The sequence below is a fragment of the Nostoc sp. FACHB-110 genome (assembly GCF_014697425.1).
Classification (GTDB): domain Bacteria; phylum Cyanobacteriota; class Cyanobacteriia; order Cyanobacteriales; family Nostocaceae; genus Nostoc_B.
This window is the reverse complement of the sequence record NZ_JACJRU010000050.1, coordinates 1-54,396: the sequence shown is the minus strand read 5'-3', so window position 1 is coordinate 54,396 and position 54,396 is coordinate 1. Positions and strand designations below refer to the sequence as shown.

The following is a 54,396-nucleotide window of genomic DNA, read 5'->3' as shown; positions in this document are numbered from 1 at the left end:
TTACTAAATGCTTATCTAATCTATATTATAGACATTGATAAGACTAAATTATAAGTTATTAAAATCAAGTTAATTCTAATAACGACCATAAAACTACCGGAAGAACCTGTTTTCTATCTTAAACTTTTACCGATGGAAAATATATTACCTGTTCTAGCATCTTTCTTTGCTTCTTCACAAAAACAGCCTCCTCCTATTCCTGAAGAACAATATAAAGTTATTAAAAAGTGGTTTTGGCGTGCCTGCTTTTCGCAAAGATATGCCAGAGGAGGAGCTAAGAGTACTCATATAGATTTAGTAGAAGTACAACAACTTAAGGATAGCAAGCCTCATAAACTTGGAGATTTTGATATAGACTTAGAACGTGATTTTTTTATTAAAAAAAATTTCCGCAGGTCTTCAGTTGCAACTGAAACTTTCATTCTCCTTTTAGCACAAGGTAAACCTTTAAACTTTATTCAAGGCACGAATATATCCTTGCAAGAAGTTTTATCTCAAGGGAATCGAAAAGAGTTTCATCATATTTTTCCTAAAGCCTACTTAGAGAGTCTAGGAAATAGCGATGAAAAAATCAACTGTCTGGCAAATTACTCCCTACTTGCTAGAACAGATAACAATAAAATAAAAGATAAATCCCCTAGTCAATATCGTTCTGAAATGCCTGCTGACAATACAATTTTAGAGAAAATACTGTCAACTCATTTCTGCCCAACTAATATGTTTGCAGATGACTATGATAGCTTTTTAGTTTCAAGGGCTGAATTGCTACTTATTAAAGCAAAAGAACTGTCACAGGTTAGTTAATGTGCTAAAACTAAACCTTATAGCTATATTTAGATTTCTATTTTGCGAATTTGAATATTAGTTATAAGGTCAAGCTGACAAGCTAATCGAGCATTAGAAATGTTGGGTACTAGTGTATCTAATATTTCCTGTTCATCTAACTCAGGCGGAGGAATTTCACCAATAACCTCAACTAGGCAAGTTCCGCAAATACCAGTCCGACAACCAAATAATACAGGTGAATTCTGAATTGTGAGATGTTCAGACAGATTTTTATGTGCTGGTAAGTTAATAGGTGGATAATCAGTTCCCGGAAAAGAAACAGTACATAAATTAGACATAATATTTAAACCAAACTCTTCAATTCCTCTTTGCGTCTTTGCGTCTCTGCGTGAGACACATCCTTCTCAAATCTCCAAAAAGCATTTCTCTGAGTCGCCAAATATCGAGCAATCGAATTACCACCCATCACAGACATTTCTCGATTTTGCTGCCAAAGATAATCAAGTTTTTCTACATACACTTTATAAGATTGCATCGCTTCTTGATGAGTGGCAAAACTGCGGTGTAATCCTTCCGACTCTTCCGTAAAACAACGACGCATCATTTCTTTAGCATCAGTATCGCTCATATTGAAGATGGGCGATCGCAACACATAATAAATCTTGTTATACAACGCCGGGTCATACCAAAAAATCCCATTAATCGCCGCCGAAAAATGAAAATGATCACGTTGACAACCCAACAAACCTAAATTAGCAACTAGTCTCTCAAATGCTGTTGCTTTAGGCAAACAAGTTATCACATCATGAGATATTATTGTTGAACTATTGAAGTGAAAACTTTCATCTAAAAAGTGATAGTAAGATATCTTCGCTGGAATTGGTGCAGATTCAGATTGAGGATGTTTTTGATAATAATTACTGAGTTTGTGCTGTACTAATTTACCATTTAGTGTCCTAACACCCCGGACTGTAAAATACTGACAAGCTAAAAATGTATTATTCGCAGAAATCAACCCAAAATATTGCAATTGAATCTTCTTCCACCAAGTTTTTAAAGCATTGGTATCAGCATAAACCATTGTTTCGGTAAACGGGCCGCGCATTGGGTAGGTAAATATAGGTTCCCCAAATAAGGTTTGCTCAACTTGTTTAGCAATGACGCGAAAAGTATTGATATGTGATCTTTCTTGAGCAGATTCTAAATCTAAAGTATCGCAGATTAAGCGGAAGTCTTCTTGAGCATAAAGTCCGGCTGCACTAGTTTGATTGAAATAAATAGTGGCAATTTCAGCAGAAACAATCTGAGAGTAGTAAGCTACCCAATAAAGCTGATTTAAAACTATTCGCTGATGTTTGCTAGACTGTTCCCATAAAGGTGTACCATATAATAGTGAAAATTCTTCTGGATTCCAATATTCGTTTTGGCAATCTTCATAGCGAAAGTTTGCAGTTGCTTCATCCATTAAAGCAGTATGGTCTTTTTGCTTATTGCGGGTATAGTTGATTTGTAATTTGCGATAAGTCGTTGTACTATCTGATAATTTTTGAATAGTATTTACCATAAAAATCTCTATATTTTAGTCAATTATGCCAGATGTAGGAACTTCCAAGGAATAAAATCACCAATTGCAATAATTATAATCATTCGGAAGGGGTAAAGAGGAACCGCCTGCGGCGGTTCCTCTTTACCCCCATTCATAATCAATTCAATTTGGAGGGAAATTTGTGGGTGGATAAAAGTATTGCTCGAATTAACTAGAAACAGTAAAGCAACTCAAAGGAGCAGCAAGCCAGCGTTTTCAAGCACAACTTTAGACAATTGCGTTGTTACCTTCAGAGTGATTCTTATTCTTATAGTCTGGTATTTTTTTTACTGGGAAGTCCCTAAGTCGCTTTATACTTCTTTGTATAACTTGCTTAACAATATATGGGCCAGTTTCATGAGTAACGGGTATCATCAAAACTTGGGCAGCTGCTTGTGCTATTTGTACGGAGTCAAATCCTGGTAATTTCTGCAAGAGTATCCAAATACGTTTGAGGTATTCCAGCATCTCTAGATCAATATTTACTACTAAATTTTGGTGATGATAATTCATCCGCATCCCAAAAATAACTGGTGTTGTAGATAGCAAGGTTTCACCAAAAGCATCTAAGATTTTGAGTAACTCATCCGCTAGACGGATGCGAACAAACTTCCCTTGATCTGATAGTAAATAACTAACACCCTGTTCTAATGTTCTACCAAAGTGAAAATCTTTAGTATTACTAAAGTTTATTAATATTGTTTCTAGACGATTCCAGCGAAAACTACCATTTTTAAAGAGTAGATTATTAAAAGTTGGTTGTAATTGTGGGGCTGGGTCAGTTAAAAGGCGTTTGAGAACGTAAGGGTATGCAGAAACTAAAACCTTAAAGTCTGGGTCTATACTAATTGCAATTCCCTCTAATGCTACCAATGAACGAATAATTAATGCATAGTACGCTGGCACTTGAAAGGAATATTGGTACATCAACTCTGAAAGCTGTTGAATAATTACCTGAAAGTTGAATTGAGCAACGCTAGATGTTAGCGCATCATTAAACAGCTTTGTCAATGCAGTACTGATGGGAGTTATGTCTGCATCAACAGGTAAAAACTCCAATTCTATATAGTCTTGTACCAGTGCTGAAAAATCTCGATTGACAATGTGAACGACAGCGTTAATTAAAGCATACCTTTGATCAGGCTTAATTTCGCTCATCATCCCAAAGTCTAAATAAGCTAGCTTGCCATTTTCCATTGCCAGCAAATTACCTGGATGAGGATCGGCATGAAAAAAACCATGTTCTAGCAGTTGTCTGAGAGTACACTGTACTCCAACTTCAATTATGGAACGAGCATCAATTCCTTGAGACTGAATTTCGGCTGGGTTAGTTAATTTAGTTCCTTTTATCCATTCCATCGTCAAAACGCGACGATTAGTATATTGCCAGTAAATTTTAGGCACATAAATATCAGTCAACTCACCATAAAGATTAGCAAAGTGTTCTGCATTTTTTCCTTCTTGAATGTAATCCATCTCTTCAAATAGATGAGTAGCAAATTCATCTAAGATGGCAACTAAATTAGTCCGAATTCGTTGATATCGCTTTTGGAAAAAAGCAGCCAGACTTCGCAATATATATATATCTAAAGCAATTTTTTCTGCTAAATCAGGTCTTTGGACTTTAACAGCAACTAACTCTCCCGTTGGTAATCGACCTTGATAGACTTGTCCTAAAGAAGCGGCGGCAATTGGTTGAGGAGATAATTCTGCATAAATTTTGTCTGGAGTTTTCCCCAATTCTTCTTGAATAAATTTGTATGCTAGTTCATTAGAAAAACTAGGCAACTGATCTTGCAGTTGAGCAAGTTCATCTATATAAACTGAAGGCAGTAAATCAGAGCGAGTAGACAGGGCTTGACCAATTTTAATATAAGCAGAGCCAAGACTAGTGAGGATTTCTCGCAATTGTACGGCTTCGCGTTGCTGCTTTCGGCTAGACTGTCCTGTTTTGCGGTTCCACCACCATTTGATAGTAAAGCTAACTATGGGAAGTGAAATTTGCCACCATCGTTTGAAAACTTGCATTTTTTGATCGCGGTATTTTTGAGCGATCGCTTCTGGGTCATAATGGAGTGGTTTCTCTAATGGAATTGTGACTTTACTCATTTTTTCAGTGGACTTCCTGCACGAATATTGGAAAATAACAATTTTTATTTTCACGCTCAAGCACAGCGAAAATTTATATAATTTATAGATAAAATTTAATATAAATATTATGCATTATAGCGATTCCCAGTTAAGTGAGGTACAGGTAATATTTTGAAACGCAGAGGGTCACAGAGTTAAGCGCAGAGGTACGCAGAGATTTGTACTTCAGCAGACTAGAAAACGCTATATTATTTTGCGATCGCTCTATAGTTAGGCATTCATTCTAAATCATAAATAGTAGCTTTTTTAAAAAAATAATTGAGACTTAACTACTCATTATTCCTACTCACATTTCATTAATGACGAATTATTTTTTTGTGCCTAATTGGGCATTTTTTTCGGAAAATAGGATATAAAAAAGATTTTTATTCCTTTGTCTGCCCAATTTGGCATAAATTTCTCGGTTTACAAATAGTCCTCTACTACTGAGTTTTTCTCTGCCAACGGATAAACAACTTTTCTAGTTCAATCCACACAAAGGTGAGCGCACTAAAACCAATACAAATCATCAATTCTATGAAGGTAAGGTAGTGAGTGCTGAAGAAGTTACGTAATGGTTCAACGTAAATCAAGAGTAGTTGGAGTATTGATGTCAATATTACCGATGCCAGAATATAGGGATTAGAGAAGGGATTAATCTCCATAAACAGACGGGTATTAGAGCGAATTGCTAAAGCGTGTCCCATCTGTGACAAACACAGAGTAGTAAAGACCATTGTTTTCCAACGCTCTGGATCAAGAGTACCGCCTGCTGTGTATGTCTGAGTGTATCCATAAGCCCAAGACATCATAGCGATAGTAATGATTGCCAACACAATGCCTATTCGGATCATGTATGCACCCAATCCACGGGCAAAAATGTTTTCTTTGGGATTTTTGGGAGGTTGCTGCATCACAATTGGTCTACCTGGTTCCACAGCTAGGGCTAGGGCAGGCACTCCATCTGTAACAAGGTTCATCCAAAGGATTTGTAAGGGTGATAGGGGTACACCACCTAAACCCATCAGAGGTGCGGCTGCAATAGTCAGTACTTCGCCGATATTACTACCGAGAATGTAACGAATAAAACGACGGATGTTGATATATACGACACGTCCTTCTTCTGCTGCTGCCACTATGGTAGAAAAGTTATCATCTAATAGCACCATGTCACTAGCTTCTTTACTGACATCAGTGCCGGTAATACCCATTGCTACACCAATGTCTGCTTGCTTGAGGGCTGGAGCATCATTAACCCCATCGCCAGTCATCGCTACAACATGGCCTTGGTGTTGTAGTGCCTGCACAATTTTTAATTTGTGTTCTGGAGAGACGCGGGCGTAGACGCTAACCCGGTCTACATGTTTTTCCAGTTCTGCCATACTTAATTTTTCGAGTTCTCGCCCGGTGAGGACTTCATCTTTAGGACTGGCAATACCTAAGTCTTCAGCGATGGCTTTTGCTGTTAGTTGGTGGTCGCCTGTAATCATCACCGGACGAATCCCCGCCGTCCGACAACGAGCAACTGCATCCCGCACTTCTGGACGAGGAGCATCTAACATACCCACCAATCCTAGCCAGATCAGAGTGTTTTCAGAAACATCTTCAGAACCTTCTGGTGGTAGTTCAGTTAAGAGTTTGTTAGCAAAGCCGAGAACCCTTAGCCCTCGCATTGCCATCTCGTTATTTTGCTCTAAAATCCGGCTTCGTTGTTCTGCTGTTAGTGGCTTAACATCATTACCAATTTGAATGTGAGTGCATCGTTCTAAGGTCAATTCAGGAGAGCCTTTAGTAAACATCAGATAAGGAGTTGTGTGCAAATGGAAAGCACTAATACCTGCACCAGATCCTTCTGCTTCTACCATGACGCTCATCCGTTTGCGTTCTGATGAGAAGGGAAACTCCGCTACCCGGGCAAAGCGATTATCTTGCTCGTCTTTACGGAAAGAACCTTTACCAGCCAATGACAACAATGCACCTTCTGTGGGGTCGCCTAAAATTGACCATTCACCATTTTCTTTTTGTAAGATGGCATCATTACATAGTACGCAAGCTAGTAATAAGCCTTGCAGTTCTGGGTGAGCTTGGGAAAGATGGGTTTTATCTTGCCATTGAAATTCACCCATAGGAGTATAACCATCTCCACTCACACGGGCTGTATTGCTGGCTGTGCAAACAGCTTGGACTACCATTTTGTTTTGAGTCAAAGTTCCAGTCTTATCAGAACAAATGGTGGTAACAGAACCAAGGGTTTCTACTGCTGGGAGTTTGCGAATCAGTGCATTCCGCTTTACCATGCGCTGGGTTCCTAGTGCCAGCGTCACTGTAATTACTGCAGGTAAGCCTTCTGGTACTACCGCTACTGCCATACTTAGAGATACTTTGACTAGTTCCTCAAATAAGCTCGGATTGAATAAAGTACCACCAGCAATGACAATCACCACTAGCACTAATGCACCTGTGACTAGGACATTGCCTAGTTGGGTCATACGTTTTTGGAGTGGCGTAGGTTCCGATTCAACTGACTGTAAAGCACTGGCAATTTTTCCTAATTCTGTCTGCATTCCAGTGCTTGTGACTAGCACTGTTGCTCGTCCTTGCACTACCTCCGTACCGGAAAAAACTAGATTGATGCGATCGCCTAATGGTGCATCTTCTGGTAATTGTACTTCAGCTTGCTTGTTAACTGCATGAGCTTCTCCTGTTAAAGCAGATTCTCGTACTTGTAAGTTCACCGCCTCCAACAATCGCCCATCAGCCGGAACCTTCACACCGGCTTCCAGTAACATGACATCTCCGGGGACTAATTCTTTAGACTCCACCTCTAAGGTTTTGCCATCTCGAATTACCCTTACCTTAGAAGATGCCAAATTTTTCAAAGCTGCGAGAGCTTTTTCTGCCCCACTTTCTTGGATGTAGCCCAACACACCATTCAAAATCACGACTACAAAAATGGCGACGGCATCTTTAGGAAAGACAAATGTTCCTTTAGTTAAAGCTTCCCGCACATCTAAAACAGCAGAGATAATTGCCACAGCAATTAACATCAACAACATAATGTTTTTGAATTGATCCCAAAGGATCTCTGCGGGGGAGCGGGTTCCACTTTCTGTTAGCTCGTTTGCACCATAACGTCTGAGATATTCTGTCACTTTTGAGGTCGTTAAACCAAATGTGCGATCGCTTCCTAATCGCCTGAGAGCTTTAACAACTTCTAAAGTATGCCATGCAGACGTTTCATCTGGTTGAGTGAACCCAGAGTCTGACGTAGTAGAAGTCATAGATATTCTCTTTTAAATCAAAAACTTGAACTCACATAGCATTATGATTAAATGCTATGAATGCGTTTATCGGTACTATTAGATATTACAATCTTTATTGAGTCAATAAGACAATGTAAAGATAAATAAATGTAAAAATGAAGGCAGAAAGTAGGATACAGAAGACAGGAGCCAAAACAAGGGTTGACTACAATTATCCTGAGTTTTAATTACAACCTCGCCCACAAGGAGCCAGGTGGGAAACCTAATATAGGACTAGTATTTGATTTATGAAAAAAATCAGAAAGCTAGTCGTCATTTAAATTGCACCATATTCATGGTAGTAAAAGCTGCAAACCCTCTCCCTTGCTCCCTGCCCCCTGCTCCCCTGCGGTCTCAATGTGAAAATTAAACGATTAACAGCTTACACCCAGATTAATCTTCTTTCCTACTCCCTACTTACACAACTAGATTCAGAAATCAAACCAGATTCCTCTAGTACAGATATCGGACTTACCTAGAACAAAAATGATGCGTTTCTTGTTTACCACTCTTAGCATTTTGGCTGAAGCTTCGGTTTATTGAGATTCTGATTGGCAGTTTCCCCAAATGTAAAACGTTCCCATTCACCGTAGAAAGTTTCAGTTCGGAAGCGAATTTGACTAGCTGCCAGTTCCAATCCTTTAGAAGTGGCACAAGTACCAAACGTGTGCATAAATATAGGCATAGCTGCTATACCTCCTGGAGTGAAGCCGGCAAATGCCGCTCCGGCTGCTGCAATCATGATGCATTGTCCAAAAGCCTTCCAAGTTTCCTCATTAATATTGTCAGACCGTTCAATACTCACAAAAGCTTTGAGAGTTGTTTTCCTGGTTTCAAGTACTGGCGTTAGTAAAAAGCCATTACCGTCCATCACAACTCTAAACTCTGGCAAACCGTCCATACTCCCTAATTCAAAATCTCTAGTAGCCATTTTTGTTGTCAGTTGTTAGTTGTCAGTTGTTAGTTGTCAAGAGTCGAATGTCACTAAGAAAACGTGAAACCTAGTTTGGGTAGGGTGTTGAGGGTAGGGGGTAGTTCACCAGTGTAGGTTTTTAACCCAGTGATGAGTAGCAACTCTCAAAATCACCATTTAATCAGAGTTCCATCCCCCCTCAAACCCTTACACCCCTACACCCTAAATCAAGGTTTTTGGGTCATAACGTAAAACACCTACACCTGTCAGCTGCCCCCTCAAGTCGGATCATAAAAGAACAAGACACTAATAACGCCAAAGAAAATCAGCATTTGCAGTCCATTTAACCAATTACATCGCCCATCCTGAGAAACTTGCGTCATGATTAAAACGCTACCGATAAGTGCAGCAATTTGTGGAGGCGAGAAAAGAAAATCAACAGGATGACCCACCAAAAAAGAAGCGACGATTAAAGTGGGAATTACTAGCAATGCAACTTGAGAAGCAGCATTCATGCCAATCTCAAAACTAAGATCCAACTTATTTTTGTAGGCGACTAAAACAGCACTCATAATCGCGCCCACATTGCCAATAATGCCAATGACAATCGCCCCCACAAACATCTCAGTCCATCCCAGTCCAGCAGTCACAGAATCTACGCAATCAGAAACAAAATCAGATAAAAAAGCCATCAAGACACTAGAAGCAGCAAGTACGCCAATAGAAAAGGGTACACCCCAAGACATTTCTACACTTTCTGCTTCTGGCACAAAAACGTCCGTGAGATTCTTGGCTTGTAGTGCTGACTCGGAATGGACAAAAGCTTCAGCGAGATTCTTGGCTTGTAGTGCTGGTTCAGAATATCTAAATCTAGCCAGGGTATAAATTATGCTCCCACCATAAGCCATGAGCAAAAATACAGATAACCAAACAGAGACATTCTTGATGACATCAGCAGCAGTTATACTCTCGCTAGAAAAATCAACTGCATGGGCATAGATTGACGGCATGAGAATTGCCACCGCCGCAATCATTAATCCTGCGGCGGCATCTTTGGCTCTATCTAGGGGAAATGTCACCGTACCAAAGCGGTAGCCACCAACCATAATGGCTGCACCAACAGCAACTAACATATTGCTGATAATTGCACCTGTCCAGGCAGCTTTTGCTAGTGGCCCTAACCCTTTAGCTACGGCTATTAAACCAAAAATGAGTTCAGGTAAGTTACTAAAAGCAGCATTCATCATTCCACCCCATGTGGAACCAACTTTGTCTGCTAATTGTTCTGTGGCATTGCCAAGCCAGTAGGCAACAACGACCATCGCCAAGCAAGAAGTAAAAAACAGGAATATCTCATTGTGAAATCCTGGCAGGTACGCTATCACTAAACTTATGGGCAGAAAGATTGCTAACCAGTTAATACTAGGTTGCCTTAATACTTGCGTAACTTCTTGAAGCTGCATAATTTTAACGCTCAAGCTATAACATTGTTAAAAATTGCTCTCCAAATTTCTACAAGATTGAATCATTGTCTAGATTGATTCAGATTGTGATTTTGAATTGCTTATCCGACTAGGTTAGGATGTAGAAAGAATGCTGTGGCTAGCATTAGGTAAGTCATTAAGAGCAACGTTCCTTCTAACCAATTAGAACGACTGTTAGGTCTGACAGAATTGGTCATCAGAACAGCAATAGCCACTCCTAGAACTGTAAAGTTATCAAAGTCTAGGTTCATCGGTTTGCCAATTACCAAGCCAGTAAAAACTAAGATTGGTGTGACGAACATGGCAATTTGTAAGCTAGAACCGATCGCCACTGAAGATGCGAGATTGACTTTGTTCTTAGCGCCACAGATTCCACAAGTGATGATTTCTACCGCTGCACCGAAGATAGGCAGCAGAATTACTCCAGTGAATAAGCTACTCATTCCAGTAGTAGCGATCGCCTCTGATAAACTATCTACCAGGACTTCGGAAACAAACACCAAAACAATTGTTGTACCTAAAAGCAAGCTAACATGTAACTTTAAGCTATATTTCTCCCCTCTAGCTTCACTACCGTAACTCTCCGGTTCTGCATCCTCATCTAATCCATACAGATGCCTGTGAGTCTTCATAGAGAAGAACAGCATTAAGATGTAACTAGTTAAGAGCAGTGCTGATGCAATGTAAGAAAACTCGTTAGTTGTTTGGAGATGTAGCGCTAACGAAGTGACTTCAATGGCGGTGGGTGCTAGTAAAAAGACGATTACCAAATTCAGTAAAGAGGCATTGACACGACCAACTGCGCTCAAGTGTTCTTGGTTGATGTGGGAGTTTTGCTGATTGATTCGCAACCCTCCAAAAAACAGGGCGATCCCTAAACCTAAAAGCAGATTGGCAATCATCGAACCCATCAAACTGGCTTTGACTACATCTATCAGTCCGGCTCTGAGAGCAACAATAGAAACAATCATCTCAGTAGCATTGCCAAAAGTAGCATTGAGCAAACCACCCATCGCAGGGCCAATTCGAGAGGCGATGGCTTCTGTAAAGTTAGCTGTCCATGCTGCTAGAGGAATAATTGCCAAACCTGCTGCCATGAAGACAATTGTCGAATTTACATTTAGATGGTGCAGAATCAGGCAAATGGGTACAAAAACCAGCATCCGTAAGAGTAAGGCATCCTTACGAGACATTGAGCTAGGTTGCTTGGTTTTTTTGGTTGTTGGTGAGCGCGATAATCTGCCGGGCTTTGAAACTGACATTGTTCAACCTCCAAAACCTTCTTATTTTTTGAGATGGTATAGAAATTCGGCGGTCACTTCGCTAGCGATCGCAATGGTAATCTATTGATTTGATGACATTAATTTGAGTCAAATGAACTTCTTTGTTGAAAGTTCATAAACTCGATAGTCTATGAGTTGCTCAGGTGAATATTTAATAATCTGACCTAAGAAGGCACTCATAAAGTTAAAAGGCAAAAAATATTAGTTTAGTCCTTTTTTCCTTTTGCCTTTTAACTTTTTACTTCTTAACCTCTCATACCCCTATTTTTTGGATACTTTTGGCTGAGGTTGGCTACCTTTTACAAATAAATTGAACGATAAACTCCTACTTTAGGGCAACACAATAAATATCACTTATTGTTAATAATATATATAGATGCGTTTGCCTTTGTATGACCCACACAATTAATCTATGGGTTGACAATCACCGGGAGATACTAGTTCAATCTTTGAATGGCTTCTTACTTGTAGCTTACAGTAATCACCGAAAGAAAGAGATGATGAAGCTGCTTACACTAATACAAATTTTTAATCAAAGATATAATGTGAAGCAGACATTTTACTTTCAAGACCTACACCACGCCTGAGATATGTTGACTGCTGACAGAAGAGCAAATAATTACTAATGCCTAATTCAAGGAGTACAAGCTCCCTAGAAGTGTAACTGCGAATTACTTGGTTTACTTTTCGTGGAGCGAGTATTATTGACTACGACTTATTTTGACTATCAACTGTAAACAGTCTATACATTAAATACGCAACCAAAGTGTAGCGGAGATTACTGTTTGCTTTTTTGAATAGTTACAGCACTAAGTTATATCTGGGTTTTGGATGATGAGTACTGAGCAAGGAGCATAGTGGGTGACATAGTTGCTGACACTGCCCAAAATTAGTTCGCTCATACCAGAAAGCCCCCGGCGGCCGATGACAATTAAACCAGCCTCCCAGACGCGGGCAGTTTCGCAAATAATATAACCGGGTCGGCCTAAACCTTGGTAATATTCAGTTGCTACTCCAACAGCGATCGCTTGTTCTGTGAAAGATTTGAATACATCCAGTCTGGATTTTTCCAACTCTTCCCAACCTCTTTCATCAACAGATAGAACGTGGAGTAGCTTTAAAGATGCCTTAGTGGCTTTTGCCAACTCCAGTGCTTCTTGAAAGATATACTCGCTGATATGGTCACAGCGATTGAGGGCGACGAGAATTTTACGAAACATAAAACCTCATAAGCAATTCAAAATTCAAAAAAAGGAATGGGCACTCCAAAGTGCCCGATATCCTCTCTTAAACTATGTTTGCTGTATCTACTTTAGACTCACTCACACCCAAATCATTACTTTGAGGTTCTTGATTGTCAGACGAAAGAACCACTACTTCAGTCTCTACTTCTATAGAAGTTGGTAAAACATTAACTGCTTCGGCTCTATGACTACGTTCTTGTAATCGGTTTTCTTCCTCAGCAATTTCAGCTGCACTTAGCTGATGTCCTAGTGGCATAACTTCACCAGGGCCGATCAGCGGACGTAGACCATTCAGTTCTGCCATGATCGCAGTACCGTTGTTGATTACTACCGCTAAAAGTGGATCGAGGGCGAAGAAAATACCGGAGAGCAACGCGCCTAAGTTGGGAACTGCCACGATCATGGTGTTCTGCCAAATAATATCCATTGCTTGACGCGCACATTTAACCGCCATGATTAAGCCGCGCAGGTCATCTTCCATCAATACTACATCGGCTGTTTCTCTAGCGATGTCGGTTGCACCTGCAAAGGATATTGAGGCATCGGCGTAAGCCAAAGCAGCAGAGTCATTAATGCCATCACCGCAGAATGCGACAATTTTACCACTGTCGTGCAATCCTTTAACTACTTCTACTTTCTTTTCTGGGAAAGCTTCAGCAGTGACATGATTGGGATGGATGCCGAGATTATTGGCGATAGAGTGAGCAACCCGTGTCACATCACCTGTGAGCATATGTACAGTAATGCCCATCTCTTTGAGTTCGCGGATGACTTCTTTGCTTTCTGGACGTGGTGGGTCACTATAACGGATCACGCCCAGCAGTCTACCATCACCTGCTATATAAACTAAGGATTGACCACCTGACTTGGCATCGGGATAGCGAATGTCGTATTCCTCCAAATCCACATTTTCTTGCTTCATGAATCGGGGGCTACCGACGAGGATATTTATACCGTCGATTTTGGCGACTGCACCCAGACCAACTTTATATTCCCACTCTTCACATTCTTTAAGGGCAACACCTGTATCTTTAGCGTGATGAACTATTGCCTCAGCAATGGGGTGAGTCAATCCTTTTTCAGCACTAGCCGCGTAACACAAAATTTCTTCTTTGCTGAAGCGGGTTTCCATCACATCAATATCATTAACACCTGCATGACCAATAGTCAGTGTTCCTGTCTTGTCACAAACAACGGTGTCAATGGTTGCTAACATTTCAATCGCGCGACCACTACGAATGAGTACGCCATTGCGAGCCGCATAGGTAAGAACCGAAAGAATTGTCGTCGGTACAGAAACCCGAATGCCTGTACCAAAGTCTAAGGTAAGCAGTGCGATCGCTCGGCTGAGGTTGCCGCTAAAAATGCCCACACCTGTACCAATTAGCAAGGTGGGAATTACCATTTGATTTGCTACTGTTGCAGCGTAGTTCTCAACCCGTGTATCATGCACAGGTGCAGCCTGCATTAAGTTGACAATCACACCAGCACGAGTGTTGTTGCCAACTCGTTCTGATAGGATAGTTAACGTACCATCGACCAATAAGGTAGAAGCAAAGACTTCTTCTCCGGTTGTGCGCGTTACGGGTACTGATTCACCGGTGAGTTTGCACTGGTCAAGAATCCCTGTCCCTTCTACAATAATGCCGTCAACGGGAATCTGGTCGCCAGGATAGACTACGACGTGATCCCCAACAATCACATCTTGAGTGGGAATCTCTACAACTTTTCCATCGCGGATGACAAAGGCAGTCTTGCTCAAGCAATCTAGCAGGTCAAGGGATGCTCTCTCACTACCCCGCGCCGTCATATCCCGGATAGCTTCGCCGCCTTCTACCAAACCTAGCATAAAGGATGGCGCAAAGAAATGTCCCGTCGCTGTGTGCAATGCGATGGCTAAACCATCCAAGAAATCAATAGTTAACTGACGCTCTTGTTGAATAGCATCCCAGGCTCGTTTGAATACTGGAATTGCCCCAACAAATACAACAGCACCAATCAAAACAGGAGGAATTGGCAGCCCAACCATTGCACCCAAACTGAGTACTAAACCTGCTACAGGAAAGCCTAGACGTTCTACAAAGTCTACTTCGTTGTTAGCTTTTTCCTTCTCTTCACCAGTCCATCCTATAGGAACGTCAACCATCGATGCCTGCTGAATTGCACTAAACAATTTCTCTTGAATAGTAGCGATCGCTATCGCAGTTGGCTCGTGATCGTAGTTAAAAATTAATGAACTAGCCTTAGCGTTAATTTGAACTTCAGTGGCAAAATCCAATTTACCCAGAACATACTTTAGCTGTTGAGCATATTCTTCATCCCAGGCAAGTTGAGGAATCCGAATGCGAAACCGCCCTGGAATCCAATGAACTACCTCATAATGTATAGCTTCAGCATGACTTAACGGATAAGTCTCAATAACAGTTATAGCAAGCTTTTCAGCAGTGGTTTGACCTGACATAGGGCTTTCTTTGTGTTTGTATTGGGTTTGTACACATTAAGAAAAATTGCACAGCAGTAGTTAGGCTTGAAATTTTTCGCACAGCCTATCCACAAATAGGACACGTTTACCTGAAATTTCCGAGGTTAAAAGCTAGTAAACAACTATTTCCTACTTCGATTGGTAAAATTGTCAGAATTACTGATAAGCAAGCATTCCGTAACCTAAGATTCTCAAGTCATCAAATACTTACCATAGTAAATTTCTATTACTTTCCTCTTGGTGAAACACGTTTTACAAGCTTTGGAATTTAGGATTATGGAAGATTGTGTTTCTTTCGCCATGTTGCTAGTGGAGTTTGCCGCTAGTTGTCGGCTGATATCCGCCAAAGTTTAGCTCTCAGCTCAACTAAACACAAACAATATTGAGGTTAACAACAAGAGGTTAAGCACATATTTATAGAGTATAGTATCACTCTATTGGTCTACTGCTAATAAACAAAGTTTACAGTATATCACGGCTGAATAAAAACAATGTTTACGAAAGTCAACTCAAGTATGAAGTATGAAGTATGAAGTATGAAACTTTTTTGCTTACTGGCAGCGAGGCCTATGGTAATTTCATCCTTTTTCCTTGACACTTTTTGGGCAAAACCCGTGCTGACTACTTAGAACACATGATTAGACATCATGCCAACCCTTGTATTAAACTTAACTTCTACTCCACTAGGAAACGAACCTCATACCAAGTTGCTTTGTTGAAATAATAGTATTCCTACTCCCTACTCCCTACTCCCACCCTAGGTTACTATCTTTGACTGCAACTTGGGATCAACGCTTGTATTACACGACACAGCAATTTATTTCAGACACAAAAAGTTTCAAGCAAACTGTCTCATTAGTATCAGCATATTTTGGTTTATGTAGACTTCGACTTCTGTAGAAGTAAAGCTGTAACCATACTCTGCGCCTAATTGTACCGTTAACTCTACAAAGTCTTCTCGGTTAGATGCACTTTTTAGCTTCTCTACTAGAGTTGGATTTTGGCTAATCAGTTGGTGGAATTGTTTGATCTGTTTTGACATATTTATCCTCGCTTAACTAGTGCTGAGTTATGAACAGGGTGTAAGGGGTAGGGACTCCGTTCTTAAGAACGGAGTTTCACTTACAGAACTTCGTGTTTTTCGTACTACACAACTAAGAACACATTTTCCCCTTTTTTCTCTCTGAAGGGAGAGGCTTTTACCGGACTTCTCTTCTAGACGCTGTGCTTTCCTGGGCTTTATCTTCCCCTACACCCTACACCCTGCACCCGCCCCGAAGGGGCTTGGTCATGTGTTATTCTCCTTGCCTTGCACTAGAACAGACTACTCGAAAACCAATACCACTACCCGCGTGATCAGCTTTATCCCAATGGCGTTGAGCGGAACGACAAAGGCTGGGGAGACAATACCAAGAACCACCCCGCAAGAGGCGATGCTCTTGAAATTCTGCCTGTTCCCAAACGCTACCGTTACAGGGAGCTTGTTGATAGTTGGTGTGCCAAACATCGGCGCACCACTCCCAGACGTTGCCATGCATATCGCATAGTCCAAATGCGTTAGCAACTTGAAAACTTCCTACTGGTACTGTCCGTTGGCGATATTGACCTACAGGTTCTAAGTTGTAGATATAACTACCGTCGTAATTAGCTAGTTCGGGTGTAATCGTTTCACCAAAATGGAAAGGTGTTGTTGTTCTGGCGCGACAGGCATACTCCCATTCTGCTTCGCTTGGTAAGCGATAATCTCGTTTGGTGAGTTTGGTTAATCTTGCACAAAATTCAATAGCATCGTACCACGAAACTTGTTCTACAGGTTGGTTTTCGCCTTGAGTATGGGCTGGCTCAGGATTGAGAGAGCGATTAATGGTTGGTAAATTCGCTATCGCCCGCCATTGTGACTGAGTAATTGTAAATCTTCCCATACAAAAAGGCTCAATTGTTACCTGATGCAGGGGTTCTTCGTGACTTTCTCGCCCTTGTTCCGTCTCTTGTGAACCCATCCAAAAGACACCCCCTGGCAGGATAATCATATCTAAAGCAATATTCTCTAGTTCTTCCTGGAAGTAGTGAGCTTCACTTCCATAGCAACTAGCCAGTTGTCCCTGCGGATCAACAGTCACTACCTGAAAAATCAAAGTTTGCGCCTTGATTGGTAAAGCTGTTGCAATTTGGGATTGTTCCAGTTCTAAAAGGCTTTGATCTGGAGATCCTGCTTCAATGAGTTCCGGTGTTGGAGATTGAACTTGTAGTTGATTTGTTTGCTCTAGTTGTCCTTGTAAGTCGCTTAATTCATGGTTTAACTCGTCTGATTTTGAAAGCAGACTTGCTAAATCTGATTCTCGATGTTCTAAGGCAGCTAAAAGTTGCTGACATTGTTGGTTTGCTTGTTCTAACTCAAAATGGAGTTGAGCTATGGTTTGGTCTGCTTCTTGAAGCTGAGACTGAAATTGCTGGATTTGTTCACGAGCAGGTTTGAGCGTTGCCCATATCTTTTGTGCCCATTCCAATCTCGCCTGCTCTTTCAAGGAGACTTCTGGAATCAGCGCGATGACTAAAGAGTGCGCTTGGAGATGCCAACCACACACTGAGCAATTCTCGGTTTGATCTGCAACGTATTTATTTTGGCAAACAGGACATCGAGGCATAATAGTTTCCTCTGAACCTGAAGCAGTATTTAAATTGATGAATACCTAGTAAAGAAATTGTACGATGGAATCATAAATATTTCACAAAAGTTTTAAGAAATTATTAACTGAGGAAACTTCGATCCTGCTCTACGAGACGCTACTTTTTGAACAGGGTGTAGGGGAACGCGCTGGTTGTTGGGCTATTTCTTGCCCTACACCCCACACCCGCCCCAATGGGGCTTTGTCAGTTACTTCTTCGGGGGGAACAGGCTCAGGGCATGACTGGGGGCTGGAGACTGGGAGTAAGTATTTGCAATTCCCTAGCATCAGCAGGGGGTTCAGCAGATTTAGTCGGACGTTTAATATCGAGTATAGGTTTTACCATGACTGAATCGAAGTTAGGAACTGCTTGGGCATTAAACAGGGGGCGGAAACTGTTCAACTCGGCAATCAAGGCTGAACCATTACTGACGATGACACCTAAAACTGGATCGAAAGCAAATAAAACGCCTGCAAGAACTACACCAATATTTGGTATGGCGATGAGAGCAGTATTTTGGTAAATAATATCCATTGCTTGTTTGGCGATCGCAATAGCATGAGGTATGCCCCGCAGATCATCATCTAAAAGTACTACATCGGCTGTTTCTCGGGCAATATCAATCCCACTAGCAAAAGAAATAGAAACATCCGCATGTGCTAAAGCTGCCGCATCATTGATACCTTCCCCGATGAAAACCACAGTCCGCTCTTGGCTTTGGAGTTGGCGAATCACTTCGACTTTTTGATCGGGAAATGATTCTGCATAAACATGACTACTTTTAATGCCCAAATCCTGCGCTACATGATTAGCAACTCGTTGGCTATCGCCACTTAACATATAGGTCTGCTGACCTTGATTTTCAAGGGTAGCAATCACTTGGGCACTTTCGGGACGTACGGGGTCTGTATATAAAATCACTCCTAACAACTCGCCACCCATAGCCACATAGACTGTAGATTCGCTACCTGTTCTTACCCCTGGATGAAGTTGATGAATGGAATTAACATCAATGCCTTCTTGCAGCATGAGACGATGACTACCTGCCAAAATCCGTTGTCCAGAAATTTGGGCAACAACACCTAAGCCAATGCGATAATCCCAAGCTTCACAAGGTCGAGTTTTGATATTATTTTCTTGGGCATGGCGCAGAATCGCACTAGCGACAGGATGAGTGTTACCTTGTTCTGCCGATGCGGCAACTTGTAAGACATAAGCTGAAGAGATTTCTGTACTTGCGGTTTTAATTGCCACAACTTCAGCATTACCTTGAGTAAGCGTCCCAGTTTTGTCAAAAACAACTGTATCTGTCCGTGCTAGGATTTCCAAGGCACGTCCGCTACGGATGTAGATCCCATGCCGGGCAGCATAGGTAAGTGCCGCTAGAACTGTAGAAGGTACGGCAATGCGAATGCTGTGGCTAAAATCGAGGTGAAGAGGAGCAAGAGATCGGGATACATCTCTGGTAATCGCAAAAATTGCGCCGCTTAATAGCAGGGTTGGGACAATGGTCGCATCAGCAACTTTGGCGGCATAATCTTCAACGCGTGTGTCATGAACTGGAGCAGATTGCAAGAGTTCGACTGTCAATCCTAAACGGGTATTTTTGCCAATTCGTTTTGTTAATATACAGATTTTGCCTTCTAACAACAAAGTAGAGGCGTGAACTACCTGTCCTTCAGAGCGAGAAACTAACGTAGACTCTCCGGTGAGTTTATGTTCATCAATTAATGCTGTACCCCGCAGTACTCTCCCACTCACTGGAATCATTTCACCAGGATAGACAATAACGCGATCGCCTTTTTGCACATCTTTCAGAGGAACCTGCACCTCTTGTCCGTCCCGTTCCACCTTGGCAAATTTATCCATTCCCATGAACAAATCCATAAATTGCCTCTCTGAAGCGCGGGCGGTGGCATCTCGCAGCGCGTCCCCTGTTTCCATTAAACTCAACATCAGTGATGGGCCGACAAAGTCTCCTTTAATGGTGTAAAGACCTAGCCAAAGTGCATCAAGAATATCCGCGTCTAGTCGTCGTTCTTTGACAGTTATTTCTATCAGCCTAGTCACAAAGGGTGCAGCAGCCACAGCAATTAAGCCACCAATCACTAAACCTGGGATAGGTAGGGTAAACTGGCTAGAAAGCACAGCCAAACCTAAACTGACCATAGGTAGTCCCAGCCGTTCCATCCAATCGATTTCTGGTCTTAGTTCTGTTTTTATTGGCACTGTCCCCGGTGGCAGCTCAACGGCGCTAGCTTGTTGAATGCTATTTAACAAGCTTTTTTGTACCGTTGTTACAGACACATCGGGTTCATAGTAGACAATTAACGAGCTAGATGGTTGGTTGATCCGCACACTAACAACAAAATCAAAAGATTCTATCAGCCAAGTCAGCGAACTTGCATATTCTGGATCATCGGTTAGTCGAGGTATCCGAATCCGAAGTCGCTCCTCGGTAATGTGGACAATTTCATAATCTATTTCCTGAAATTGATTTTTTATCGGAATTTTATATTCTGTTGGCGTGGGCATAAAATCTTACCTCTTAAAAAGTATTAACGTGTATCAGTTGGAAGTGTAAAGAATAAAGGATGAAATAAATCAATATAATATGCCGAACAATGAAAATTATCGTCAAGGGGTATAAGTAGGTCGGCGTAAATAATCAATGTTGGGATAAGGCAGGGGGCAGGGGGCAGGGAGCAGGGGGAGAAAGAGTTTGAGCATTATTTACTTTTCTTCACACAGTTTGGTTTTATTGCACAGACTTACTTAAGTAAGTCTGTACAATAAAACCAAACTATAAGAATCCGGTTTGATTTTTGAATCTAGTTTTATAGGTAGGGAAGGAAAGAAGATTGGTCTGGGTGTACTGATTTTTTTCATAAATCAAATATGAGTCCTCTATGTAAATAAAAGTAAATCAGGCTCAAACTCTTTCTCTCCCTGTCCCCTGCCCCCTACCTGGTCACAAAAATATTTATTTCAGCACCTACTCAATGCTGAGTACTCATTCATGAATGGGGAAAATACTCAGTATTGTTTATTACACTGCCCGAGAAATGGTTATTCTGGTAATGTCTCTTAAATTTTTAATTACAAACACACAGCATTGCCAATCCTTCTTCCGGAGTAAATACTTTTCCTCCTTACGGTATGAAAAATTAGCCGAGGGATACTGTTATAATTTTGCTAACTTTTAGATACTCTTAACTTAAAATTATGCCATAAAAGATGTTATTTGATTGATACAAAGCTTTTACAACATGGTTAAGTTGGCATTATGAATAAAAACTAAATTTATCAAATTTTTGTGATCAGTAACTTCTAGAAGATTTTGATTAGATTAGCCTTAGGATAACTCATAGTATAGACTCTGCGGAAGTAAAAATTTTACTTCAGTTGATCAGCCTGTTGTAGCTAGGTTTTGCAGTTTCTCACTAAAATGAATATCAGCTTTGAGATAATGGTCAGTTAAAATTTTGGGTGCAATATTCTCATTTCCTGTGTAGAGGAATCCTCAAGAAAGATAAACAGATAATATCGATGTCATCAGAGTAATCTGTGATGACGCAGGCTTCAGTAGCAGAGAAATGCTTTCGCTTTTTAAAGTTTGTGTAATACTTCATAGTACTCATATTATATATAAGTATAGAAGTTTACAATATAATACTAAGAAAGTGTGAAGAAAGATTACTAGAGTTTTTGTTTTGCTATATTTTCTATAGTATCCATAAAAAATATAGCCTCAGTTAGTTATTTGGTAACTTTTATGTCCTTTATTGCCATTGATAGGGTTAGTATCCAGCCCAACAGGCGTCCTCTGAACGACCAAAAAGTTGCTGAGTTGATGCAATCTATTAAGGCGAACGGACTCTTGAACCCTATAACCCTCGATCAAAATTTCAATCTAGTTGCAGGGTTGCACCGCCTAACTGCTTGCAAGCTTTTGGGGCTGGAACAGATTGAATACAGGATTATTACTTATCAAGACTTAGACCATACCAGATTGGCTGAAATCGATGAAAACCTCATTCGTAATGAACTAGAAGCCTTAGAACGAGCTGAACTCTGGCTAGAGAGAGACCAAATTTTAGAGCGGATAGGTCTGCGTGCTCAATCTGGCGAGAACCAATACACCAAAAAAGGGGGTGAAATTGATTCACCCCCTACTAAAACGACAGTACAACTAGCTCAAGAGGCAGGTTATAACAAGCGGACATATCAACTAGGAAAGCAAATTGCTAAAAATATTGACCCAGAAGTTAAGGAGGTGATTAAGAAAACACCTATTGCCAAAAGTCATTCAACTTTGCTAAAAATAGCCAGAGCAGGTAGTCAGGAACGCGAACAGGCAGAACAGGCAGAACAAAAAGCACAAGAAGCAAAACGTCAGCAAAAGCAAGAAGAAATGGAAACACAAGCTAAGTTAGCAGCAGAGGCTAGAACTAAGCTTAAAGAAAAGCAATTGATTGCACTACAAAGCTCTACTGCTCAAAAACAGGCAAAACAGTCTATAAAATCTACAAAACCACAAGTTGAAAAAAAAATCAATACTACTCCAATTCTACCAGGGGCAGAACTAGGAGATGAGTGGATACTTGGTAGGCATTTAATTTACTGTGGTGATACGGCTGAGGATAAATTTATTGAACTTCTTCCTTCCAATGCGGCTTTAGCGATCGCTACTCTTTCATCTGAGTGGAATCATGATTATCTCATTGATGAAGCTCATATCGTCGCTGTACTAGCTCGTGAAGGATATATCCAAGATTTTTGTGTTCGCCATCATATGCCCTTTAGATTTGAGTGGGTCTTGGGTGAATTATACGTCGGGATTTACTCTCAAGATCCCATTCTCAAACCAGAGAAGCCTGTTGGTATTGAGGGTGTAGAAGGAATTGTAGCTTATTTAATCAGTTTGTATACAAAACATGATAACTTTGTGCTTGCACCTTCTTTGGGAAACGCTGAATTATTAATTGCCTGTGAAAGGATGGGACGCATCTGCTTTGCTGGTGACAAAGCTACAGAAAATGTTGATCGGGCGATAGCTCGGTGGCAAAAGTGGACAGGACAAGAAGCAAAAAGGGAAAAACACTGTTATACGTAATACAATTTTACGAAATATCTGATACACATGAGCAATACCTAATTCTTTCCACTTGCCCCCTGCCGCCTGCTGTCTATGTGTATCAATACTTAAAGTGAAACGGTATAATAAGTCTACAAATAAAAAACCTTCTATTATTTTTGTTGAGCTTGACTGTTAAATGTCAAGTGTCAACAAAATCAATTAGTTTTTACTAAGCGAAAGTTATGAATAATTGAACTTTCGCTTCTTTAATATTGCAAGTCCAGTAGTCTATAATATCGTAATTCGTGAGGAGAAACTATCACTAGAATTACTCAGACTGCTGTTTTTTTATTTTTAAAATCCGTTATAAGGCTCAGTAGATAAAGCAAGAAAGGTAATTATACCTTCAATAATTGCAGGCAGACTAAGGAATTTGTGATTCACAAGTTAGAAAATTATCTATCGTTCACTTTACTCGGAGGCTTGCAGAAATATGGCATTTATTAAAGTTGATAATATGGTCATTAATACCACTTACATTGCTGCTGTCAGGCTAGAAGGTCAAGACACCTTTGGAGAAGAAAAAGTTTCTTTATTAATTGCAATCCCTACTTTTCCTCTGAATCAAAAAGAAAAGACCTCTACCACTTCTACTAATTTTTATCAGTATGAATGGGTCGAATTTCATGGTTTTGCTGCCATTGCGCTGCAAGACTACTTCAGCAGCTTTAACAATGTGATTGATTTAATGCCCCAAAATAACCGACGAGTGCTATCCAATTCTAAGGAATGTTTGGGAAGTTAAGTTAAATCTCGCGCAAAAAAGGAATATATACTCATGAAAGATGCAGAGTCTAAAGAATGTGGACTTATCTGATCCACATTCTTTAGTGTCTTTAGCATGATCATCTGTCATTGATATCCAAGAATGATTACAAAGCTAAGGCATCAGGAAATATTCATACACCCCAGTGATGATAACTAAAGATCCGGAAAGGATACCAGCCCAAAGTCCAGATATCTTGGTCGTAAAGCGATCTCCGAGAAAGTACCCGCCTGATATTCCCAACCAGCTGAGGATAAAAACTAAAAAAGTGGTAATAGCCACATTTAAGTTAGAAATCCCACCACCCAAGCCTGAACCTAGATTATTGAGAGTCAAGCCAAATGCCAGAGCAATAGATTCTTGCACATCAATATAACCTGAGTGGTCTAAATCTGCTTTTTCAGGATCTTCCAAGAATTTTTCGTAAGAAAATTCGTGCAAGAATTCTTGTGAAACATTGTGATGGGAGCTATGAGATATCGTCCGGTTGGAACCTGCGGCAACTAAAAATCTCATTTCTTGACGCATCTTGATTTTTCTGCGTTGGCGTTTGAGTGTTTTCCAAATACTCCAAATACCGACGGCTATCAAGATAAAGCTACCTAAAGCATTGGCGACATTGATAGACAAGTAATTCTTAATGTCATGGCCGACAGAAATCGCTAGATATGTGCCAATTGCGGAAACTAAACCAATAAATAGGTTAGTAAGCCAGCCGATTTGGAGTTTTTTTATTCCGTAAGCGATACCAACCGCAAAATTATCGACGTTAACGGCGATCGCAAGTAATAGAGCAGATAGGATATGCATATAAAGGATAAAGAAGTGAAAATTGTTGAACAGTAGAGTTACATCAGTCCAGAAATAATACTCATCCCTAGAGTGAAAATGACGCTGTAGAAAAAGAATGACATGACTGTATGTCCTAAAACTAATCGTCGCATAGCAGATGTGACAATTGCTGTGTCTGAAGTTTGGGAGGTCATACCCAGGGTAAATGTGAAATACACAAAGTCCAAATAGTCAGGCGGTTCTCCACTGGAAAAATCTAGCCCGCCGATATATTCTGTCTCTGGAGCAAAAGAAGGCTTACGGTAATAAAATGCGGCATAATGCAACACAAAGGTAGTGTGCATCAGTAGCCAAGAACAGATAATTGCCACTATGGACAGCCCAACTTCAGGAGTAAAAGTATCTTTATGTTTTGCTAGCACTGCTGCAATAATAAACAAACTAGCAAAAGCTACAAAAACAACCAAAATAAAAATTGCCAAATGGTCAATTTCCTCTCGCTGTGCGCGATTGCGTGTCTGTTCATGATTCGCGCCAATCATCATTAAACCTACTAGTATGAGAAAAAATAAAACTCCCGTATCCCAAGCAGCAAGCAGGCGAAATTCCAAGCTTGCAGGCGATATCAACAGAAAAACAACTCCGCCTAGTAGCAACGATAACAGCAAACGAGATTTGGAATTTTCCATCAGACTCAGTAAAATGCTAAATCCCATAACTTTTTATCCCAATGATCATCATCAATCCACCACTTCAAATCAGCCCCGATGCTACATTTACGCCCGAAGCTAAAATCACCATATAGAAGAAAAAAGAAATTATTCCATGTCCTATAGCAAGCCTTCGTATTCCCAAGCCTGGAAGCGAAACATCTGAGGTTTGAGCTGTCATCCCGATAGTGAAAGAGAAATACATAAAGTCCCAATAGTCAGGTAGTTCATCCCCTGGAAAACTCAAGCCACCAACATATCCTGTCTCCTCGTTCAAGAAATCTGGATAGTAGTAGCAGGTAGCATAGTGGAGGGCAAATATGGTGTGAGTCAGAAACCAAGAACAGATGACAGCGACTAAAGACAGCGCAATTTTCAGTGCTAAGGTAGATTCAGGAATATTTTTGCTGTCGTTCATTGCTTGCATTAGCCCAATTGCAAAGATACTTGTGCAGGCAGTAATGACTACTAAAAGAAAAACAGCTAAATGTTGCGCTTCTTGGCGTTGAGCGCGATAACGCGTTTTTTGGGGAGTTGCGCTGCACATCATCAATACTACTAATGTCAAAAAGCAAAAAACTCCTAAAATCCAAGCTGTGAGAATGCGATTGGCTAAATGTAGGGTATTTGGCAGTCGTAAAAAAACTGTCATTCCCAACATAATACTTAACCCCAGTCGGGTTTTTGAATCTAAATGCGAGAGCAAACTATGTCCAAATAAAAGACCACTCATCAATACTCTACTCTTCGACCTCAGAGAAGAGTTAGTATTTTGATGGGGTTCAGGATCAGATGTCTTGTGTTGTGTAGTTTTCACAGTTTTTACATCTCACTATTTTTCTCAATATGAAATGCAATTTTCATAGGTCTTAATTGATATTCGGCTAGGAGATCGCTAACTCACTATCAAGACAGCTGGATTATTGACACCAGCCATCGAAAAGCCTATTAAATTGAGTAAATTATTGCTTGCCTATGACAATTACGAGAGCTTAATAATACATTAGTGCTGAAACTACTTAATAGCTCTTAGTCTTCACTCTGAAACAAGATTACAAAATCTGGTTACGCTTAAGAAAATTATATGATATGAGCTTCAAAATAACAAAAATATCTCAACTGATTTTTATTTAGCATTACATTAATCACAACAATCATCAAGCATGATTGATGACATACCAAAAAGCTATTAGCTTTAGCTGATTTGAGAAGTTAGACAACCATTAAAATTGCGCCATGCATACTGGAGATATGGCACTTTGAGCGATCGCTAGCTATGATATACGCTTGACAATCTTACTACTATGTTCATTAAGTAAAGTTAACATTTACTATAATATATATAGGTATACTAATTAACATTTTTAGACTTAACAATTTTTCATTGATAGACCATCATAATTACTTGTATCGTTAGTGGTATAGATGTAGAATCAAACTCAAGAAGAGATTCTTCCTATCTGCTAATATCTTTCGTGTAACCACCGTCAAGGGTGTGCAGTATTCTGTTTCCATTTTTCTATACATGGTTTAATAAAGTAAAGCCAAATCAGACTTGATGATGTTTGGAAATCAATACCGTCACCTGTAGCGTATGGTGGCGAATACGAATCATGATTAGCGATATACCTTTTTTGGAGGCTATTTAGAATGTTTGAACTAGAAGCTTTATTGCTCGGACTAGAGCCAATGACTGCTGCGGTAATTGGGGTTGGGGCACTGGCTATTGCACCTATCGTTGGTGCTGTAGATGCTGCAACAGGTCACAATTTATCTGACTCAGCGCGCTCAACAGCTAAAACTGGATTAATTTGGGCTTTTGAAGCCTTTGACAAAGTACAAGCTAGTGCTGCTGAAGCTTCCGAATCCTTCCAAGATTTGATTGCAGAAGCTAAATCTGATATCAGGGCTTCCAAGAATGGCAAAACTGAAGTAGCTCCCCGTGAAGTAACGATTGGATAAGCTCTCAAGAGTAAACAGTTGCTTAATTTGTGAAAAGTTACAAAGCGCAAAGTCCGAGCGAAGGAAACCTCGCTAGACACCCGAAGGGTGTCTAGCCAACAGGCATCTGTTAGCAACGCAGCAGCGTCTGTTTGTAAGAAATGACTTGTTGTTAGTTGAAAAATTAGGGGTGTGAGGGAGTAAGAGTGTAGGGGTATAGGGTCACTCCATGAATAACAGGACTTACGCAATAACGAAAATATGTTATCCCTGCGTAAGTCTTAAATCAATTAAGACGGCTCAAACCTTTTGAGTGCAAAGGGTTACATAAACTTTCCCTTAAAGTTCATATCCTCATACTCTTACACCCCTTCTCAAGCATTCGTCCGTCTTGAAGTTGTTACACATTTTAATTGCACATTGTTTAGCCTTCGCAGACTCCTAAAGGATGGCAGCTAAACTTCGTCAGAAAGGGGCTTGTGATCCTATGTAGCTAGTGCAATTAATTATATTTTTTACTCAGTTCTAGAAAAAAGTGAATGATAACGCCAGTTGCACGCCACTTGCTACAACGGGGAGAACCCCCCTTCGGGTTTCAAGTCGGCGAAGCCGCCCAACGGACTGCTCACCGCAACGCAGTGGCTCCTCCACAGTCGGGAAACCCGCCCAGAATGCTGGCTCATCCTTGTATGAAACCATCAATCAAAATCCCATTCCTTCAAAGCAGTTACCATCTTTACAACAAGCTGTGTGAATGACTGCCAAACTTGGCGGCTTTTTAGGTCATAAAACTGATTTTCATTTTGCTTCGATATCTTAATTCATCCCGCATTTATGCAACGCCACAAAAACAACTTCTTCTCAAAGGAGACATCATGCTAGATCATCCAGATTTCTTAAATGTGCGTAAGTTAGCATTTGCTCTTGCCATTGGGCCATTAGGTTTGCTGTTGCTATTCTTGATTCTTGACGTTACACTGCCTCACGGTAAATTATTGCAAGTTTCAGAGCGATCGTGCTTGACAAGTGCGATGACAGCAAGTGTTACAAACCTGAAGACAAATAAGTGCGAGAATTGACCAAGCCCCTTTGGGGTGGGGTGTGAGGTATAGAGGAATCTCACTAAGAAAGCGTGAAACCCAGTCTTGGCAGGGTGTAGGGTGTAGTGTTGAAGACAATTAAATTTTAATTGCGCTTGGGAGTTCACATCTTCTTAATTCCCACACCCTCCAAGCCTACTATATCAAGGGTTTCCGCTTAACTTAGTGGCATTCGGGTGTGGGGTGTAGGGGAAAAGATAACTCCAACAACCGCCTTTATTACAAGCCCCGTATGAGTCAAGATGATTGCACCATCTGGGGTATCCTCGCTTCCTCCAAAACCTCAAGTATTTGATGCACAAGCTAATTATCCATCACCACGGCTACTCTACCTACAACCGGGGTGAGAGAATTTCTTGGACATAGGACACAAAGAGAATTTTTAATTTTCTTCTGCCTATATAGTGATGGAACACTAATTATGGTAAATATATTTCCACGAATTCCATTCTCACAATTTAAGATTGGTAAATGGGGTTCTCAGATAGAAGACGAGAAGTGGATATCTACACAACCGATCGCCACAACAACAGCAGCAGTAATGCAGATTTTAGCAACTGTACCTAGAATTGCATATTGCCGTCCAAACTTGATTAAACATTCTCAGTCTAAGTTTATCCTCAGAGATGGAACGGTAGTTAAAACCTGGAAAAGCCCATTGTTTAGAGACGATTGTATATTTTTAGCTGATCCTGATGGAAAAATGATCTATGGCGGCTGTGTTTGGAAACACAAAGAACAACTCCAAGATGCCATAGAACTAATTAGTATAAAGTTTACTTAGTCAGCTTTTTCATCCTAAGTACTGCAAAATTTATTTTTTGGCTCAATTATTGGAGCTTTGGAAATAATGAAAAAGTTAATTGCTGGGTTGCATAAATTTCAAACCAATTATTTCAAAGAACACCGAAACTTGTTTGAGCATCTTGGACATGAACAGCACCCCAGAGCGTTATTCATTACCTGCTCTGACTCGCGGATTGATCCAAATTTGCTAACTCAAACTGAACCTGGCGAACTCTTTATTATTCGTAATGCGGGTAATATCATTCCGCCTTATGGTGCGACTAATGGCGGTGAAGGCGCAGCAGTTGAATACGCAGTTCAAGCTTTAGACATTAAGCAGATAATAATCTGCGGTCATTCTAACTGTGGAGCAATGAAGGGGTTATTGCAATTGGGGAAATTAGCTGATGAGATGCCATTAGTTTATGACTGGTTAAAACATGCAGAAGCAACTCGTCGGCTGATTCGAGACAACTATCAGGGGTACGAAGGAGAGGACTTGTTGAATGCCACAATTGAAGAGAATGTAATGACCCAATTAGAAAATTTGCGAACTTATCCAATCATTCATTCTAAACTTCATAAAGGTGAAATCAAGCTCTACGGTTGGGTTTATAAGATTGAAACTGGAGGGGTTTTTGTCTACAGTATGGATCGTTGTAATATCCAGGCAGAGCATGAAACGATTCCCTATTTTGAAGTAGAGACGATACAAGCACGGTAAGCTGATGCGCTTTATGTAATATCATGTCCTGTTAAAGACTGATCATTAGAGGGCAGGGGAGAGGGTTTTGTCGAATCACAACTGATTAGCCGGACATGATATAACTAATTTTGAGCAGATTCTTGTTCACTATGCTCGCTGTTTACTTCTACTTCTTCCTCAAGTTTTTCTGTAACAGCCGAGCTAATTTTTTCGCCCATATCTTTACCAATTACTCCACCCTCTTCTGGCAACAGAACTTCGCCGACGATTCCTCCTACTATTCCACTTGGAGCTTCACTTTTTGGAGCTTCACTTTCAATTTCTGCTTCCGTCTGTATTCTCTGCTCTTGAGGATTAGATAGATTAGTACTTACCGTTAGCTCTGTTGGGCAAAAGATTTTTGAGACACTATCATAAGTCCAAGCAATGTTGTTTGGGTCTTTTTTTTGGCTCCACAGGCTAAAGTCAGGTTTTGACTTATATCGGCTTAAAGCTTTAGGATGTACCTCTAAACGTCTTGCTAAGGCGGATGTTTGCAACGGTGTTACATCAAAATTCACCTGTTGTGTAACAGCGTCTACTAACTCATCTTTGCTTTTGTCCTCTGCAATCGTCGATACCCCCGACGTCATTAAATCTGCTGGGACTTCATCATTGGGTGGTTCAATTGCTGGAGTTGTTTCCTCTTCCCAAGGGTCTTGATCTAGGTTAACTTGTTCTCCGCTATAAGCAAATGACTCTTGCGCAACTTCTGTTGAAATCTCAGGGGATTTTTCTTCTACTGTTAGTTCTGGTATAGGAGGCGGAGATGGAAACTGGGGAGAAGCTACTTGGGCAATTTTTGGTTCTGGTGATGCACTAGATGTAGACGGAGACTGGGGAGAAGCTACTTGGGCGATCGCTTCTTGAAGATGAGTCTGCATCATATTACATGAAACAAACTTATATTTATAAGTGACAATCATTGATTCAGCTAGAGGGTTAATCCGAACATTGGTAACATAGTTCAAGGACTCAACCCGCTTTTGTAATTTACTAACATACTCTGTTTCCTCAGCTAATAAGGGAATCCGGATGCGAATCCGTCCTTCAACAGCATGAACAATTTGATAATCCATAGCGGATTTGTCTAATATCAACAATTTTAAGCTGTGGTGAAAAGTTGTGTTCCAAGAATGGAACGCAGACCGTACATATCCTTTCTGAGGACTGATTGAAAGTAGGGACGCAATACTTTACGCCCCTACTTATCTCTAATTCATTAAACTTACTCTAGATCATAATAAACAAAAATGGAATTACTGGAAGGCCGATCGCCGCATTGAGCCAATATGTTAATCCAGTCAGCACAATCGAACCGACAATAGAGATACCCAAAGATAAAACTAAATTGGGTAAGAAAAACCTCAGGTTATCCAATGCCCCAGACACAAAGGAAGACTGTGGAGCATAGCTTGTAGAATAAGACATAAGTGCCTCAAATGAGATAGTAAATGGAAATTTATGCAGTATGTTTTATATACTGCTCATAATTGCATGATTACCTGATACGCTAAATTAAACAAGCAATTTTAACAACTTGTAGGATAAATCCTATGCTCAAGCAAATCAGAAATGCCGGGAGAATTTTTATCGGTTCCATTTGCATTGTTTTGGGTATAATTGGGATACTTCTCCCCTTAGTTCCTGGAACTCCTTTTCTTCTTGTTGCTGCTTTCTGTTTCAGTACTTTGGAATCATAAAAATCAGTTAACTGATAACTACCGCACTCTTCTCGCTAAAGAGTAAACTTCAGTCCTTGAAAAAGACATAAGGGCTAGGCCTTGATGAGCAGAATTATTACATTTTTAGGCAAGGCAGATACGAGACACACTACAGTGGCGATCGCCACTGCTAAATGGTTTGCTCAGTATTCTCAACGGGTGCTACTAGTAACCCACAATCCCAATCCCAGTGCAGAACTGCTGTTAGAAACTTCTCTTTCAGCAACTCCCCAAGAGATAGCACCTAATCTAAGTGTGGTACAGTTGCTTGCAACTGTACTATTAGAACAAGTTTGGGAAGAAGTCAAAAAGTGGTTGGCTCTTTACCTGCCGTCCTCTGTACAAATGGAGATATATTCGGGAGAGGTAATTATCCTACCGGGTTTTGATAGCCTTCTATCGTTCAACGCTCTGCGAAAGTACTATCAAAGTGAAGACTATGATGTGATCATTTATGATGGGCGGGGAGATTTAGAATCATTGAGAATGCTGGGAATTCCCAACATTGCAGATTGGTATTTTCGTCGATTTCGTGAAGTGCTAGAATCTCTAGACTTGAGTAAAATCGCCGACTCGATTGGGGGGCCTCTCGCCAGTGCTTTGTTGAGTGCAAATATGGACACTCGAAAAGTGCAAGATGCTATTGTGCAAATTCAAGATTGGATTGCTAAAAGCGTTGCAGTTGTCGGAGATGCCAAAAGGTTAAGTGCTTATTTAGTAACTACAGATGAACCAGCAGCCATCGCTGAGGCTCGTTGGCTTTGGGGTAGCGCACAGCAAGTTGATTTGCGAGTAAGTGGGGTTCTAGCTTATCAAGGTTATGAAGCAGCTAACAAAACCCAACTAGAGCAAGCTTTTGCTCCATTGGAAGTCAACATAATTCCAGCGTTGCAAAATTACAATTGGCAAGCTCTACTAGATGCGCTACCAGATTTTAAAACTATTCCTCATGTCCCCGAACCTTTAACAGTTGATTTGGCACAACGTCAGGTACAAGTATTCTTGCCAGGATTCAGTAAATCGCAAGTCAAGCTTACCCAGTTAGGTACAGAACTCACGGTTGAAGCAGGTGATCAACGGCGAAATATTGTTTTACCAGACGAACTACGAAATCAGCCAGTTACCGGAGGCAAATTTGAAGAACCTTATTTGGTGATTTCATTTTAGGTTGTGATCCGGTATTTGTAGTAGAGACGTTGCATTGCAACGTCTCTATTGGTTTATGGATGAAAATAGAATGCTGCTCCTAAAACTGCGTAGGTAATCAGCAGTAAGGTTCCTTCTAGCCAGTTAGAGTTTCCATCTGTGCTGATGGAGTTGGTAATTAAAACAGCGATCGCTACTGCCAATACTTCAAATGGGTTAAAATCTAGATTCATCGGTTGTCCCATCAATTGACCCACTAACACCAAAATTGGCGCAACAAACATAGCAATTTGCAGACTAGAACCCATTGCCACTGCTACTGATAAATCCATTTTATTTTTCATGGCAAAGGTAGCAGCAGTAATATACTCTACAGCACCTCCAAAAAGGGGAATCAGAATTACCCCTGTGAATAAGCTAGTAAAGCCTAAAGTCGTAATTGCTTTTTCTAGACTAGCAACTAAGACATCAGAAACAAATACCAACGCAATAGTACAAATTAACAAGATAGCAATATTCTTCCACAAAGATGTTTCATGTTGATGAGACTTAGTTTCTAACTGGTCTGACTCATCAAGCTCAGTAGCTCTGAGTTCATACATATCCTTGTGAGTTTTCATAGAAAACAGCAGCATCAACAGGTAGAACACTAACAACAAGATTGCAGCAACCGCAGAAAAATTATTGATAGTTGTAGGCTGTATTCCTTTAGATGTGAAGTCGATAGCAGTAGGCGTAAGTAGCACTACCAAAGCCAGATTTAGTGAAGAAGCATTAATTCGGGCTACTTTAGGCTGAAAACTTTGCTCTTTAAAACGTAACCCTCCCAAAAAAATTGCTGCTCCTAAAGCCAGAAGTAGGTTAGCAACGATAGTACCTGTAATACTGGCTTTGACTACCTCCACCAAACCCGCATGAAGGGCAACAATAGAGATAATCATCTCAGTTGCGTTGCCAAAAGTAGCATTGAGCAACCCACCGAGAGACGGCCCGACAACAGTAGCAATTTCTTCCGTAGAATTAGCAATCCACGCTGCTAAGGGAATAATTGCTAAACCAGAAATAACGAAAACAATCACAGGATGTAAATGCAGCCATTCCGTTATAAAGGAAATGGGCACAAACACTAACATATAAAGCAGAATTTTATCTTTTGTTGTCATTTGGCTTAGTCCTTTAGAAAAACTATCAATAATTTTTATCAAACCCAAGTTACAGCGTTTTTCAGTTTGGTGCAGTAAACCTTTCCAGGGGGAGAGAGACTCTGACATCTGTAGGTTTTTTACCTTCTGCCTCAAAAAACTTGATTTAGGGTGTAGGGGTGTGAGGGGGATAGAACTTTGATTAAATCGTGATTTTTAGAGTCTCTACTCATCACTGGGTTAAAAACCTACACTTGTGAGAGAGAGACTAGAAAATTTACCTAATCCATATCAAAAATGCTGTATGAGAAGAAGCCAGGAAAAAGAAGGAAAAAGCCTTAACAGGAGTGGGTTAGTCTGGTGATTATTTGATATTTAATGATGTTGATCTGCTTAGATTAAGAAGTATTTGTATAATTGCTTATTCTCTTACTTTGGGGGGAAATTATTTACATATTTTAGTAGAAGGCAATCAAAGTTTAATTTTTTAATATTTAAATGTAATCAGTAAGCAATATTTCCTGAAAAAATGAGTTACATTGTTATAGTTTCTGTTGCTGCTTATTTAGTTATGTCGCTTATGGCTTTTCAGCTAATCGAAGCCTGTAAGCATGAAACTCAAGAAATTTCCCAACGATATAGATTTAGGGAGAAATACTCTGTTCTTCAGTAATATTGCGTAAGCTATTTTTGAACCTCAACAAAAATAGAGATTTGCGTTCATTATGTGACATTAGACCTGATTAACATTAAAATGGTCTATAGCTCAAAAAAAGAAAAAATTTATTCAAAAAGAGCCAAGCTAGGGAGGATAAAAATGGATAGCATAGTTGTAGTTGCTTTGGTTGCTTATGTTGTTTTATTTTGTATGGCCTTTTGTGTAGTGCAAGTCTATTTGGAGGAAAGTAGACAAATTTCTAGACAATATCGAAAATTACGTCAGCATTAATTTGCTTTTATTGTAAATTTTTTAGAAGTCAATTTACCTTGGTTCTATCACTGAGTTAAAGGTTGTTGATTCAAGTTTTTACTGTTCAAAATAGGTAAAGGTAACTCGGTAGAAGTTGCAGGAATCGCCATAATATTTGTTTTGTGATTATTTTTCTGTTGTGATGGCACAATCGCATCAAAAATGGGGCGCGAACCATTTAAGAATTCAGCGATAAATGCGGAACTATTATTCACAATGACATTCCAAATTGGATTGACTCCCAAGAACATACCACCACCAATTTGCATCATCAGGTTGGGAATAACAATAGTTGCCGTATTTTGGTAAACTACCTCCATTGCTCGTTGAGCGATCGCAATAGCATAAATCAATCCTGGCAATTGCTGATCAAGCAGTACCACATCTGCTTCTTGAGAAATATTCCCCCCAAAGGCCAGTGAGACAGAAATGTCTGCTTGACAATCACCATTTATTCCCAGAACTGCTACGCACCCTCCTTGACTGCGGAGTCCATCAACTAAGTTTGCTTGTTGTTGAGGATCAGATTCTGCAAGAATATGGTGAGTATGAATGCCAAATTTATTTGCCAGTATGCTAGTCTTGGCTAAACTATCTTCACTGACGAGATAAACAGTAATGCCTTGTTCTTGCAGGGTAGCGATCGCCTGAATGCAGTCTGATGTAGTTGTATTGAGATACAATAGTGCAGAGTCATGGATGACAAGGGTATTTAACTGAGCTAACAACTCCACAACGCGACCACTACGGATATAAATGCCATTTTGGACAGCGTAAGTTAAGGCAGAAAGGATGGTTGTGGAGATAGAAATAGGAATACCACTACCAAAGTCAAACTGAAAAGGAGAAATAGCAGCTCCTAAATTACCTGTTACCGCAAAAATAGTGCCGCCTAAAACTAAGGTTGGCACGATGGCATTTTTCACAAATTCTGCTTGTTGTGCGCCAATGTGCGTATCATGCACCGGAGTAGTCTGCATCAGATGAGCAATCAATCCCAAGCGAGTATTTTCACCTGTCCGCTCTACTAAGATAGACAACTCTCCTTCCAACAAGCGAGAAGAAGCGTAGATTTCTTGCCCTAAAGAATAATGAATAGGTGTATCTATACTTGTGAGGTAGGAGCAATCCACCAAACCACTACCAGAGATAATCCTACCATCTACAGGAATTATTTCACCAGCATGAATCGTGATGCGATCGCCTACTTGCAACTCTATTGCTCTGACTGCTGGCTGTAATTGATCACGCTCTACCCAAATATCTTGATGTAAATAATTTAAAAAATCTCGAGCTTGTTGTTCTCTGGCTTCTTCAACTGTACCGCGCAAGCTTCTGCGGATTTCTACTAAAGTGGTTTTCAAAGCTGGAGCAATATATTGACCTTGGACGGTTTGTAGAGTCATCCACGCCGAGTCTAAAAGATCAATATTCGGATGACGTTGATTCACAATGCTATCAGCCGCTCGATTGAACCAAGGCATCGCCGCACCAGCGATCGCTATTATAATCAATAGAGGTGGTAACTCCAACGGAGCGGCAAATATCGCCAAACTCAGACTCAAAAGAGGTAGACTTAAATCTCTCCATTGATTAACTTCGGGAATCAGGTCAGATTCTTCTATAGTTTCTTCATTAGAAGTTTCAATCAAACTTGTTTGTTGAAAACAACTTGCCTTTTCAATACAGGTTGACAGATATTTTTGGGCATCTTCAAAATTAACTCTACTTACTTTGTACTCAACAATCAGCGAGCTAGCTGCGGGATTGATGCGAACCTTAGTTACAAACTGCCACGACTCAACCAAGCGATTGAGGTTTTCAGCAAACTCTAAGTCATCTGCCAGTCTGGGCACACGAATACGGCAACGCCCCTGGGTGCTATGAACGACTTGATAAAACATATTTCTTGATTGCTGTCGGGAAGATATTCAACTTCCATTGTGATCAATATAATAAGTCACAATCAAAAAAAAACAAATTGAATCTTCGCTATGTCAGATAACTCTTAACATAACCCGACAACTTCTCTAACCGTGATGTCTAAGCTCGACGGAGTAAAGTAATTGCATATTTACCAGGAGCAGAAGTAAAAATTAACGCTCTGCCAAATCTAAACCTGATACTAATTGGGAGCAACGCGAAAAAGTGAGATCGTCGTGAAATGAGCAGGGGAAGTGGGGGTAGCTGTAGGGCTAATTCATGTTCTGCAGAGAAAATAAGACTCTTATTTCTGTCTAGACTACTTACCGTGACAAAATAACTGAGGAACGAAAGTATATAGTGCTTAACATTTTCTCTTGCCGCAAAGAATCAGCCCTAGGGTTATACCATTTCACGAAAAATATGATATGGATGTAAACACTGAAAGCTTTGCTGCATCTAAGTTTTTTAATTGCGTTAACGACGTACTCCTTCAAAGAAGCAAGCTACGCGTAGCGTCTCCCTTTGGGAGAAGGAGCGTCCGCCGTGAATTGGTATTAGGAGGGATCAAAATACTGTTAGAGGATGTTTTAAAAGTTTTGGGTGAATTCTATTCGCCTTTTAAAACATCCTCTTAGGCAACTTTATCAGACTTGTGTGTACACCGTAGCCTTAAAAAGGGAGGTAAAAAGTTTGACTAAAGCAAACTTAACTAATTAATCACAATATGAAGTCTAGCTTGGTTCAATCTTTGTGGCTACTGAAAACTTCAAATGCACAATAATGAACCGAGCTAGATTATCAATTGAAGGTTATGCTTGGAAAAATTGTATTAATTAGGTGGGTCTAAACGATTCACAACTGTAGCCCATAAAATCATCGGTGAACCCACGCCTAAACAGAACAACCACTGTTGCCAGGATAAAGGTGCTGTTTCAAACACTTCATTAATCAACGGTACGTGAGCAAAGACAATTTGTAAAATAATTGCTCCTAAAATTCCAAATCCAATTGCAGGAACATCAACGTTTTCTTTTAGCGTGCCGTCCATCTTGGCAATCAGATTAGGTATTAATTGGCTAATACTTAATAGATAAAATATCCGCCCAGCAATTAGAGAGTTAATCGCCATTGTTCTCGCTAAATCTAGATTACCTGTGGTTTGGCGGATATATTCAAATACTCCAAATATCACAATCCAGTTAAATAAAGAAATTGCTAAGATTCGCTGTATCCGACTGCCTGATAATAATGCTTCATGAGGATGACGTGGTGGTTGTTGCATCACGTTTTGGGCTTTGGGTTCAAATGCCAAAGGTACTGTCATAGTGATGGAGTTCAACATATTCAACCAGAGAACTTGTAGAGATAAAATTGGCAAGTCTCTAGCTAACAATGTACTAATTAAAATCGTCATTGATTCGCCACCATTCACAGGCAGAATAAAGCAAATCGCTTTGATGAGATTTTTATAAACGGCTCGTCCTTCTTCTACTGCTGCTTCAATCGAGGCAAAATTATCATCGGTGAGTAGCATATCCGCAGCTTCTTTAGCTACTTCTGTACCTGCGCCACCCATTGCGATACCGATGTCTGCTTGTTTCAAGGCGGGTGCATCGTTGACACCATCCCCAGTCATAGCGACAACTTCGCCTTTAGATTGTAAAGCTTCAACTAGACGCAGTTTTTGTTCTGGTGCGACACGGGCAAAGACTACGCCTTCTTCTGCAACTTGGGCGAGTTCGCTTTTATCCATTTGGGCGAGTTCTGCACCAGTGAAAGCCAGAACAGAGCCGTTTTTGTTGATTCCCATTCTCCGGGCGATCGCTTGTGCTGTAACAGCATGATCTCCCGTGATCATCTTCACCTGAATCCCTGCTGATTGACAAGCTTGCACGGCTTTAATCGCACTTTCACGCGGCGGATCAATCATTCCCTGCAATCCTAGGAAGATTAACCCCTCAGCAATATCTGGATGATCTACTGTATTTTGCTCATCTTCTATAGGCTTTTTCGCTAAGGCTAAAACTCGCAAGCCTTGACGCGCCATAATGTTGACTTCTCGTTCAATTTTGGCTCGTGATAAAGTGTCTACACAATCTAGAGGGTGGGGTTGTCCTTCTGTATTCAAAATCAGATGACAGCGTTGCAAAATTGCTTCTACTGAACCCTTCACATAAATAGTTTTCCCTCTGGGTGTTTCATGTAATGTTGCCATGTATTGATAATCTGACTCAAAGGGAATGCCATCTAGTCTGGGCATGTGCTGGGCTAGAGAAGTTTGATTAAAACCCGCTTTATTCGCTGATGCAATCAAAGCACCCTCTGTGGGATCTCCCATCACTACCCACTTGCCATTTTTAACTTCTAGGTGGGAATCATTGCAGAGTAATCCAGCTATCAGACATTCTTGTAAACCCTTGTCGCTATTTAAATCTACTGGATGTTCATCTCTGGTGATTTCGCCATCAGGTATGTAACCTATACCTGTAACCGCATATTGATGTCCTCCAGCATAGATGGCTTGCACTGTCATCTGGTTTTCTGTCAAAGTCCCGGTTTTGTCAGAACAGATAACAGTTGCACTACCCAAAGTCTCGACAGCTGGCAACTTCCGAATGATGGCATTCCGCCGCGCCATTCGGGAAACCCCAATCGCTAAAGTGACAGTTACTACTGCTGGTAAGCCTTCTGGGATGGCACTAACTGTTAAAGCAACTGCGGCTTCTAGAGCTTCGTTTACACCTCTAAAGCTCAATCCCACAACGAAGCAGAGTGTTGCTAAACCTAGCACCATATACAGCCAATTTTGACTGAATTTATTAAATTTACGGGTTAATGGTGTAGAAATATCAGTATGCTGCTCCATTAGCTGAGATATTCGCCCAGTCTCCGTAGTGTTACCTGTGGCTACTACTACTCCAGTGCCTTGTCCAAAGGTGACAAAGCCCCCCGCATAGGCCATATTTTTCCGTTCTGCTAGAGGTGTATCTGGCTGGAGACTTCGTGTATTTTTTTCGACAGCAACCGACTCACCCGTAAGAGCAGATTCATCAATTTGCAAGTTACGAACTTGAATTAAGCGTAAGTCTGCAGGTACTTTATCGCCTGATGTTAACAGTACCACATCCCCTGGTACTAATTCCCGGGAGGGTACGCGGACTTTCTGCCCATCTCGCAAGACTGTGGCTTCGGTGGTAATGGCTTTTGCTAGTGCAGAAATCGCACTTTCGGCTTTTGACTCTTGAATAAATCCAATAATGGCGTTGGTAGTTGTCACGCCCCAAATTACCCCAGCGTTCACAAAACTACCAGTCAAGGCTTTAACTAAACCTGCACATAACAAAATAATCAAGAGTGGCTGGTTGAATTGCAAAAGAAACTTTAACCACCAAGGCTGGGTTTTCTTTGCGGTGAGTTCGTTTGCTCCTACCTCGGTTAATAATTGCTTTGCTCTAATGCTACTTATACCTGTTTCTTCATCGGTTTTGAGATATGCGATCGCCTCCTCAATTTCCCAGGAATGCCAAAACTCTGGCTGTTTATCTCTTGGTGGCGCAACGGTAGATACAGTTTGAAGCATAATTTTTTATTTTCTCTTAATAAGTGTTGAATTTAAGATAGCACTATAAATTAGTGTTTATTAAATTTAAGCACTAATAAAAATCAATAATTACGATAGTTTTCTTCAATGATTGCCCAAAAATCGAGTATGCTGACCATTAGAGTGAGGATTGCAAAGGCGAAAAATTTGTGAGTTCGGATTTGTCTACTCCATTGCAATTGATTGGGCGATCGGCAGAGTTTCAGCGTATTGTCGAAGTTTTGTCTAAAGATGGTGATTTATTAATTACGGGCGTACCTGGTAGTGGTAGACGTACCTTAGTCAAGGGAGGGGCGCAAGAAGTTGGAGCCGTTGTACTGGAGATAGATTGCATCCGCGCCACAGATGGGGAAAGATTTTTACAACTCCTAGCAGAAGCTATTAGCCAAAACTGGGAAATATCTAAAATGCAGAATTGGGTCAATCTCTATGCTAGTGAATTTTTTACCTTTGATGTAGAAAAAAAACTGAAGGTGTCGCGTTCTCTGGGTCACAAGCAGCTATGGCAAGCATTGGAGATACTGTTAGATTTGCCACAAATCATGGCTGTAGATTTGCATAAACGCTTGGTGCTGATTTTGCACAGTTTTCCTCATATACGTTCTTGGGATCGCGGCAATTTATGGGCAACAACATTTCGACGTAAAATCAATCAGGATAGTCATGTTAACTATGTTTTGATTGCAACGATCGCAGAAACAAGCTACCACACAGATGAAAATAACTACCCTTTAGCAACTGTTCAATTGCCTCCTTTAGCGAGAGATGTTTTAGCTGTGTGGGCTAGAGAAATGTTACACGTACATCGACTAACATTTGATTCTCGTTCCAAAGCATTACCCCTATTTTTAGATGCAGTGCAAGGACATATTGGTGATGCAATGGCACTTATTCGGCGTTTGCGAACTTCATGTTTGCCTGATAATTTAATCACTGAACAAAATGTCACAGAGGCAATTGAAGGATTACTTAAAGATTTATCGATGACTTACGAATCCTTATTGATGCTTCTGCCAGCTAATCAGGTGCATCTTTTGGAATGTTTAGCTTTAGATCCCACAGAAAAACCACAAAGTAAAGATTACATTCAAAAACATGGACTTTCTCGAGGTGGTAGCTTACAAGGTGCGCTAGCTGGTTTACAGCATAAAGGTTTAATTTATGGAGCAGAACAATCTTATGAGTTGGCCATGCCACTACTAAATTTATGGCTGCGGCAGAGATTGAGTTAATATCCAAGTTAACCCACAATTTTTGATTCTATAGCTGTCGAAGCATAGTTTAGGACTATGTTTTTGGTTGAAATTCTTGAAAATACTGAGTTCCTACTCAGCACGGGCTAAACGCCCCGCTACCGCTAACAGCACAATACGGTTCAGTTAAGAGAATAGTAGGTTGGGTGTAGCGATAGCGTAACCCAACAAAGTATGTTCACATCTTGCACCTAGTTAAGAGAATAGTAGGTTGGGTGTAGCGATAGCGTAACCCAACAAAGTATGCGTGAATGTTGGGTTCCTTTCCTCCTCCCAACTTACACCAGTCTAATACCAATTTAAGAAAAGAATGCGACAGATAGAAATCAGGAAATTCTTACTGGAGCTAGATTTCTTAATTGCGTTAGCGCAGCGTTAGCGAATCTTTGAGCGTCGGAACGAGCGTCGCGTCATTGCGAATTGCAAATTGGTATAAGTTGTTGCCTTAACTGAACTGTATTGGGCTATAATTTCAGATAAATTTTTTCAGAATTTACCAGATAATAAAGTTTAGTAAATATCCTCTTCTCAAATTAAAAAAAGAAGCATTTAGATAAGCGAATCTGCTATTTCTTGAAGTTTTTTAGACAGCTTCTCCCTTTTGTAAGGAAGCTTAAAGTAATTAATAGCATTCAAAAATGGTTGCTTAACATTATCATTATAAGCTGACATAACATCATTTATTTTATGATTTTTATCTGCCAATAAATAATCAATTACGTCCCTATCTTCAACCCCGCGTAAGTTGTGCATTAATTGATTACGCAAGTCATCTTCTTGATTTCTATAACGATCGCAATACCATAACAATAAAGGCCATTTGACAAAATTATCATCTATATTTCTTAACCAAGCAACTAAACCAAAATTTTTGTTAGTGATTTCAAAATCTTTATCTGTCTTCAAATTAAATCTGGTTACCGGAAATTTTAGTTTTGTGAGAATATCTTTTTTTAAATGACTACTTTCATTCTTAACAGTTGTATGCAAAAATAAACCAGGTGAACTCCAGGCTAACAAGTCCGAAACTTTTCGAGAACTGCCATTAACAATCACAGTGTCATTAATCATAGCTACTTGTGATAAAATAGCAGTCTTTAAAAATGTTTCTTGAGCCGCAGCAAGTAAGGTAATACCTTGAAGATAGTTCTTTTGATTGAAGAAAAAGCCTATCAGGTCAAGAGTATCAACAATTCTTTGAGTAGCTTGAGGAATAGCAAAATCTTGGCTGTCGTCTGTTGTTGGACTATGGAGATTGAAGAAATCAACAATATTTTCTAATTCAGCAATGGCATTTTTATCTATTCCTTCTATATTATCTAATATTTTAAGCGCAGCACCAGGAAAACCGCTTGTAATCAACTGCTTGGCTTTTTGAATTTGCAGACCTCGCCAATAATTAGAGCTTTTGATAGCTTCTGATTGAGATTTACGCTCATAATTTTCGTCAAAATATTCATTACTGACTAAAAATTTAACAGTTTTAAATTTACCTAAGCTAACAAATTGCACAGCCGAAGATATGGCAGGTGTTCCGGCTTGATGGCTGACATATACTGTTTTAGAAGTATTAAAGTCTAATTTACCTAATGTTCCTTGTACTAAAGCAAGAGTTTCATTCCAATTATCTATACCTTTATTTATTTCTGTTGGTGCTAGATATAAAAACTCTGGTTGATAGTTCTCGGTTTGAAAATACTTCTCGAATAGAGGTTTAAGTGTACAAGTGTCTTGCCAATAGGGACATTTTTCGTAAATTATTTGGTCTTGCTTAAATATTTGCGTTTGGTCTGTCAGCAAAATTATAATTTTTTCTAGCTTGATGTTTTCTTTTAAAAAAAACTCACAATAAGTATCAAGCAAGGGAAACTCTAAATCACCCTTGTAATCGTCAAATTTATTTGCATAAACTAAACCTAAGACTCTTGCAGGTATAGTATAGCCAGCACTTTTATCTTTAGGGTCTAATGGCAGAGGTGAAGCAAATTCTGTACATTCTAAATCATATCTGATTTCTTCATATAAATTACTCCAATTTTTATCATACTTGAGGATGACATCACTATTACCTGTGGTTACAATCCAGATACTCATAATTTATTCTCCCCAAAGTTTGGTAAATCCGCTTGTTGGTAAATACTGTAAAAATTCTTGTGTTCTTTCGTCTTTTTTATCAGGAAAAATTGTGAGTAACTCTATATATTGTCTTTTGTTACGCCTAATTTCTCCTTCTCTATCTTTAATATATTGGGGATACATCCGATGCCAAATTCTCCCAATTTGACCCATCTTACCTGTGAGGCTTGAACCTTTAATTGATTTGACTCCTTGATAATTACCGTGAAACCATCTCACGGCTAAACTATCATCTTCATCTGCTGCAATGCGTCCCCAGATTTGTACTTTTTGCGGATGCAATGATTCGCGCCAGGAACTTAGTTGATTAGTTGGTGTTTTACCTTTTAATTTCAACCAATTGTTTATGGTTTTCTGGACATCGTTGAGAATGTTAGTAATATGATTGATGTTATTTATCGGGAAGTAATATTTATTTGATTGCTGAGTAAATTGCCAATGACAACCTATCATCGGTTTATCATTTCTATCTAAATACTCTGGAAAGAATAGGCTATGGTCAATGCGTCGCCATGATTTACCAAAGCCGCCTAGCAACATAGCGAATCTTAAAATTTGTGTTGCTAATGTCTTCAGTTCTTTTTTGTATTCGGTTGAGATATTACCCATGCTGAGGATATTGAGAGTTCCTGATTTTAACTCATAAATAGGCATGGTATTGTTACCATATCTATATTCATCCATCTCTAAATCAACAGCGTTAAAACTAATCCCTAACTGTCCGACGACAGCACCATTCCTTCCAGCGAAACCTCCCCAAAGTTCTCTGGTTAATTCTTCGGCTGTGTTTTCGTCGGTAACGCCGCTAAATAAACGTAAGGTGTGACCACGTAAGGCTGCTTTGAAAATATTGGGACGAAATTCACCTGTTTTATCGATTAATTGTGAAGCTAAACCTTGTCCGCGCAAATTAACTGTAACTAATTTAGTTTCTGGATGATTTATAGGTTGACCATAACCAGCACTAACTCTAGAACCTATACCTTTTTCTATAGCTTTATCCCAAATACTCCAGATAGTTTCCCATTCACTGGGGTCGAGTTTTTTGGTGCTAGAAATGCCAAATATTAAGGTCGGTTGATACAGGGATATTTGAATAAAAGCTGCGTGGCTATTGTTATCTTTAACTTGCCATTTTTCTTGGGGATGAACTACATCAATTAATTGCTGTTCAGCCCATGTTGCATCTTTGGGATAACCACCATGAAAGCGGAGTATTCCGGGTTGGGTGTCGTTAGTTGTTAGTTGTCCGCCGCAATATCTTTTAGCTTGTTCTGTGGTACAGGCGCGTAAAAATGCGCCTTTCATACTTGCGCCTGGGTAAAAGGGAAACCCTTTAGCGGCGATGACTGGCCTGATGATATCTTCGTCTTGTCCACTGTTAGAGACAAACCGCCAGGTTATTTTATATTCTTTTGTTTGGACGTTGGTGTTAAATTGATGTGCTTCAATTGCAGCACCTTCTACCCATTCATCAACCCATCTCTCGGACTGTTCGGGGTTTCTGATATATTGAATTTGTCCGCGTCCGGAAACTTGCGCTTGAAACATTAAGGGGACTTCGTTACTATTAGTCATCATCGGCTCCTGATTTTTTATAACGTTGAGTCCACCACACTAAGCTGTCGCAAAATTGAGTGAGGACGGCTAAACAAATTCTTTGGTCTTCAAGGGGAAGTTCCCATAATTTAGCGGCGACTTCTTGAATTTTGTTAGTGTTCTTGCTGCTAACATCTTCTTGGGGTAGTTTAATTCCGGCTTTTAGCATGATTTGGGCGAAGCTTTTCCAGGTATCGCGCCAGTATTCGCCTTTGGGTGGTTCTTTGTCTAGCAGGCGTAGTTGTTCTCCCCAAAATCTTTCTAAGCCGAAGGCTACGGTTGTTCGCATTTTGTGAGACTGACCGATGACTCCTTTTTTGTCACGGTGTTTGAGGACAAGGCGTTGTGCTTCTTGGTCTAGGTCGTATGATTTCCAAGTCATAAGTATTTTTTATCTCGCGCAAAGGCGCAAAGGCGCAAAGAAGGTTTAAGAGTTATGTTTACAGGCTGTTTAAGGTTAAGTTGCAATGGCCAAAGCCGATGGACTCTAAGCCACCAAGGTAAATGTCTGTGCTTTGAGTACCGTTGAAGGGTTCCCATTGTTTACCTGATTTATCGTCTTTGATGGCGATGGGAAATACTAAGATGGTTCCTTCTGGTAAGGCTTCGGTGTTGAAGAAGCCGCCGCCATCAACTACTTTTTGATCGGATTTTAAGCGCACACGACTTTGGCGATATAATGCCATGTCATGAATCATGGAGATGTCGCTGTCGTCTACGATGACGGCTGGTTGTTCTTTGCCAGAGGGGAACCAAGGTGATAAGTCTGCGGTTTTGTTGATGGTTAAAAAGCCTAAGTTGAAGAATAAGGTTTTTTTGCCTTGTGATTCTCTGGCTTTGAGGTTTTTTGAACCTGTGTAGGGGTCTGGTATATCTATTTCTTTGAGGGATTTACCATTAAATTTGATATTATCTCCGGCGATTCTTTGGTAGCGTTGTAGTAAGCGTGGACTAGTTACCCAAACAATTGGTTGTCCGGGACAAAATACGGGTAGCCACAAGATAGAAGCGTATTCAAATTTGATGATAGATTCGTTGTTAATTTCTGATTGTTCGGAACCTGCTTCGTTACCATACCAATAACTGGCGGCTTGTTCTCCATCCATGAGGCGCATTTCGGAACGCAGGCGACCACGAATTGAACTACCAGGAAGGATACCTGTTTGGGTAAATTGGTCACGAAAGATGAGGTTTAAGTTACCACTTTCTTCTCCGGCGGTTGCACCGACATGAAGTGGTGCTAAGGTTTCGATTATACCATAGGCTTTTTTGTACATTTTAGGCGACTCCTTTAATTTCTGTTGGTAAACATAGACCGCATCCTACACGTTTGAGACTGTAACCTTCTTTGGGAAACCATGCTTCATCCCATTCCCACCAAGGTTTGTTTATCGGTTCTGCTAAAACATACACGCTACCTGCGGGAACTGCGTAACGTCCTCTACCTAAATTACCTTTGGCGCGGAAACGATAGGGTACTGGTTTATCTGTTAGCATCTCTATGGTTTGGGGGAAGGTTTGGTGTTGGGGATGGCGATAAGATAAACGGTTAGAACCCCAAATTGCTGGTGTGATTAAGGCGAAGGTGCGTTGAATTGGCTGATTTAGTAGGTTTAATAATGTCTTATTTGTAATTTCTTTATACTCAATTTCAACAATGTGATTTTCTCCGCCGAAGCGATACCAACCGGGTTCGATGGGATGGGTTGAGAGATAAACTAAACAGGTATCGTCGGACATTTGGACGGAGTTTTCGAGAAAGAGTCCATCTTTTTGTTCTACGCTACGTTCTGAGTGTTTAATTTTGGGGTGAAGAAAGGAAATATATTCCCAAGGATTTTTTGCTACTGATTGGTTAGAAGATAAAGCTTTGGGGGCAATTCCCCAGGAATTTATAGTTTGCCAGCGATAATCAGGTTCTAGTTTTTCGGTTTTATTTTCTAATTGCCATTGTCCATCTTTTAACTGCCATTCATCTACTGCTTTTTTGGCGATGATTTTATTCCAAGGGATGGGAACATAAAAGTTTTGTTTGTCTTTGATGTTTGCCCAAAATGGGCCAGCTACAGATAAATTCTCACTTAATTCTTTAGATAATTTATCGCTTAATTCTTTTTGATTAATTTTTTTGGTGGCTTGGTTAATGCTAAAAATTAAGCCTGATACGGTTGCGGCTTCTGGGGGAAATTTCGCGCCAGAACGTCCGACTAAGTTTTCTGGTGAAAGAAATGCGCCTGCACTGCCATACATTAATCCCAAGGGATTGATTATGATTAGGTATTTGAACATAAATGCCAGCCTACTTTAATTAAGTTGCTAATCCATTCAATTTTGGCTTTGCTTCTTTCATAAGGAGCATCTTCATCGCTAAAGCCAACAAGATATTTAGCGCGGTCATAATTGAGTAATTCGTTACCTACATCGGGAAAGTAAATATTAAAAAATTCAATAGCGAATTTTTCTGAGAAATTCTTTTTGTCAGTATTAAAGGCGCGGCGAGATTGCAATTGTGCTAAGTCTTGATAAATATGACTCCAGTTTGTTTTTCCTTCTCTATCTTGGTATTTAGTTAATATGTCTAGATAATCCCAAGGACAAGTCCACTGCACATATTGACCACTGTTAAAGACTATTCTGATGGTGACTCGCCCACGCCCTGATGATTTGGCTAACTTTTCGGCTTCTCGGCAATGTTGTAAGATGTCTCTTTGGGGAACGCTAGAACCTGCCCACACAAAGCCGACGCTTAACCCGATTTTTTGACTATGTTTTTCCCAGGTTTGGGGTAGGGTAATTAACCATTGAAATGCTTGGTTGGCTGTTATCGGTTCTTGGTCTTTTTCTCGATAAAGTGCGCCTAAAAAATCGTCGCCACCAGCATATACTACTCGACCAATTTCTTTGGGAAAGTCGCGGCTAAAGTCTTTTCCCCAGTTACGCATGGCTTGACTAAATTTTTTCAGTTCTTGATCACCATTTTCTAATTTTGCTAATTCTTGTAGGTGTTTGCCAACTTCATCGCCGTCACCCATAAACCAACCTGTCCAGCGTCCTTTACCTTCTGCGTTTTTGGCTTCGGGGCCGCGATAAATTTCGCTGAAGCTTTCTAGTTTAGACATCCCTAAGTTGTGGGCAATTTCGGGGAGGGTGACTAAACGTTTAACTAATTCGGGTATACTTAATTTTTCGTTAGTGGCAAAAAATTTACCTTCTGGTTCTGCATTTGGGGGGAGATTTTCTAATACACAGGCGAGGCGTTGATAAAAAGTTTGAATATCATTTTTTTCGATTGTCCATTGACGATTTTTTGGGTTTCTTGCTTCTGCACCTAAGGCGGGAAAGGCGATGCCATCTGTACCTGTTAAGCTGGAACTTTCTCCTATCCAATTTAAGGCTGTCCAGCCACGGGAAAGTTTGCGGGTTTCTAAGTCTTCCATTGCGGCTGGAATACTATCGCCTTCTCCCCAAAAGATTTCCCAGGTGTGGTTTCCCCAGTTTGTCCATTCTCTTTCCCAGTGGTAGGTATAGTCTGGTAATTTGGTTTCTATCCAACACCGACATTCTTGCAATATTCCTTTCCACACAGATAATAATGTTTGTTCAACTTGGGTTTGAGAAAATTCTCCTTGAAGAAGTATGCGGTTTGGCATTCCTTTTTGCAGGTTGGGAAGTGCTGGAGATATTACTGTTGTGGTTTTTTCGGCTTGTTTTACTAGTTGTTGGCTGAGGTAGGAGAGGATGAGAGATGCACCATATAAGTCTCTGAGTTTACGGGATTTTTCGATGAATCCCTGTACGGGTGCAAAGGTGATAGCAGTATATTTAGTCACTGGTACAGTATTGCCTTTTGCAGTCATGTTTTAAATTACTGTCTAGATTTCATTTTTTATTCAGTAGTTATACTTTGTAACAATTAGAGTTTTGCTGATTAGAAATAATTGGCGTAATAAGGCACATTGAGTGGGAAGGTAGCGTAATACTGAGAGGATATCTAAATAGGCAGTATGAAACGCATCCCGCCTAGAACTTCAGTTCTAGGCTCATAGCCAAAGTCCACTTAAGTGGACTGTCAGAGATTGCTCTTTATTGTGTGCTGTAGAGATGTTGTATACAAAGTATCTACATCATTTATTTGGTGTAACTTCATAGAGAATTGGTATAAGATAATCAGAAACGTAAATGCAAAAGCACGGTTTGGTGTTGATTTTGTCTGGGTATCGGCTTGGTTGGTGCGTGTGACTTTTCTATCTTCTCGGAAAAATTCAGAATGTAAATGGCTGTTCATGCGAATGACGAAGTTTTTACTTTACTCAGTGCTGAGTGCTGAGTGCTGAGTGCTGAGTGTTGAGTGCTGAGTGTTGAGTGCTGAGTGCTGAGTGCTGAGTGCTGAGTGCTGAGTGCTGAGTGTTGAGTGCTGAGTGTTGAGTGCTGAGTGCTGAGTAAGAAAAAGATTAGTCAGCACTCTTCATGATTTTTATTACTTGCTGGGCGAGGGGGTTGCTAAAATTGGGAAAGGCTGATTTTTTCGTGGAGGCGGCCGATGTCTTTGTGTGTAAGGGTTTCAGGTGATTTTATGCTTTTAGTTGGCGCAAAATTTGCCATATTTATCGACCCGGCCGCAAATGGCATCTGGACATTAGATGGAGAAAGGGTTTAAATAAGAGGGGTCACTTCTATTCAATGAAGTGGAATTAATGGAAACTAAGGGAATCCACCGGAGCCGTAGCGAAAGCGAGTCACTTCTATTCAATGAAGTGGAATTAATGGAAACTTGCGCTTGCCTTTACCTAGGCTTAAGTCCCACAACGCATGAGCAATCGTCACTTCTATTCAATGAAGTGGAATTAATGGAAACAGCTTCTACAATAGGAGACACAGTTAAAGAAGACTTAACAGGTCACTTCTATTCAATGAAGTGGAATTAATGGAAACTACCTTTCTTCATCGCAATGTCAGCAGCATCAGCAGCAGTCACTTCTATTCAATGAAGTGGAATTAATGGAAACTTACAGTTGTGGCGAGAATGCCAGAATGCAGCCATCGCGGGTCACTTCTATTCAATGAAGTGGAATTAATGGAAACTTTAAGTGGCAACGAATACCGCGAAAAAAGCATCGAGTCACTTCTATTCAATGAAGTGGAATTAATGGAAACTAGCGGTGAAACTGCTGCCACATCAAAGCCCTCGAAGTAAGTCACTTCTATTCAATGAAGTGGAATTAATGGAAACAACAAGTTAACTATGTTGCCAGAAGGTACGGACTGACTTTTGAAGGTCACTTCTATTCAATGAAGTGGAATTAATGGAAACTCTATAGTCACCCCATGATATGGGTGTTCATATAAACGTCACTTCTATTCAATGAAGTGGAATTAATGGAAACAAGACTATGCGTATATCGATAGTGGGGTACGCTTCCTTTGTCACTTCTATTCAATGAAGTGTAATGGAAACTAATTTTGATGGGGCGAAATTTTGGGAGAGTGCAAACTTGTTGACTTATGCCATGATAGAAATTATCTCCCGAAAGGGGATTTAGGGAAAGGCGATCGCAAGCTCTTGGTGGAGGACGATCGCCTTTCTTTTCTTGGATTAAAGTATAATTTTATATTTATAAATACTTAAGTAAAAAATATTTTGTGATTCGCTTAATAACTATAGACAACAAACAAATAAAGGCTAAAAGTTAAAGTAGAAAAACTTCTAGGCTTGAACGTTTGATGATTTGTCACTTTCTCATTGGTATTCCCGGTAGTGGGAAATCTACTTTCGCCGCCGAGTTAGCAAAGCAGGGGAATTATTGCATTGTTTCTACTGATGCAATTCGCGCCTCACTTTATGGTGATGCAAGTATTCAAGGTGAGTGGGTGGAGGTGGAGAATGTAGTTATCTCTGAGATTGTTGCTGCGATCGCTGTTGGTAATTCTGTGATTTATGATGCTACTAATGCCAAGCGTGTATGGCGGATGGATTTGCTAAGAAAGCTGAATAAACTGGAAGTGCAATGGATGGGGTGGTATCTGCAAACCCCGATAAAAATTTGCCAGGCTTGGAATCACCAGCGAAGTCGCCAAGTTCCAGATATCATTCTTGAGAAGATGCAGAAATCTTTGCAAGAGTTTCCGCCAGTTGCCGCAGAAGGATTTGTCAGCGTCAAAGCAATTGATGTGAATTCTGCTAAATTCAATCTTCAACAAATTCAAACGCAAATTCACCAGCTACCGCGCACCCTGACTAACCGCGCTAACCGCAACAGTCATATCACTCTCCATGCTTACAGTCAGCTGCTAGACTTTGAACGCCTGATGTATTTAATTTCTCTGATTATCCGCTATCCGGGAATAGGGAATCTGCAATTTGCTAACCCCAGTTTATTAGCAAGCATTTTGGGTTATGTGCCGCAATTTGCTAGTTCTCTAGAAGAAGTTACCGCTTTGATGGGGAAGTTGTGTGGTGAAATTTATGCTGATTGCCAGGCGATCGCATCTGATTTAGACTGGTTAGAGCAAAACTCACTCATTGGCAATCATAGCTTTTCTGCTGCTGTAACGATTCCCCCACTAGCAGCAACTATCACCCCAGCAAATTTTGTCACTCATAGTTATTCTGACTGGAATAGTTTTCAAAGGTTGATTCAAACTATAGGTTTGATTTTGCACCACCCATTTTTACCAGACTCAGGTAAGGGAAGTTTGCCAACTTTAGTATCTGCACTGAAGCAACATGGCATTATTGATGATGATAGTGTAGATACTGTTCGCAAAGATATTGAAAAGGTGCTGAAGCCTTATAAAATATTGCCAAATTTCTCATTAAGAGATGGCTATTTTGCAGGGACAGCGATTTTGTCAAAGCAGGAATTAACTAAAGTATTTGATGTACTTCAGTCTCAGGCTAAAAGTTTAAATGACCCTGTGGCGTTGGAGATTTATGAAACCTTTGCGATGCGAATGTCGCAAAGTAAATTGGCTATCAATCAAGTTTATCCTGTGCGGGCGATCGCTAACCGGAATATTGTTGACTCAAAATTTTTACCACCAGATGCCCTTTGTAGAAATTTAGCACAATTAGAGCAGGCGATCGTTCAAGGACAACTACTAGAATTAAATCGCTTTCCCGGTGGTGGCAAATTTGCGCTAGATGAAGAAGGCTTTTTTTTAGCCTATCCTTTACAAATTGTATTTTGTAACCAAGCTTGGTATTTAGGTTATGAATGTGCAAGTGGAAAATATGCAGGATTATTTCGATTTGAGCGTTTAGATAGATTATTTATTGGTCAACCACAAACAAAAGTCCGCTCTCGACCAGAACAAGAAAATGCACTCTTAAAATTGCAGAAACTCGCGGCTGCTAGTGCCGGGATTTTTTTAGGATACAGTGTTACTGACCAACATCAATTTCTTAGTCAAGACAAACAAGAACATCTACAAGTTTTTATAACGGTCGAATTATGGTTTAATGATGCCATATTTCGGTTTATAGCAGAAGGTACAAAGAGATTTCCGCCCAGGCAAATGAAGATGTCTCCGCCTGTGGGTAAGTCAACATCAACACTATCAAAATCTATTTTTTGTTTGAAGAAAACGACAGATAAATATTTTCCTAATCGATTTCAACTACTATTACCTAAGTGGTATTTAGATGATGTAGAATTTCTGCGCTGGGTTGTTGGCTTTGGTGGCAATGTCAAAGTTGTGCAACCAGAAGATTTTAGATTAAAAGTTAAAAGGATTGGTGAAAGTATTTTATCTGTTTATGAGTAAATCTAAATAACAATTTTTTAAATATTTATATTTTTGTGAAAAGAAAGATACCCGAATTTTTTTAGAATTCGGGTATCTGAGCATATAGAAGTTTCGATTAATTCCACTTCATTGAATAGAAGTGACATTTACCGATAATTCTTACTGCTGGGAAAAATATGGATGTTTCCATTAATTCCACTTCATTGAATAGAAGTGACACGATGATGGTACGCCAAGGATTTCTTATACTATGTTTCCATTAATTCCACTTCATTGAATAGAAGTGACTCGCTAACAAGCATCAATCGATATTAGATAGCATAGTTTCCATTAATTCCACTTCATTGAATAGAAGTGACTGCAAACCCTAGAAATGGTGTTGCAGAAATTGTCCACAGCATCAGCAAGTTTCCATTAATTCCACTTCATTGAATAGAAGTGACCTGAAAACCAGCTTTGGCAGCTAGAGGGCTACTTAGTTTCCATTAATTCCACTTCATTGAATAGAAGTGACTTAACTTCTTTAGGAGTTAAGGTTTCTTATGTTCCTTCTCGTTTCCATTAATTCCACTTCATTGAATAGAAGTGACGCCGAGGGCCCGGACATCGGTGAGCGAGGAGAGTTTCCATTAATTCCACTTCATTGAATAGAAGTGACAACGTGAAACCATATTGAAAACCAGAACAACCAGTTTCCATTAATTCCACTTCATTGAATAGAAGTGACTTATTCGCGGTTAGCGAATTACTTTTTAAAATAAAGCGGTTTCCATTAATTCCACTTCATTGAATAGAAGTGACCCTTCTTATTTAAACCCTTGTTGCACCGAATGTCCAGATGCCATTTGCGGCCGGGTCGATGAAAACAGCAAATTTTGCATTAACAAAGAGCATAAAATCACCCAAAACCCTTATCCAGAGAGACATCGGCCGCCTCAACGAAAAAATCAGCCTTTCCCAATTTTAGCTACCCCGTCGCCGAGCAAGTAGAAAAAACTAAATTTCGTCATTCGCACGAAAATACTAGCATCATTTCAAACCAGCACTTACCTTAAGGCATAGAGCAAATTTAAACAAGTCAAAAACCTAAAACTTATGTATATCTCTGCCCGTGGTGCATTAGTCCGTAACCTAGGAATAGCCCTAGCTAACGGTGTGATCACACTAATTATCTTATTAATAGCACCCTTAGAGGATGTTTGGAAAGTCTAAAAAAGCTCCAGTAACGCTATTGTGTCAGTAGATAAAAATGCGACAGGGTTACTAGAGCAATGTCTACATCATACCCAACAGACCT

At 40.2% G+C, this 54,396-nt stretch carries 40 protein-coding genes and 2 CRISPR repeat arrays; of the genes, 13 read left to right on the top strand and 27 right to left on the bottom strand.

Going from position 1 to position 54,396, the window contains the following annotated elements; all coding sequences use genetic code 11:
• Positions 1-132 precede the first annotated feature (132 nt).
• A complete protein-coding gene (locus tag H6G69_RS29370; RefSeq protein WP_190692650.1) occupies positions 133-804 on the top strand; it encodes a hypothetical protein in 672 nt (223 codons plus the stop codon).
• Positions 805-833: 29 nt separating this feature from the next.
• Here H6G69_RS29370 and H6G69_RS29365 read toward each other — a convergent pair whose 3' ends face one another.
• The 12 genes from H6G69_RS29365 to H6G69_RS29310 all read right to left on the bottom strand — a co-directional run bounded on the left by H6G69_RS29365 (position 834) and on the right by H6G69_RS29310 (position 20,411).
• Positions 834-1,124: a 2Fe-2S iron-sulfur cluster-binding protein gene (locus H6G69_RS29365; protein WP_190692649.1), complete on the bottom strand. Its 291-nt coding sequence runs from the start codon at positions 1,122-1,124 to the stop codon at positions 834-836.
• Positions 1,125-1,129: 5 nt separating this feature from the next.
• Positions 1,130-2,350, bottom strand: a complete 1,221-nt coding sequence (locus H6G69_RS29360) for a P-aminobenzoate N-oxygenase AurF (RefSeq protein ID WP_190692648.1) — start codon at positions 2,348-2,350, stop codon at positions 1,130-1,132.
• A 249-nt stretch (positions 2,351-2,599) separates the two neighbouring features.
• A complete protein-coding gene (locus tag H6G69_RS29355) occupies positions 2,600-4,480 on the bottom strand; it encodes an AarF/ABC1/UbiB kinase family protein (protein WP_190692647.1) in 1,881 nt (626 codons plus the stop codon).
• 464 nt (positions 4,481-4,944) lie between these two features.
• On the bottom strand, positions 4,945-7,782 hold the full coding sequence (locus tag H6G69_RS29350) for a cation-translocating P-type ATPase (protein ID WP_190692646.1): 2,838 nt from the start codon (positions 7,780-7,782) through the stop codon (positions 4,945-4,947).
• Positions 7,783-8,314: 532 nt separating this feature from the next.
• Positions 8,315-8,734: a hypothetical protein gene (locus tag H6G69_RS29345; protein WP_190692645.1), complete on the bottom strand. Its 420-nt coding sequence runs from the start codon at positions 8,732-8,734 to the stop codon at positions 8,315-8,317.
• A gap of 260 nt (positions 8,735-8,994) precedes the next feature.
• The gene (gene cax, locus H6G69_RS29340) at positions 8,995-10,179 is read right to left on the bottom strand and encodes a calcium/proton exchanger (RefSeq protein WP_190692644.1); all 1,185 of its coding nucleotides are present in this window, start codon (positions 10,177-10,179) and stop codon (positions 8,995-8,997) included.
• A 101-nt stretch (positions 10,180-10,280) separates the two neighbouring features.
• The gene (cax, locus tag H6G69_RS29335; RefSeq protein WP_190692651.1) at positions 10,281-11,393 is read right to left on the bottom strand and encodes a calcium/proton exchanger; all 1,113 of its coding nucleotides are present in this window, start codon (positions 11,391-11,393) and stop codon (positions 10,281-10,283) included.
• Positions 11,394-12,292: 899 nt separating this feature from the next.
• Positions 12,293-12,703, bottom strand: a complete 411-nt coding sequence (locus tag H6G69_RS29330) for a universal stress protein (protein WP_190692643.1) — start codon at positions 12,701-12,703, stop codon at positions 12,293-12,295.
• Between the two features lie 67 nt (positions 12,704-12,770).
• The gene (locus H6G69_RS29325) at positions 12,771-15,188 is read right to left on the bottom strand and encodes a heavy metal translocating P-type ATPase (RefSeq protein ID WP_190692642.1); all 2,418 of its coding nucleotides are present in this window, start codon (positions 15,186-15,188) and stop codon (positions 12,771-12,773) included.
• 859 nt (positions 15,189-16,047) lie between these two features.
• A complete protein-coding gene (locus H6G69_RS29320; RefSeq protein WP_190692641.1) occupies positions 16,048-16,251 on the bottom strand; it encodes a Nif11-like leader peptide family natural product precursor in 204 nt (67 codons plus the stop codon).
• A 253-nt stretch (positions 16,252-16,504) separates the two neighbouring features.
• The gene (locus H6G69_RS29315; protein WP_190692640.1) at positions 16,505-17,854 is read right to left on the bottom strand and encodes a formylglycine-generating enzyme family protein; all 1,350 of its coding nucleotides are present in this window, start codon (positions 17,852-17,854) and stop codon (positions 16,505-16,507) included.
• A 253-nt stretch (positions 17,855-18,107) separates the two neighbouring features.
• Entirely contained in the window at positions 18,108-20,411 is a 2,304-nt protein-coding gene (locus H6G69_RS29310) for a heavy metal translocating P-type ATPase (protein WP_190692639.1), read from the bottom strand.
• Positions 20,412-21,651: 1,240 nt separating this feature from the next.
• Here H6G69_RS29310 and H6G69_RS29305 point away from each other — a divergent pair.
• Together H6G69_RS29305 and H6G69_RS29300 are read left to right on the top strand one after the other, a co-directional pair.
• The gene (locus H6G69_RS29305) at positions 21,652-22,992 is read left to right on the top strand and encodes a ParB/RepB/Spo0J family partition protein (RefSeq protein ID WP_190692638.1); all 1,341 of its coding nucleotides are present in this window, start codon (positions 21,652-21,654) and stop codon (positions 22,990-22,992) included.
• 457 nt (positions 22,993-23,449) lie between these two features.
• Positions 23,450-23,761: a hypothetical protein gene (locus H6G69_RS29300; RefSeq protein WP_190692637.1), complete on the top strand. Its 312-nt coding sequence runs from the start codon at positions 23,450-23,452 to the stop codon at positions 23,759-23,761.
• 135 nt (positions 23,762-23,896) lie between these two features.
• Here the strand turns inward: H6G69_RS29300 and ytaF are convergent, their stop codons facing one another.
• Genes ytaF through H6G69_RS29285 form a run of 3 tightly spaced genes read right to left on the bottom strand, consistent with a single transcriptional unit; the run spans position 23,897 to position 26,101 of the window.
• Positions 23,897-24,592, bottom strand: coding sequence for a sporulation membrane protein YtaF (ytaF, locus tag H6G69_RS29295; protein WP_190692636.1), 696 nt, complete (start codon positions 24,590-24,592; stop codon positions 23,897-23,899).
• Between the two features lie 38 nt (positions 24,593-24,630).
• The gene (locus tag H6G69_RS29290) at positions 24,631-25,290 is read right to left on the bottom strand and encodes a DUF1345 domain-containing protein (protein WP_190692635.1); all 660 of its coding nucleotides are present in this window, start codon (positions 25,288-25,290) and stop codon (positions 24,631-24,633) included.
• 37 nt (positions 25,291-25,327) lie between these two features.
• Positions 25,328-26,101, bottom strand: coding sequence for a DUF1345 domain-containing protein (locus tag H6G69_RS29285; protein WP_190692634.1), 774 nt, complete (start codon positions 26,099-26,101; stop codon positions 25,328-25,330).
• Between the two features lie 833 nt (positions 26,102-26,934).
• On the opposite strand from H6G69_RS29285, the gene H6G69_RS29280 reads away from it, so the two are divergent.
• The 5 genes from H6G69_RS29280 to H6G69_RS29260 all read left to right on the top strand — a co-directional run bounded on the left by H6G69_RS29280 (position 26,935) and on the right by H6G69_RS29260 (position 29,835).
• Positions 26,935-27,246 (top strand): DUF5132 domain-containing protein, encoded by a 312-nt coding sequence (locus H6G69_RS29280; protein ID WP_190692633.1) that lies wholly within the window; start codon positions 26,935-26,937, stop codon positions 27,244-27,246.
• A gap of 518 nt (positions 27,247-27,764) precedes the next feature.
• Positions 27,765-27,983, top strand: coding sequence for a hypothetical protein (locus H6G69_RS29275; RefSeq protein WP_190692632.1), 219 nt, complete (start codon positions 27,765-27,767; stop codon positions 27,981-27,983).
• Between the two features lie 117 nt (positions 27,984-28,100).
• Positions 28,101-28,304: a hypothetical protein gene (locus tag H6G69_RS29270; RefSeq protein ID WP_206757652.1), complete on the top strand. Its 204-nt coding sequence runs from the start codon at positions 28,101-28,103 to the stop codon at positions 28,302-28,304.
• 442 nt (positions 28,305-28,746) lie between these two features.
• Entirely contained in the window at positions 28,747-29,109 is a 363-nt protein-coding gene (locus tag H6G69_RS29265) for a hypothetical protein (RefSeq protein ID WP_190692630.1), read from the top strand.
• Positions 29,110-29,175: 66 nt separating this feature from the next.
• The gene (locus tag H6G69_RS29260) at positions 29,176-29,835 is read left to right on the top strand and encodes a carbonic anhydrase (protein WP_190692629.1); all 660 of its coding nucleotides are present in this window, start codon (positions 29,176-29,178) and stop codon (positions 29,833-29,835) included.
• A gap of 104 nt (positions 29,836-29,939) precedes the next feature.
• On the opposite strand, the gene H6G69_RS29255 is transcribed toward H6G69_RS29260, so the two are convergent.
• Both H6G69_RS29255 and H6G69_RS29250 read right to left on the bottom strand, forming a co-directional pair.
• A complete protein-coding gene (locus H6G69_RS29255; RefSeq protein WP_190692628.1) occupies positions 29,940-30,935 on the bottom strand; it encodes an HMA2 domain-containing protein in 996 nt (331 codons plus the stop codon).
• Between the two features lie 154 nt (positions 30,936-31,089).
• Positions 31,090-31,287, bottom strand: a complete 198-nt coding sequence (locus H6G69_RS29250; protein WP_190692627.1) for a hypothetical protein — start codon at positions 31,285-31,287, stop codon at positions 31,090-31,092.
• Positions 31,288-31,412: 125 nt separating this feature from the next.
• On the opposite strand from H6G69_RS29250, the gene H6G69_RS34885 reads away from it, so the two are divergent.
• Together H6G69_RS34885 and H6G69_RS29240 are read left to right on the top strand one after the other, a co-directional pair.
• A complete protein-coding gene (locus H6G69_RS34885; protein WP_190692626.1) occupies positions 31,413-31,559 on the top strand; it encodes a DUF454 family protein in 147 nt (48 codons plus the stop codon).
• 84 nt (positions 31,560-31,643) lie between these two features.
• Positions 31,644-32,747 (top strand): ArsA family ATPase, encoded by a 1,104-nt coding sequence (locus H6G69_RS29240; RefSeq protein ID WP_190692625.1) that lies wholly within the window; start codon positions 31,644-31,646, stop codon positions 32,745-32,747.
• A gap of 53 nt (positions 32,748-32,800) precedes the next feature.
• Here the strand turns inward: H6G69_RS29240 and cax (H6G69_RS29235) are convergent, their stop codons facing one another.
• Complete coding sequence (gene cax, locus H6G69_RS29235) at positions 32,801-33,889, bottom strand: calcium/proton exchanger (protein WP_190692624.1); 1,089 nt, start codon at positions 33,887-33,889, stop codon at positions 32,801-32,803.
• Positions 33,890-34,685: 796 nt separating this feature from the next.
• Between cax (H6G69_RS29235) and H6G69_RS34565 the strand changes: the two genes are divergently transcribed.
• On the top strand, positions 34,686-34,817 hold the full coding sequence (locus tag H6G69_RS34565; RefSeq protein WP_277883495.1) for a hypothetical protein: 132 nt from the start codon (positions 34,686-34,688) through the stop codon (positions 34,815-34,817).
• Positions 34,818-34,864: 47 nt separating this feature from the next.
• Here H6G69_RS34565 and H6G69_RS29230 read toward each other — a convergent pair whose 3' ends face one another.
• Positions 34,865-36,742: an HMA2 domain-containing protein gene (locus H6G69_RS29230; RefSeq protein ID WP_190692623.1), complete on the bottom strand. Its 1,878-nt coding sequence runs from the start codon at positions 36,740-36,742 to the stop codon at positions 34,865-34,867.
• Between the two features lie 851 nt (positions 36,743-37,593).
• The gene (locus tag H6G69_RS29225; RefSeq protein WP_190692622.1) at positions 37,594-40,344 is read right to left on the bottom strand and encodes a cation-transporting P-type ATPase; all 2,751 of its coding nucleotides are present in this window, start codon (positions 40,342-40,344) and stop codon (positions 37,594-37,596) included.
• A 170-nt stretch (positions 40,345-40,514) separates the two neighbouring features.
• Between H6G69_RS29225 and H6G69_RS29220 the strand changes: the two genes are divergently transcribed.
• Positions 40,515-41,597, top strand: coding sequence for an ATP-binding protein (locus H6G69_RS29220; protein WP_190692621.1), 1,083 nt, complete (start codon positions 40,515-40,517; stop codon positions 41,595-41,597).
• A gap of 570 nt (positions 41,598-42,167) precedes the next feature.
• On the opposite strand, the gene H6G69_RS29215 is transcribed toward H6G69_RS29220, so the two are convergent.
• From H6G69_RS29215 to H6G69_RS29185, 7 genes are all read right to left on the bottom strand, one after another.
• Complete coding sequence (locus H6G69_RS29215) at positions 42,168-43,712, bottom strand: hypothetical protein (RefSeq protein WP_190692620.1); 1,545 nt, start codon at positions 43,710-43,712, stop codon at positions 42,168-42,170.
• A 3-nt stretch (positions 43,713-43,715) separates the two neighbouring features.
• Positions 43,716-45,332 carry a hypothetical protein gene (locus H6G69_RS29210; RefSeq protein ID WP_190692619.1) on the bottom strand — a complete coding sequence of 539 codons (1,617 nt, stop codon included), beginning with the start codon at positions 45,330-45,332 and terminating at the stop codon, positions 43,716-43,718.
• Positions 45,325-45,735 (bottom strand): hypothetical protein, encoded by a 411-nt coding sequence (locus H6G69_RS29205; RefSeq protein ID WP_190692618.1) that lies wholly within the window; start codon positions 45,733-45,735, stop codon positions 45,325-45,327. The genes H6G69_RS29210 and H6G69_RS29205 overlap by 8 nt, the downstream gene beginning before the upstream one ends.
• A gap of 58 nt (positions 45,736-45,793) precedes the next feature.
• Entirely contained in the window at positions 45,794-46,630 is an 837-nt protein-coding gene (cmr4, locus tag H6G69_RS29200; protein ID WP_190692617.1) for a type III-B CRISPR module RAMP protein Cmr4, read from the bottom strand.
• Position 46,631: 1 nt separating this feature from the next.
• Positions 46,632-47,642, bottom strand: coding sequence for a type III-B CRISPR module-associated Cmr3 family protein (locus tag H6G69_RS29195; protein ID WP_190692616.1), 1,011 nt, complete (start codon positions 47,640-47,642; stop codon positions 46,632-46,634).
• Complete coding sequence (locus tag H6G69_RS29190; protein ID WP_190692615.1) at positions 47,627-49,210, bottom strand: Cas10/Cmr2 second palm domain-containing protein; 1,584 nt, start codon at positions 49,208-49,210, stop codon at positions 47,627-47,629. Before H6G69_RS29190 ends, H6G69_RS29195 begins: the two co-directional genes overlap by 16 nt.
• A gap of 449 nt (positions 49,211-49,659) precedes the next feature.
• On the bottom strand, positions 49,660-49,815 hold the full coding sequence (locus H6G69_RS29185; RefSeq protein WP_190692614.1) for a hypothetical protein: 156 nt from the start codon (positions 49,813-49,815) through the stop codon (positions 49,660-49,662).
• 204 nt (positions 49,816-50,019) lie between these two features.
• Positions 50,020-50,812: direct repeats of the CRISPR family, unit length 36 nt; unit sequence GTCACTTCTATTCAATGAAGTGGAATTAATGGAAAC.
• 262 nt (positions 50,813-51,074) lie between these two features.
• Here H6G69_RS29185 and H6G69_RS29180 point away from each other — a divergent pair.
• Positions 51,075-53,117, top strand: coding sequence for a WYL domain-containing protein (locus tag H6G69_RS29180; protein ID WP_190692613.1), 2,043 nt, complete (start codon positions 51,075-51,077; stop codon positions 53,115-53,117).
• 90 nt (positions 53,118-53,207) lie between these two features.
• Positions 53,208-53,900: a CRISPR direct-repeat array (repeat unit 36 nt; unit sequence GTTTCCATTAATTCCACTTCATTGAATAGAAGTGAC).
• Positions 53,901-54,396 lie beyond the last annotated feature (496 nt).

What these genes read in the sequence shown, in the direction of transcription:
- H6G69_RS29370 (WP_190692650.1), top strand. Translation starts at nt 133, where the DNA reads ATGGAAAATATATTACCTGTTCTAGCATCTTTCTTTGCTTCTTCACAA.
- H6G69_RS29365 (WP_190692649.1), bottom strand. Translation starts at nt 1,124, where the DNA reads ATGTCTAATTTATGTACTGTTTCTTTTCCGGGAACTGATTATCCACCT.
- H6G69_RS29360 (WP_190692648.1), bottom strand. Translation starts at nt 2,350, where the DNA reads ATGGTAAATACTATTCAAAAATTATCAGATAGTACAACGACTTATCGC.
- H6G69_RS29355 (WP_190692647.1), bottom strand. Translation starts at nt 4,480, where the DNA reads ATGAGTAAAGTCACAATTCCATTAGAGAAACCACTCCATTATGACCCA.
- H6G69_RS29350 (WP_190692646.1), bottom strand. Translation starts at nt 7,782, where the DNA reads ATGACTTCTACTACGTCAGACTCTGGGTTCACTCAACCAGATGAAACG.
- H6G69_RS29345 (WP_190692645.1), bottom strand. Translation starts at nt 8,734, where the DNA reads ATGGCTACTAGAGATTTTGAATTAGGGAGTATGGACGGTTTGCCAGAG.
- cax (WP_190692644.1), bottom strand. Translation starts at nt 10,179, where the DNA reads ATGCAGCTTCAAGAAGTTACGCAAGTATTAAGGCAACCTAGTATTAAC.
- cax (WP_190692651.1), bottom strand. Translation starts at nt 11,393, where the DNA reads ATGTCTCGTAAGGATGCCTTACTCTTACGGATGCTGGTTTTTGTACCC.
- H6G69_RS29330 (WP_190692643.1), bottom strand. Translation starts at nt 12,703, where the DNA reads ATGTTTCGTAAAATTCTCGTCGCCCTCAATCGCTGTGACCATATCAGC.
- H6G69_RS29325 (WP_190692642.1), bottom strand. Translation starts at nt 15,188, where the DNA reads ATGTCAGGTCAAACCACTGCTGAAAAGCTTGCTATAACTGTTATTGAG.
- H6G69_RS29320 (WP_190692641.1), bottom strand. Translation starts at nt 16,251, where the DNA reads ATGTCAAAACAGATCAAACAATTCCACCAACTGATTAGCCAAAATCCA.
- H6G69_RS29315 (WP_190692640.1), bottom strand. Translation starts at nt 17,854, where the DNA reads ATGCCTCGATGTCCTGTTTGCCAAAATAAATACGTTGCAGATCAAACC.
- H6G69_RS29310 (WP_190692639.1), bottom strand. Translation starts at nt 20,411, where the DNA reads ATGCCCACGCCAACAGAATATAAAATTCCGATAAAAAATCAATTTCAG.
- H6G69_RS29305 (WP_190692638.1), top strand. Translation starts at nt 21,652, where the DNA reads ATGTCCTTTATTGCCATTGATAGGGTTAGTATCCAGCCCAACAGGCGT.
- H6G69_RS29300 (WP_190692637.1), top strand. Translation starts at nt 23,450, where the DNA reads ATGGCATTTATTAAAGTTGATAATATGGTCATTAATACCACTTACATT.
- ytaF (WP_190692636.1), bottom strand. Translation starts at nt 24,592, where the DNA reads ATGCATATCCTATCTGCTCTATTACTTGCGATCGCCGTTAACGTCGAT.
- H6G69_RS29290 (WP_190692635.1), bottom strand. Translation starts at nt 25,290, where the DNA reads ATGGGATTTAGCATTTTACTGAGTCTGATGGAAAATTCCAAATCTCGT.
- H6G69_RS29280 (WP_190692633.1), top strand. Translation starts at nt 26,935, where the DNA reads ATGTTTGAACTAGAAGCTTTATTGCTCGGACTAGAGCCAATGACTGCT.
- H6G69_RS29275 (WP_190692632.1), top strand. Translation starts at nt 27,765, where the DNA reads ATGATAACGCCAGTTGCACGCCACTTGCTACAACGGGGAGAACCCCCC.
- H6G69_RS29270 (WP_206757652.1), top strand. Translation starts at nt 28,101, where the DNA reads ATGCTAGATCATCCAGATTTCTTAAATGTGCGTAAGTTAGCATTTGCT.
- H6G69_RS29265 (WP_190692630.1), top strand. Translation starts at nt 28,747, where the DNA reads ATGGTAAATATATTTCCACGAATTCCATTCTCACAATTTAAGATTGGT.
- H6G69_RS29260 (WP_190692629.1), top strand. Translation starts at nt 29,176, where the DNA reads ATGAAAAAGTTAATTGCTGGGTTGCATAAATTTCAAACCAATTATTTC.
- H6G69_RS29255 (WP_190692628.1), bottom strand. Translation starts at nt 30,935, where the DNA reads ATGGATTATCAAATTGTTCATGCTGTTGAAGGACGGATTCGCATCCGG.
- H6G69_RS29250 (WP_190692627.1), bottom strand. Translation starts at nt 31,287, where the DNA reads ATGTCTTATTCTACAAGCTATGCTCCACAGTCTTCCTTTGTGTCTGGG.
- H6G69_RS34885 (WP_190692626.1), top strand. Translation starts at nt 31,413, where the DNA reads ATGCTCAAGCAAATCAGAAATGCCGGGAGAATTTTTATCGGTTCCATT.
- H6G69_RS29240 (WP_190692625.1), top strand. Translation starts at nt 31,644, where the DNA reads ATGAGCAGAATTATTACATTTTTAGGCAAGGCAGATACGAGACACACT.
- cax (WP_190692624.1), bottom strand. Translation starts at nt 33,889, where the DNA reads ATGACAACAAAAGATAAAATTCTGCTTTATATGTTAGTGTTTGTGCCC.
- H6G69_RS34565 (WP_277883495.1), top strand. Translation starts at nt 34,686, where the DNA reads ATGGATAGCATAGTTGTAGTTGCTTTGGTTGCTTATGTTGTTTTATTT.
- H6G69_RS29230 (WP_190692623.1), bottom strand. Translation starts at nt 36,742, where the DNA reads ATGTTTTATCAAGTCGTTCATAGCACCCAGGGGCGTTGCCGTATTCGT.
- H6G69_RS29225 (WP_190692622.1), bottom strand. Translation starts at nt 40,344, where the DNA reads ATGCTTCAAACTGTATCTACCGTTGCGCCACCAAGAGATAAACAGCCA.
- H6G69_RS29215 (WP_190692620.1), bottom strand. Translation starts at nt 43,712, where the DNA reads ATGAGTATCTGGATTGTAACCACAGGTAATAGTGATGTCATCCTCAAG.
- H6G69_RS29210 (WP_190692619.1), bottom strand. Translation starts at nt 45,332, where the DNA reads ATGACTAATAGTAACGAAGTCCCCTTAATGTTTCAAGCGCAAGTTTCC.
- H6G69_RS29205 (WP_190692618.1), bottom strand. Translation starts at nt 45,735, where the DNA reads ATGACTTGGAAATCATACGACCTAGACCAAGAAGCACAACGCCTTGTC.
- cmr4 (WP_190692617.1), bottom strand. Translation starts at nt 46,630, where the DNA reads ATGTACAAAAAAGCCTATGGTATAATCGAAACCTTAGCACCACTTCAT.
- H6G69_RS29195 (WP_190692616.1), bottom strand. Translation starts at nt 47,642, where the DNA reads ATGTTCAAATACCTAATCATAATCAATCCCTTGGGATTAATGTATGGC.
- H6G69_RS29190 (WP_190692615.1), bottom strand. Translation starts at nt 49,210, where the DNA reads ATGACTGCAAAAGGCAATACTGTACCAGTGACTAAATATACTGCTATC.
- H6G69_RS29180 (WP_190692613.1), top strand. Translation starts at nt 51,075, where the DNA reads ATGATTTGTCACTTTCTCATTGGTATTCCCGGTAGTGGGAAATCTACT.